The organism is Mesorhizobium sp. B264B1B (assembly GCF_020165765.1).
GTDB lineage: Bacteria > Pseudomonadota > Alphaproteobacteria > Rhizobiales > Rhizobiaceae > Mesorhizobium.
The window spans coordinates 115,344-173,014 of the sequence record NZ_JAIUIS010000011.1; the positions used below are offsets into that span (position 1 = coordinate 115,344).

Here is a 57,671-nt window from a genome sequence, read left to right on the forward strand (position 1 = left end):
CCAACCACCGGCTTGCCATCACGCACCACGTCGGTGATCACGGCGACGGCCGAGCAAGTCATCTTCGAAAAGTCGATATAGGCGTTGGCGATGGGGGAGGCGATCGAGACGGTCTTTTCCCTGATGTCGACGATGCGCATGCTTGGTCCTATCCTTCGAGTGCCTCCGCCACCGCCTTGCCGCAGGTGACGGTATCGGCCTTGCCCCCGAGATCACCGGTGCGGGTGGCTTCGCTCTTCAGCGTGGCTTCGATGGCTTCCACGATCGCGCGGCCAGCCTCCTCGTGACCAAGATGGTCGAGCATCATGGCGGCCGTCCAGATCTGTCCGATCGGATTGGCGATGCCTTTCCCGGCGATGTCCGGAGCCGAGCCGTGTACCGGCTCGAATAGCGACGGAAAGCGGCGTTCCGGGTTGATGTTGGCCGACGGGGCGATGCCGATCGTGCCGGTGCAGGCGGGTCCGAGATCCGAGAGAATGTCGCCGAACAGGTTCGATGCCACCACAACGTCGAAACGGTTCGGATTGAGCACGAAATGGGCTGCCAGAATATCGATGTGGTACTTGTCCCAAGAGACATCCGGGTATTGGGCGGCCATCGCCTCGACGCGCTCGTCCCAATACGGCATGGTGATCGAGATGCCGTTGGATTTGGTGGCCGATGTGAGGTGCTTGCGCGGACGCTTCTGCGCCAGATCGAACGCATAACGCAGGATGCGATCGACGCCGACGCGCGACATCACGGTTTCCTGGATGACGATCTCGCGCTCCGTGCCCGGATACATCCGGCCGCCGATAGATGAATATTCGCCCTCGGTGTTCTCGCGCACGACGTAGAAATCAATATCGCCGGGCTTGCGGTTGGCGAGCGGCGAGGGCACGCCCGGCATCAACCGGACGGGGCGCAGGTTGACGTATTGGTCGAACTCGCGGCGAAACTGCAGCAGCGATCCCCAAAGCGAGATATGGTCGGGAACCATGGCCGGCCAGCCCACCGCGCCGAAGAAGATGGCATCATGGTTTCCGATCCGGGACTTCCAGTCCTCCGGCATCATGCGGCCATGCCTGGCATGGTAATCGCACGACGCAAAGTCGAAATGGTCGAGCTGTAGGTCGATGCCGAAGCGCCTTGCCGCCACTTCCAGTACACGAAGTCCCTCGGGGACGACCTCCTTGCCGATCCCGTCACCGGGAATGACCGCGATCCTGTGCTTCTTTGCTGACATCATGGTTCCTCGGCTGCAGGAATGGGACGGCGGCGATGGACGGCCGCCTTACGGAAATCAGGCGGTGGAAGAGCGGGCATCAGCCGCCGAAATATTCGATCTCCTGGCGCAGGCGTTCGCCCTCGATGCCCATGCCGAGCAGGACGGCCACGAGCACTCGTGCTTTCTGGCCGCTCAAGTCGCCGGCAAAGATCACGCCCCCGTCGGAGAGTGTCTTGCCGCCGCCATTGCCATAAATCGGCTTGACCCGGCCGCGCTGGCAACGACTGGTCATGATGACGGGAGTACCATTGGCGACAAGCGACGTCGCGGCGGCAGTGACGGCGGGCGTCGCGTTACCCCGCCCGAAACCCTCCAGAATGATGGCCTTGGCACCATCCTGGGCGGCGAAGCGGATGTAGCGGTCACCGATCCCCATGACCAGCTTGATAAGATCGACATCAGCGACAATGCCTTTTGCGTCGTAGGTGCGGCGCAGGACCGGCTTGCGGTGCAATACGATGCGGTCGCCGTCCACTTCCCCGAGCTTGCCGTGCTCGTAGGAGATGAAGGTATCGGTGCGTGAACTGTGCGACTTGCTCACGTCACGCGCAGCATGGAATTCCTGCTCGAAGCAGATCATCGCGCCCAGGCCCCGCGCAGTTTCGGACGCGGCTAGCCGGATGGCATCCGTGAGGTTGCGTGGGCCGTCGGGGTTCGCCTCATCGGCCGCGTGCTGTGCGCCGGTGAACACTATCGGCTTGTTAGTCGCGACAAGGAGATCAGCCAAAAAGGCGCTTTCCTCCATCGTATCGGTCCCGTGGGTCACCACGACCCCATCGAAGTCACCTTGAAGGTGGTGTGAAATCCGCTGGGCCAGTGCAAAGCCGAGCGGGAGGTCGATGGCATAGCTGCCGACGTTGCAGAACTCGTCGATGGCGATGTCAATGCCATCGAGCGGATCGTGCAGCATGGCGCGCAACTCCGATCCTGTGACGCTTGCGGTGACATGTCCGCTCTCGGCTTCCAGCTTGGATGCGATCGTCCCTCCTGTTGTCATCAGACAGATTTTTCGCATTTCGGTTCCTCGCTGCCGTACCCGACGTTGAATAATTTGGTCAGACCAAGAAATCAAGAAGCTATTTTTTTGTGCATGAAATGCACGAATTTTTCGCATTTTTTGTGATTGACGGTCAGGCCAATTTGTCCATTAATGTCAGTTACGCTCTTTGGTCTGTCCAAAAGCGGAAAGATAACGAAGCGTATTCGCGCAACCAATGGGGAACGAGAGATGGTTGATGATTTTACCAGAATTCGGTTGGCGCCCACGCGCCGTCAGTTCCTGAAAACGACTGCCGCCTTCGGCGGTGCCGCACTTGCTGCATCGACCGGCCGCTTGGGGGAAGCCTTCGCGCAGGACGCAAACAGTACGCTGGTGATCGCGGCGCCCGCGACGCCCCAGGGCCTCGACATCGAGTTCGACGTCAGCCTGGGCTCCATCGATTCCCTCGGTGCGCTCTACGAGTACATGCTTGGCTATGAGAAGATGGATGATCCCAATGCACCCGGCGTGCTGCGGGAGGATACCGGCGTCCATACCGACAAGCCGAACAACCTCGCCTTGCGCGGCCGGTTGGCGGAAAGCTGGGAAGTGGCCCCCGATGGCCGCAAGGCGACCTTCAAGCTACGCGAGGGTGTCGTCTCCAACTGGGGCAACAAGTTCACGTCCAAGGACGTAAAATGGACTTGGGACCGCAAGTTCAACCTCAAGGGGCAAGGCCTGTTCCAGACCGCGGTGCTCGGTCTCAAGACGCCTGACCAGATCAAGGTGGAAGGCGACTATGCGGTCTCCTTCAATCTCGAACAGCCAAATCCATTGCTTCTCAAGCAGCAGTGTAACCTCGCCAACCCGATCTACGACGCCACCAAATGCGCCGAAGCCGGTGGCTCCGACGACCCGTGGGCGGTCAATTTCCTCAAGAACGATAGTGCTGGCTTTGGCCCATATCGCCTTGCCCAGCTCGTGCGCGGTCAACAAGCCGTGTTCGAGGCGCGCGAAGACTACTGGGATGAAAAGCCCTTCATGAAGCGCGTCATCATGCGCGAAGTGCCGCAGTCGGCCAGTCGTTTCTCGCTGCTGCAGGGCGGCGCGGTCGACATCGCACAGTTCCTGCAGCCGCGCGAACTGGAGGCGCTGAAGAAGCAGCAGAACGTGGCGGTGGATGCCGTCAATTCGTCCTACATGATCTGGCTGGAGCTCAACTCCAAGATCGCTCCATTCGATAATGTCGACGTGCGCCGTGCCATCAACCTCGCTATCCCGCGCGACGAGATCATCCGCACCATCTACTACGGCTATGCCGACGAGCAGAAGGCGCCGATGCCCTATATCTACCCGATGGCGGATGAAAGCTTCTTCGCGTACGGCTATGATCTTGCCAAGGCCAAGGAGCTTCTTGACAAGGCAGGCGCCAAGAACCTGGCGACCACCTTGTCCTACAACGCCGGCGACCCGACGCAGGAGCCGATCGCATTGCTGATCCAGACCGCGCTAAAGCAGATCGGCGTGGAGCTGACGTTGGAGAAGCTGCCGGCCGGCGTGTTTTACGAGAACGTCACCAAGCGCGCCAAGCCGATGATCTTCTATCTGGATTCGCCGTGGACGCCGGATCCGGGCTACTCGACCTACCTCTACTTCAACTCCGAAAGCTACGTGAACTATTCCAATTATGACAACAAGAGCGTCGATCAGATGATCAAGGACGGTCTTGCCACGCTTGATGACAATGTGCGTAAGCAGAAATACTCGGAGGTGCAGAAGACGTTGATGGACGAAGCGCCCTGGGGCTTCATTGCTTATCCGAAATACACGCTGGCGCGTAAGGCGAACCTCAAGGGTTACACTTACTACACGTCCAATAATCTTCGGTTCCAGGATTTCAGCCGCGGCTGATGAGGTCTTGTCCCTGGAGGCTGCCGCCTCCGGGGACAAGTTAGTGTATCGGAAAGATCTTAGATGTCTTCGAAGCTTAGCCTTCTCCTGAGGCTGGCGGTCATCCGGCCGAGATTTGCGATCGGCTATCTGATCGTCATCGCGATCACCCTGCTGGCGATCTTCGCGCCGGCCATTGCACCCTATTCGCCGACCGAGGCGGATTCGGCCAGCTTCCTGCAGCCGCCGGATGCCACCCATCTCTTTGGCACCGACAATGTCGGCATGGATATTTTCAGTCGTTCCATCTACGCGCCCCGCATCGACCTGACGATCGCGATACTGGGCACGCTCCTGTCGGCGCTGATTGGCGGCTCGATCGGTGCTGTTGTTGGTTTCTACAGCAGCGGGCGCGGCATTCGCGTGTGGCTATCCTTCGCCGTCATGCGCGCGGCCGACGTGCTGCAGGCATTTCCCATTTTCGTCTTCGCCATCGCCCTGGTTGCCAGCCTCGGTCAGAGCATCCAGACGGTGGTTCTGGCCATAGCCTTCGTCAATGCGCCGATCTACTTGCGTCTCATGCGCTCGCAGGTGCTCAGCATCCGCTCCATGCGCTATGTCGAGGCTTCGCAGGTCAATGGCCTGTCGGACATGCAGACCATTCGGCGCCACATCATTCCCAATGCGATGGCGCCGGTGCTGGCGCAGCTATCGGTCAATGTCGGCTGGGGCATCCTGCTGACCTCGGCGCTGTCCTTCGTTGGTGCCGGCGTGCGCGCGCCGACACCTGAATGGGGCAGCATGATCGCCATGGGCTTTCAAAACGTGGTGACCGGCCAGTGGTGGCCGTCCATGTTCCCCGGCGCGATGCTCGCGATCACCGTATTCGGCTTCTCGTTGGTCGGCGCGTCCATCGAGGTCCTGGCCGATCCGTCCAAGCGCCGGCAGCTGCTGAGCGATGCACGCGAGCATCGCCGCCGGGTCGACCGGCCGGCGGAGGGCGCCTGATGCGCATCCTGGCCTATCTCGCCAAGCGCCTGATTTTCGTGATCCCGCAGTTGCTGGGCATTGTGCTCGTGAGCTTCCTGCTGGTGAAGAGCATTCCGGGTGACCCCGCTGTGCTGATGCTCGGGCCCACGGCGACGCCTTCGGCCATCGCCTCACTGCGCCAGCAGCTCGGGCTCGACCAGCCTCTCTACATGCAGTTCCTGATCTATGTGCGCAATCTCTTGCATGGCGACCTGGGAACCTCCTGGCAGACAACGCGGCCGGTGCTCGAGGATCTGCTTCAGCGCTTCCCGGCGACCCTCGAACTCGTCACGCTTTCGCTGCTCCTGGCTATCATCGTTGGGGTAACGCTGGGCGTCTATGCGGCGCGCAAGCCAAACGGCTGGATCGCGCGCCTGTCCGATCTCTATGGCTTGAGTGCCGGTGCGCTACCGGACTTCTGGTTCGCCCTCGTGCTGATCTTCATCTTCTATACCGTGCTCGGCTGGGCGCCTGCGCCTCTCGGCCGTATCGACATGATCGTCATACCGCCGGCGCCGGTCACCGGAGCCCTCACCATCGACGCGCTTCTCGCCGGCGACCTGCAGGCCTTCTGGTCTGCCTGCGCGCATCTGGTCCTGCCGGTGATGACGCTCGGGCTCCTGAATGCCGGTCCCATCCTCAAGATGACGCAGGCGACGATGGAGAAGATGCTGGACTCCGATTTCAGCCGCTTTGAAGTTTTGTGCGGGGTGCCGCAGAACCTTGTCGTGCGCCATGCGCTGCGCAATGCGTTGCCATCGATCGTCACCATTATCAGCGTGCTCTACGGCTTCCTGATCGGCGGTGCGGTGCTCGTCGAGATCGTGTTCTCGTGGGGAGGGGCGGGGCAATACGCGGTGCAAGGTGTGCTGAATTCGGACATCTATCCGGTTCTGGGCTTTGTGCTCTTCTCCGCCATCTTCTCCCTCATCGTCTACATCGCGGTCGACCTCATCTATTTCCTGCTCGACCCGCGGATCAGCAATTAATGTGAGAATGTCATTGGGCGCAGCAGAAATCATAAGCAAAACGCGCAACGCGTCCGGCGGCGACAAGCCGCCGTTGATCGACATCAGGAACTTGCGCGTGACGTTCCCGTCCGGAAGCGCCGAACCGAAGGCGGTGCTGAAGGGCATCGACCTTGCAGTACAGCCTGGCGAGATCGTTGGCCTGGTCGGTGAGAGTGGCGCGGGCAAGACGACGCTCGCCCGCTCCATCCTCGGGCTGCCGCCATCGCCGGGCCGCATCGCCGGCGGCGAAGTCCACTTCGAGGGCCGCCAGATCCTCAGCCTGTCCGAATCCGAACTCCGCCGTCTTCGCGGCCGCCGTCTCTCGGTCGTGGTGCCGAATCCCCGCGCTGAGCTCAATCCGCTGCTCAAGGTCGGCGACCAGATCGCCGCGATGGCGAGGATCCATCTCGGCGTCGGCGGCAAGGAGGCGCGGCGCATGGCGTTGAAGATCCTGCACGACGTGCAGATACCGGACCCGGAACGGCGCATGGATGCCTATCCTCACGAACTGTCCGGCGGCATGGCGCAGCGCGTCGTCATCGCCATGGCGCTGATCTGCAGCCCGGCCTTTATCATCTCGGATGACGCCACCAGCGGACTCGACGTCACGGTGCAGGCGCAGATCCTGGCCCTGCTGACCAAGCTTGCCTCGGAGCATGGCAGCGCCATGCTGTTCATCACCCGCGACGTCGGCATCACCGCGCATTTCTGCAATCGCATCGCTGTGCTGTTCTCGGGCGAAATCGTCGAAATCGCGCCGCGCGAGGCTCTCTTCCTCGCGCCCGCGCATCCCTACACATTGATGCTGCTTGCAGCCTTCTCCCATAGCCCCAGGCTGCGCGACAGCTGGAGCGTGCCGGACACTGGCCGGCGGCGCGAACCGCCCACCGGCTGCCAGTATGCCAACCGCTGTCCCATCTCTCAGCCGGTTTGCCGCGCACAGCGGCCACCTTTCGCCGAGATCGGTCCGGGCCACTTCGTCCGCTGCCATTTCCCCGTGAGGCACGCATGAACGCCGTCCTGACCATCGACAACCTCTACAAGCGCTTCCCCATTGCCGGCTCCAAGCAGGTGGTACAGGCGATCAACGGCGTCAGCCTGACCATCGAGCCGGGTGAGACACTGGGGCTCGTGGGCGAGAGTGGCTCAGGCAAGACCACGGTCGGCCGCTGCATCGTCGGCCTGATCGAGCCGACCGCCGGAAACATTCGCTTCCGCGGCACCGACCTGGCGCAGCGCCATCAACACAAGAGCAAGCTGGCTGGCAAGATTCAGCTTGTATTCCAGGAACCGAACGAGTCGCTCGACCCGCGCATGAAGATCGGCGACACGATCTGCGAGCCGCTCCTGCCGCTAAAGCTCGACCGCGAAACGAGGCGCCGCCGCACGGCCGACGCCTTGCGCCTGGTGCGGCTGGATACCGACTTGCTCGACGCCTATCCTTCCGAGCTGCCTTCCGGGCAACAGCAGCGTGTCGGCATAGCGCGCGCCATGGTCACGGAGCCCGAACTCGTCGTCCTCGACGAACCGACCTCGGCGCTCGACCCGACCGCCCGCGCCGAGATCATCGATTTGCTGCGGCGCATCCAGAGCGAACGCAACACCGCCTATCTGTTCATCTCCCACGACCTCTCCACGGTGCGCTTCATCAGCCACCGCGTCGCGGTGATGTATCTCGGCATGATCGTTGAGCAGGGCAGCGCCGAAACGGTCTTCAATCGCCCGCAACATCCCTATTCCAGTGGTTTGCTGTCGTCGGTCATGCTGCCGCATCCGCATCTCAAGATCGAAAGCAGCGTCAGCCTCAAAGGCGAGATCCCGAGCCCGATCAATCTGCCCCAGGGCTGCTTCCTGGCATCGCGCTGCCCGTTCGTCATCGATCGCTGCCGCCGTGAGATGCCGCCGGCTGAGACGGTCGGCGAACGGCACACGGTCCATTGCTTTCGCCACAAGGACGTCGCCGCTTCGGTGCCGGCCTCCGACACCTTCAACGTGTTCATGAAGGAAGCCGAACGCATCCTCGGCCGGCCGGCGCCCGGTGGTCTCGCGTCTTCGCTACGATAGTCAATCAACCAGGAAATGGGAAACCAAGCATGTCAGGACGTCTCGCTGGAAAGAAAGCACTGGTCACGGGAGGCGCACGCGGCATCGGTGGCGCGATTGCCACGGCCTTCGCGCGCGAGGGCGCCGACGTGGCCGTTCTCGACCTGAAACTCGAGGCCGCCGAGGCGCGCATCTCCGCCCTTGCTGATTTCGGTGCAAGGACCTTCGCCGTCGCGGCCGACGTCAGCGACGAGGCGCAGGTCGAGGCAGCCGTCAAGAAGGTGGAGGCGGCGCTCGGCCATATCGACATACTGGTCAACAATGCCGGCATCGACACGACGTCCGTCGTCGCCGAAATGAGCACCGGCATGTGGGACCAGATGATGGCCGTCAACCTGCGCAGCGTCTTTCTTTGCACGCGCGCGGTGCTGAAGCCGATGATTTCCCGCAAGTTCGGCCGCATCATCAATATCGCCTCGCAGCTCGGTCACAAGGGCGCGCCGGAAATGGCGCACTATGCGGCCGCCAAGGCCGGTGTCATCGGCTTCACCCGCTCGCTCGCCTATGAGGTGGCGCGCGACGGCATCACCGTGAATGCCATCTGTCCCGGCCCGATCGAAACGGAGCTATTCAAGGCGCTGCCGGAGGAATGGAAGAAGCGCAAGCTCGGCGAACTGCCGATCGGCCGCGCCGGCCATGTCGACGAAATCGCTCCCACCGCCGTGCTGCTGGCGTCGGAGGAGGGCGCTTACTACATCGGCGCGACCATGAATCCGAACGGCGGCGATGTCATGCTCTGATCAACCGCGGGCTGAATGGTTCCATCCAAATGTATCTTGTTCTAGCTATGTGGCGACAATTCCTGCTGACGCTGGGGCCTAGCCATGATGAAACGCAATCTTAGTGATGATGGAAAGACGGCGGCCTTACAGCCGCCCGACCTGCGGCGCGAGCGCCGGGAAGCCAGCGGCGGTGTGGCCCAGGCAACGGTGGCCGCCTTGCAGTCGATGATCCGCGACGGCAGGTTGCGACCAGGCGATACATTGCCGCCGCAGCGCGACCTGGCCCGCGACCTCAATGTGAGCCGCGCCACGCTGCGCGAGGCTCTGTCGATCCTCGCCACCATCGGCGAGATCGTTGCGCGCGAGGGAGGGCGGGGCTTCGTTTGTGCCGACCCTTCCGGCGCACCGGCAACTCCGTCCTGGCGCTTCGCGGCGCGTTATTCGCTGAGCGAGGTCTATCAGTTCCGCTACATCGTCGAATCCTACGCCGCCGAGCTCGCGGCGCTGACCCATACCGATCAGGAGATCGCCGACCTGAAGGAATGCACGATCGCCTTTCGCAACGCGGCGCGCGAAAAGGACCTCAATTCCTACGCGCAGACGGACTTCGATTTCCACAACCTCATCATGCGCATCTCGCGCAACAAGCTGCTGGTGGACATGCACCAGACATTCGCGAGCGTGCTGCTGGAGAGCCAGCGCCTGCCCACCGAGCGGCGGGGCAATCTGCTGTTCGCGGTGCAGGAGCATGATCGCATCCTGGAGGCGATTGCCATGGGCGATCCCGATGGCGCCAACTACTACATGCGCAAACATATCAGCATGGCGGGAAGCCGGGCCGGTCTTCCACCCTCGCAACTACCCTAGACGCCCTTCGGCCGGGGACATGAACAACGAAAGGAAGAGAGATGCCGAAAGAAATGTTTGTATCCTACGGAGTGGACGTTGACGCTGTCGCCGGCTGGTTGGGTTCCTACGGCGGTGAGGACAGCCCTTGCGACATCTCTCGCGGCGCCTTCGCAGGCAAGGTCGGCAGCCTCCGGCTGCTTCGGATGTTCGAAAAGTGGGGGATCAAGACGACATGGTTCATCCCCGGTCATTCCATCGAGAGCTTTTGGGACGAAATGAAGGAAGTGGCGGACGCTGGCCACGAGATCGGCATGCATGGCTACAGCCACGAGAACCCGATCGCCATGTCGCCCGAGCAGGAAGAGGCCATCTTCAACAAGTGCGTCGACCTGATCACCAAGCTTTGCGGCAAGGCGCCTCGCGGCTATGTCGCTCCCTGGTGGGAGTTCGGCTCGAAAACAAATGAGCTTTTGAAGCAGAAGGGGCTGCTCTACGACCACTCGCTGATGCATAACGACCATCACCCCTACTATGTGACGGTCGGCGACCAGTGGACGAAGATCGATTATTCCAAGCATCCATCCAGCTGGATGAAGCCGTATTCGCAAGGCGAGGAGACCGATCTCATCGAGATACCGGCATCCTGGTATCTCGATGACCTGCCGCCGATGATGTTCATCAAGGCCTCGCCCAACAGTCACGGCTTCGTCAACCCGCGCGATATCGAGCAGATGTGGCGCGACCAGTTCGACTGGGTCTACGAGAACTACGACTATGCCGTGTTCCCGCTGACGATCCATCCCGACGTGTCGGGCAAGCCGCATGTGCTGAAGATGCACGAACGGCTCCATGACTATATGAAGGGCTTCGAGGGCGTGAAGTTCGTCAAGATGGAAGAGATCGCGGCCGATTTCGGCAAGCGCTTCCCGCGCAGCGGCAAGGCACGTCCCAAATCCTGAGCGGCTTCGGCGTACTATGCCGGGATCGCCGCGCGGTCTCCGGCCCGGTTCGCTTGAGTGGTCAGACCCGATAGATCGGATTGATTATACTTTCTGTGTCATCTCGCCGATGGCAGCTCCCGTCAATTCTGCTGGAAACAGCAGAATTGATGGTGGATTTGGTGCCCTTCGCATTGCTTTTCGACCACCCATTTCCGGTCAGACCAAATGTGCTGAAAATTCAAGCTTTCTTGCAAGTTTTCTTAATTGTCATGGCGGGTAAGGCGTGCTAGCTCCAATCTTGGTCTGACCAAATAGGGAAGACTGGGAAGAGGTGGAATGAAGGATAGAACGCACAACGTCCTTGATTTCCGATCCGTGTCCAAGCGCTACGGTGCCACGATTGCGCTTGAGGATATTTCGTTTGAAATGCGCTCCGGCGAAGTGTGCGGTCTGCTCGGCGAAAATGGCGCCGGCAAGTCGACACTCGTGAAGATACTGAGTGGCGTCGTCACACCTGATACCGGCTCCATCGAATTGCGCGGCGCTCCTTTCAAGCCGCAGGGCATTGTGGACGCCCGCTTGGCCGGCATAGCAACCGCCTTCCAGGAACTCAGCCTGATTCCGACATTGTCAGTGGCCGCGAACCTGTTCCTGCCGCGCCCGGCACTCAACCGCCTTGGTCTGGTGTCGGCGCGCAACATCGAGCGTGAGGCGGCTGAGATTCTTCAAGCCCATGACGTGGCGGATATCGCGCCCCGGCGGCTGGTCGAGGATCTGCCGCTCGGCATGCGCCAGAAGGTCGAGATCGTGCGTGCGCTGCGGCACCGCCCGGCCGTGCTGGTGCTCGACGAAGCGACCGCCGCGCTCTCCGACCGTGAATGGCTTTTCAAGCTGGTCGATGCCGCTGTTCGTGGCGGCACGTCAGTGCTCTACATAAGCCACAAGCTCGACGAGATCCGCCGCTTGTGCCAGCGCTGCGTTATCCTGCGTAACGGCCGCAAGGTGCTGGAAAGCGATGTTGAATCCATGAGCGACGAAGCGATATTCAGCAGTATGGCCGGTCGCTCCGTGGTTGAATCCGCGGAGAAGGCGCCGTCGGCGGTTCGCGTCGGCGCCACGCCGGCGCTGGAGGTCGGTCACCTGATCGGCCCTGGCGTCAATGATATCAGCTTCTCGCTGGCTCCCGGCGAGATTCTTGGTGTGGCGGGTCTGGAGGGTCACGGGCAGTCCAGTCTCTTCAAGTCGCTGGTGGGCTTGTCGACGCTGCGAGAGGGCACGATCTCGATCGCAGGCAAGGCGACTTCGGTCGGCTCGCCTCGCGCGGCGCGTAGGCTCGGCATGGTGCTGGTGCCGGAGGAACGAAAGTCCGAAGGACTGTTTCACGATCTCACCACGCAGGCGAATATCTCGCTGCCGGTGATAGACAAGGTGAGCCCATTCAAGCTCGTAAACAGATCTTCCGAGCTGCGGCTGGTGGAGCAGGTAACCCCGGCAGTGAACCTTTCGAAGCAGCTCCTGCCCCTCAACGTCGGCGCGCTTTCGGGCGGCAACCAGCAGAAGGCGGTGCTGGCGCGGGCGCTGATAACGGGCGCGCGGTGCCTGCTGTTGTTCGATCCCACGCGCGGTGTCGATGTCGGCGCCAAGCGCAACATATACGCCATGATGCGCGCGTTCGTGCGCGATGGCGGCTCGATCCTGTTCTATTCGACTGAACTGGACGAACTCGTTCAGCTCTGTGATCGCTGCCTCGTTCTCTACCGCAATTCGATTGCCGGCGAGCTGGGCCGCGACCATCTCTCACAGGACCGTATGCTGTCGCTGGCATCCGGTTATCGCGACGGGTCGCGGCGGCCTGCCGCCCAAGGGGCGTAACGATGGCATCCGATACGCCTCGCGGCCGCTTGACAATTCTAGGCAACGGAGCGGTCGCCGCCATCGGCCTGCTTATCGTCATGTTCGCCGTCTATGCCGCCCACGAGCCTTCGGCACTCTCGCTGTTCGGCATCGGTAACCTCCTCAACAACGCCATCGTACTCGCCCTCGCCGCAACGGGACTGACGCTCGTCGTGGTATGCGGCGAGCTGGACCTTTCGGGCCCCGGTGTGATCGCCATCGCGAATGTGGTGGTGGCGACGGTGAGTGGCGGCGATGCGGGCGCCCTTGGCAGCTTCGGCCTGGTTCTGTTGGTCGGCCTCGTGGTCGGTGGTCTCAACGGCATACTGGTCGCCTATTTTGGACTGCAGTCGCTCGCCGTGACGCTCGGTTCTCTGATCGCATGCCAAGGCATCGCGCTCCTCATCCTTCCGGCACCTGGCGGCGAGGTGGTGGAATCCATCGCTTATGGCATCACCGGCGACATTCTACGCATTCCCGTGCCGGCGATCCTGTTGGTGCTGGTGCTCGTCTTCTGGTTTCTGCTCAAGCATTCGCGCATGGGCATAGCAATGTACGCGGTCGGCACGGATCAGACGGCCGCGCGGCTCTCGGGGCTCAATATCCGCGCCACCAGGCTATTCGCTTTCGTGGCCGCCGGCCTGTTCTATGCCATGGCCGGCTTCGTTTTCAGCGCCGAGATCGGTTCGGGCGATCCACGCATCAGCGATTCCTTCTTGCTGTTCATGTTCGCGGCGGTCGCGATCGGCGGCACGTCCCTGTTCGGCGGTCGCGGCGGGGTGGTCGGCACGCTGGCCGGTGCAGGTATTTTGACGGTGTTGCAAAAGATGCTGTTCGCGCTCGGCGTGGCTGACTTTTACACCAACATCTTCAACGGACTTATCATGATCTTGGCAATCCTTTTCGGCCAAGCCTCCGTCTATTTGGCGCGCCGTTCCGCGAGAAGGGAAGCCTGATGACCGACAAGGACATTACGACCCCGGCACAGACGTCCGAGCACGGCGCGCAGAGCGCGCGCCGCGCACTTGTCTCATCGGACCTTGTGCCGCCGATCACCGTGTTCGCCGCCACGGCGCTGCTGGTCATCGGCACGAAGATCGCCAGTCCCAATTTCGGTTCGTTCGACCAGCTCACCGCCATACTGGTTACCGCCATCTTCCTGGTGGTCGCTTCGTTCGGGCAGGGGCTGGTGATCCTTCTGGGCGGCATCGACTTGTCACTGGGCGTGGTCATCGGTGTCGGCGGCATGATGATCGCGGAACTTACGCGCGGCAGCAACGACGCGCTGCTGTACGCCATTCCGCTTACCCTCTTGTGCTGTCTTGGCATCGGTCTCATCAACGGCATCGGTGTGGCGATTGCCAAGATCCCGCCCTTCATCGTGACGCTGGCGTCCGGCATCACATTCTTCGGGGTGGCGCTGGGTTTCACCGCGGGCAATTCGCAACAATCGGTCGCTCCTGCGATCCAGCAGTTCATGAGCTCCCGCTGGCTGGGGGTACCCTACCCCGTCTATTTCATAATCGTCTTTGCGGTGTTCGCCTGGCTGTTCCAGAACAAGAGCGCGGAAGGCCGCAAGCTCTACGCCATTGGCAGCAGCCCTGGCGCGGCCAACGTGCTGGGCCTGCCGATCGCCGCGCTCACCATCGCAGTCTATGCCATCAGCGGCCTTTGTGCCGGAATGACCGGCATCCTCTTGGCCGGCTATTCCTCGAGCGCGACGCTTGACATGGGCGATGCGCTGCTGATGCCCTCCATCGCCGCCGTCGTCATCGGCGGCGCACGGGTCACCGGTGGCTCCGGCATCTATCTCGGAACTCTTGCCGGCGCGCTCTTCCTCAGCACGTTGTCCACCGTCATCACCACGCTCAGCCTCTCGCAGGGATTCCGCGACCTGGTGCAGGGCGGGATCATCATCATCGCTTTGCTGCTCCAGCGTGGGCGGCTCAATCTGCGAAGCCGTTAGTCGGCGGTCGCTTCAAATGGGAGAAAGAACATGAAGAACGCTTCGCGTAGACTGACTTACGGCCGGGCGGCCATCGCCGCCACGTTGCTTGGTCTGGGGACATCCAGCGCGAATGCCCAGGATACCTACAAGGTGTTCCTGAACATGAGCTACAGCGGCAACACCTGGCAGGCGAGCGCCGCCAACGGCATCAAGGCACTGGCTTCGACCCCGCCTTACGACAACCAGGTAGAGTTCAAGACCATTATCTCCGGCACCGACGTGCAGAAGCAGATATCTGACCTCCAGAGCATGATCGCGGCAGGCGCCAACGCCATTCTTCTGTATCCGCTCTCGCCGACTGCGCTCAACCGCACCATCAAGCAAGCCTGCGATCAAGGCGTCGTGGTGTTCACATACGACAGTACGGTTACGGAGTCCTGCGCGCACAACGTCTCCAACATCACCGCCCGTTACGGCGCCAATACGGCGCAGTGGATGGTGAACCAGATGGGCGGCAAGGGAGAGCTGATCTTCAACCACGGCGTCGCCGGCACGACCGTGACCAAGACCTATGACGAACAGGCCTATGGCGTGTTCAAGAAATATCCCGACATCAAGATCGTCGGCGATTTCTATGGCAACTGGAACGACGCGACCTCGCAGGAGGAGGTTGCCAAGATCCTAGCCGCGCACCCCAACGTCGACGGTATCTGGACGGTTGACGGCACCTTTGGCTCTTTGCAAGCCGTCATCAACAGTCGTCCCGACAAGCTGGTCGTGATTGCCGGCCAGTCCAACAACGGCTATCGTCTCGCGATGGCGGATCCGGCAATGCAGGCCAAGGGCCTGAAAGGCGTCTCCTCGAGCGCGGGTCCGGCCGTTGGCGGCTACGCCTTCAAGCTCATGATGGAAGTCGTGACCGGCAAGAAGAAGCTAACCGCTAACAACATCGAATATCCGCTGCCATGGGTTGAGCCGCAGGATGTGAAGCTCTGCCAGGGTGAGACCTTCGTTGACGGCTGCAACACTTTCCCTGCCGACAAGGTGCCACCGCTCTTCATCGACACCTCGCTGAACGGCGATCTGCTGCCCGAACTCAGCTTGAAGTCGGTGCAAGATGGTACGCCCACGCCGGGCGCAACCATCAAGGATCTGCCCGACGTGACCTACGCCGACAATTTGCCCGGCATCAACTGCGGAAAATGTGAGCCGACCAAGGGCTGGCTGGAGCCAAACAAGGTTAAGCCGATCCCGGCCCCTTGAGTTCCTCGACAGAAGAACGCGGCCTCGGCATTTCCGAGACCGCGTTCTTCTTCTGGTCGAAGCCTGCGGTAGACCAGGCAGGGGGGACTTGGCATCGCCAGGCAGGGCAACCACCTACAGAGGAACTGTAAGGCCCTGTCGGGGTCAAACGGTCTCCGAAGACGGTCATCCAAGGAGCAGATCATGTGCTCGCTATGCGGCGTTCTAGGCAGCAACGAACATTGGACCGATGCCGTGGCCCGGCCCGGCGTTTACACGCGCAACGTCGAAAACGTTGACCGGCGCCGTGAGCGCGCCAATCGCGTCAGGATAGCTAATCTCATCCTGGCCTCCTTCGGCATGCGGCTGGCGGACTGGCAGGGGACGGCCTTTGTCATTTCAACGCGAACGGGCAAGACCGAGATCATCAACGATCTCGGACACCTATGGCAGGCTGCGGAGCGTCTTTCGGGCAGGACTTGCGATCCGTTGGAGGCCGATGTCATCGCAAGCTTCGAAGCCGGTCGCGATGGCTGAACTACCGCCTTTCACCCCGGTCCACCTGCTGACAGGTTTTCTCGGCTCGGGCAAAACGACGCTTCTGAAACGGTTGCTTGATGACCCTGATCTATCGGACGCGGCCGTGCTCATCAATGAATTCGGCCAGGTTGGGCTCGACCACCACTTGGTGGAACGAATTGACGAAACCATGGTACTGCTTCAGTCCGGCTGCGTGTGCTGCACCGTGCGCGGTGAACTGGCCGACGCGATCCGCGATCTATATTCGAAGCGGGAGCGAGGCCAGATATCCCCGTTCCGGCAGGTAGTGGTCGAAAGTACGGGGCTGGCTGACCCATTTCCGATTCTTTCGACGCTAAAATCCGATCCGATGCTGAAGCACCATTTCATCGTGGGAAATGTGGTGACCACCGTCGACGTCATGAACGGGATTGCCAACCTCGACCGATATATCGAATCCAATCGTCAGGTGGCCATTGCCGACAGGCTGGTCATGACCAAGACCGATCTCGCTGACGACGCCAAAATCGGGCGACTTGCAGATCGGCTGGAGCGCATCAATCCGGATGCCCCGATACTGAATGTCCGCTCCGGGTTCTGCGCACGAGATCTGTTCGAGCAGGAGACTGTAGCCCGTGCAAGCCAGCTGCAATCGCAGTCAGGCTTCTTCTGCGAGGAGGCTGCCGTGTTGGCGACTGCCGACGGACAGGCGCATCAAGCGGCGATCGCATCCTGCGTCCTGGTCTGGGACGAGCAAGTCGATTGGACCGCGTTCGGCTTATGGCTCACCATGCTGCTCAACAGACATGGAGAGCGTGTCCTTCGGGTGAAGGGCATTCTGAACATCGCAGGTGAAGACCGCCCGGTCGCGGTCCACGGTGTGCAGCATCTCGTTCATCCTCCTGTACATATGGAGGCGTGGCCGAGCCAAGACCGCACATCGCGGCTGGTCATCATTGCCGACGGCCTCGATTTAGAACGGGTGCAGCGCTCATTCGCTGCATTCGCATTGGCCAGCCAGCCCAAAGTCATGGTGATCGGCGGCGCGTAGCCGAGCGCCAATGTACCCCACACGGACCAACCGACCGCGGCGATGGTCATTGGCATGCCGATCATGATGATCATCGTGGCGATGCTGGTGCTGCTGATGATCATGCGTCATCGGCGACCGAAGCGCGGCGGCGATGATCAGCATCACGCTGCCTTCGTCCCAAGCGAAAGCCGCTCCCCGCTCAGAAGACACAAACCGCCAAGCGCGGCGCGGCCGACGCGATGTTGAGCGCCTCTCATACACGCTGCGGCTCGGTGCGGCATCCCAGAACCACGATCACGCCCAACTGCGTCGGCATCTTGCCGATTTGGTCGCGGCCTACAATTTCGGTCGCAGACTCGAAACCCTCAAAGTCTCACCCCCTACGAGTTCATCTGCAAGGCATGAGCTTCCCAGCCCGAGCGCTTCACTCTCAATCCGCTCCAGCAAATGCCGGGACTTCTCTATTCGGTGTGTTGAAGTCAATCGCTTTCAAGCTTCCTCTACCATGGGCATTTGATGTCTTTCGCGAGGCCCTGCTTCTCTTCGGGATCGGCGCTTTGGCCCTCCCAGCATGGGATCAGTTGGAATGAAGGGGACAATCTAAACAGCGTTCTCACCACGTTGCCGCGGTGGAAACGAGTCCCGGCACGTCCTCTCTTCATCCTCCGTCCCGCGAAGGACATGTATCCGCCCTTGGCGGATCCCGTTATCGGATCTTCTCCCTTTCGTTTGGTGGACCCGGCTATATCACCCCCGTCGCTTCCTCTCGCGCCCAGCGGAACTCACCGCCGTCGGACCATATTCTGTGCATGATGACAGCCATTCTGCGAGCAAGGGCAACGGTCGCCCTTTGCCGGCCTCGACGTTTGGCGATGTTCATCCCCAAGTTTTCAGCCATGACCACTTTTTCACCACCGTCAGCAAGACTTGCGCGGCTTCATAAAGCAGCGTCCGCATCATGGCGTCACCGCACAGGGAAACACGTCCGACGCGATTGTCCTCGCCTGATTGATGCAACCGCGGCGTCAACCCGAGAGCCGGACCTACGGCTTTCGAGTTCTTGAAGCGTGCAGGAACGTCGACCGTGGCATTGAAAGCCAGCGCAACGACAGGGCCGATACCAGGCACGGTCATCAACCGCCTGCAGAACCGTGTCATCCTTCACGATCGACAACAACCTTTCATGCAGCACCGTGAACTGCTCGCGAAGTTTCTGTCGGGCGGCAAGCAACGCCTCCATAATGTCACATAGCTCCGGAATGTCGTTGGAAAGGTCCTGGATGCGATCTGCAAATTTGGCAGCGCCGACAGACTGGTGCAGCCATGGGTATCTCCCCTCGACAACCCCCTTCAGAAAAAACGCATCCAGCGGCCATTTCTCCTGAATTCCCGCACTTTGGCTTTCCAGCGATAAACTGGCCTTGGGCGATGAATGGAAACGGTCAGGTGTCTGTGCTCGAGAAGGTCCACATAATTGGCACTGTTGAATTTCGATTTCGGTCTCGAATTAAGAAAGCTGGTGCAAATCCAGCTTGATCGGCCTCTCGGGCTTCCGGACGAAAAGCGCAGATCCTGTTGCATTGCGCGCTGGATCGCCGATCGCGCTATCGCCCAGGCCCTAGCGAAGTAAGCAAAGGTACGTTCGCCTCCTGCAATCTGGGAGTTCTTGCCGACATCGGCGCGAAGGGCACTTGCGCCTTCGTAAAGCGTTCTCCTGTCAGAGATGCGGTGAAGGCTCCATGATCATGAAGAGAACGGATGGATCAGGTTCGAATGACAATGTCTCAACGGGCGTGCCGGCGTCCTTCCCCTTTGATCGGACCACCGTCGAACGCTTCCGGAAGAGTTTTCCCCGGGCCCGCTGGAGCGATCAACTCAAGGCCTGGTTTGTCCCGGGAAAGACCGCAGCTCGGCGCGTCAATCGTTGGATGGAGCAAGAACTCGCCGGATCGAGCGTGCATGCTGACAGCAGAGGACGCGACGCCTACGCCTTCGATCCTATCGTTTCCAAGTACCTGTTCGTGCACCAGGATCGGCTGGAGGTGCAAACACCATATTCTCGCTCGGTGGTGAAGGTGATGCGCGACGTGCCGTTTGCGTCCTGGGATCCCGACAGGCACGCTTGGAAAGTGCCATATCGCTCCTATGAACAACTGCATCGACGCTGGGCGGAAATTGAGGCTGCCGCTCTTCGCAACGAGCCCGAAGCGCGAAAACAGCGCGCGGCGCAGAGGCAGGGGTCTCCGCAAGAACTGGCGTCTCGCGCCCATGCCACGGAACGCCGCCGCAGGCGCTATCCGCTGGATCCAAACGATCTTCCGCCGCTTGGCCGGCCGGTAATGACACGGGGCTACGGTGTCATCGTCTTCATCGGGTGCGATGGCGAGCCCGTCGATGGCGACATTCTTGGTACCCAGTACGCCGACTTTCCAGACCACCATGACTATGTCTGGGGTCGGTGGCGTCCCGCCGCCTTCGATGAGCTCATCAAGACCTGGCCCTCGCGAACCAAGACGGAGATTGGTGACGCGCTTTGGTGGCAGCCAACTCTCGATGACCTCAGGGTCGCACGAAAGGCGGCGCGTGGGTTGGAAAGACGGCGAGGTCGAGTGTGACCCTGTTTGCCACCGTTGAGGCTCTTCTCGATGCCTCCACCGAAGTCTGCAAAGTCGGCGGGTCCATACCTCGTCGGGTTTGGACTCGATCCGTGCAAGCACGCGCGTACGGAAATTGCTGTCAGGCTCAACCAAGGACATGTCCGAAATATGCGACAAGTTTCGGACAAAGGCGTGAACCTGCTGACATCTGAACTTGGCCCCGTCAAAATCGACTAGTCGAGCTCTATCCAAGCCGGCGCATGATCGCTGGGCTTTTCCCACCCTCGCGTCCCAACATCCACGCCGGCATCGCGAAGCCTGGGCGACAACGATGGACTGACGAGCAGATGGTCCATTCGCAGGCCAGAACTCTTGTCGTAGCCGCCGCCATAGGAGTGATTCCAATAAGTATAGACCCCCTTCTCCGGGCGGATGCGCCGGACCGCATCGATCCAGCCATCCTCAAGCATCTCGGCATAGGCTTGCCGGCTCTCGGGGAAGAAAACCGCATCGCCGAGCCATCGTCGCGGCACCACGGCGTCAATCGGAGTTGGAACGACGTTGTAGTCTCCACACAGCACTGTCGGCGCTCCCGCTTTGAGCAAGTCCTGGCCGTGGCTGATCAAGCGGTCGAACCAGCGCAGCTTGTAGTCGAACTTGGGACCAGGCGCTGGATTCCCATTGGGCACGTAGAGACAGCCGACAACGAGCCGGTCCACCTGGGCTTCGATGTAGCGGCTGTGAGTGTCATCAGGATCGCCAGGCAAGCCGCGCCGGCGTTCAACCGGGTCCATCCCTCGAGTTACAATGGCCACTCCGTTGTAGGATTTCTGGCCATGCCAGATGGCGCCGTACCCCGCCTCGCGGATGGCCTCGATCGGAAATTTCTCGTCGGACGTTTTTAGTTCCTGGAGGCAGACGATGTCGTAGTTGGTGGCCGAGAGCCACTTGAGGAGCACGGGCAGCCGTCCATTGACACCGTTCACATTGAAGGTGGCAATCCGAACCATTTGTCGTGGCTCATTTCTTTCCGAGTTTGTCCTTGACCTTCTTGCGACTGTTGCCGACCGATTTCACGGCCGATTTGACGTCGGCTTTGCTTGCCCCACTCTTGCCCGCCTCGTATTTCACCTCATGATTCTGCCCGCCAGCGACCTTTGCGCGGTCCTGGCTGCGCCCGCGAGTTGTTTGAGTAGCGGCCATTTCTTCCTCCAAGGATTACGTTTCGATTTCCCAACAACGCGGCCGGACTCTTCCGGTTCAATTCATCGGCGCGTAGTGTGGAACTGAAAGTCAGGGCCGGCTATTGGATCGAACTATGTGTTCGGGTTCCGCATGCCGGCCGTAGAGGCCGCCCTCTACCCGGACATTACCCCCTGCCTCAGTTTCGTCCGTTCCAGCGCTGCGCGCTGATCGACGACATACCGGTCCATACGGGAATGACGAAGTGCAGGTGAAATGAATAGGAGATCGCGGCGATCTCTCCTCGATATACACATGGCGAGGCGAGCGACCGCGAGAAGCACGAATGTCCTCTTTGGAAATCCGGTACCCATCCGGTGAAGCAGCCTTGCTGACATAGGCTGAAGGGCTGCAAGTTCTAGTGCCAGCACTAGGAGTAGCCCTATGACGAAGCATCAGATTGAAGTGATCACCTCGGTCGAGCGGCGCCGGCGCTGGGCCGGAGGAGAAGGAGCGGGTGGTCGGCGCGACATTTGAACCGGACGCCAATGTTTGGAGCTTGCGCGATCGGCCGGCATTCAAGGATCGATGACGGACGCTTTGATCGCATTGGTAGCCGCGGCCACAGAGCGCACGGGACTGCCGCTCCCGGGTCCAGCGGCTTCACTTCGTCCAAGTTTTCAGGCTCTCTCACATTCTCCCGAGCAGCCAGATCAGCCCAGCGTCCGGCTCGGCCTCAGTGCTGCTGGTACCTGACGCCCTTTCGAGGGCGCAATGGATGTTTCGCAAAGTCGAGGTGCATGACTATCATAGTTAATTGTAACTGCTGGTAACCTTGCGTAACCGGTAGCCATCAGTAGCTTTTGAGCAGAGAACGGTATGTTGTATCCTGGTCGTTTTTTGGGGCCGAGCGATATTGTTATGCTTGCCCACGTTTGTCACTCCGTCTGCAAAGAGCGCGGCGTAGCCCCTGCTTCGAACGAAGCAGCGCGCATTGCTGCGCACGTCCTCAGGCTCTTTATGAACGGCCTGACTGAGGAGGATGAACTGCTCGATGCTGAGAGGAACTGGGCTCGACGGCTCGACCCGTCATACCTGCAGAATCCCGTCAATTACGCTGAGACGGAAGAGGCCGCGTAATCCCCAGGCGCTTGTCAAAGGTGAAATTATGTCGGTCGTGCAGACCGATTAGATCAATCACCAGCCGCGAGCTCCGGATCGGCCGGCTCAAATCATTGGACGAAGATGCGTTGCCGCTAACGGGCAAAGAACTCTGCTAGCGGTCAATTGGGTGGGCGAAATTCTGTGGGCCCACAACGCCAGCAGGATCGCCTCGTACGCACTGCCGATCTCCCAGTCGAGGTAATTTCGGCTGTCATAGCCGATGATTTGCTCCATTGCTTCCTTATCTCGGGCATTGAGAGCTCTTGGGTTCGCGGTCAATCGGACCTCCTGCGCAACCAGCCGCCCAGCCATTCGCCATCCCGTGGAGAAAATTCGCCATCCCGTGGAGAAAAGATGACATGGCGGCCCTCCTCGGGCTCTCTCGATCGGACCAAGGAGCCTTATCAGGCCGAGGCGGTTCGGACGTTTCACGCGCCTCGGAGAAGTCGAATGACCAAAGACCGTCCCCGTTCATTGTCCCGACGTGAAGTCATGGCGGCAGCAGGAGTCGGAATAGCGGCCGGCGTCTCGGGTACGGCCAGCGCCCAGCAAACAACGACCAAAATCTCAGAGAACGGACCCGCGATGCAAGATCCCCGCTCCAAGTACCCGAAGCCGCCATTCGAAGCACAGACGCAGCCCTGGCCCGGCCTGGCACGCGACATGAAGCCGAAACCCGACCACGGAGAGACCAGCTACAAGGGTTCAGACCGGCTTGCGGGTCGCAAAGCTCTGATCACGGGAGGCGATTCCGGTATGGGCCGGGCCGCCGCTATTGCTTATGCGCGCGAAGGAGCGGATGTCGCGATCAACTTCTATCCGTCGGAAGAGCCCGACGCGAGTGAGGTGATCCAACTTATACGAGATGCCGGCAGGACCGGAGTCGCGCTTCCCGGCGATTTGCGGGAGGAGGCTTTCTGCCAGAAATTGGTTGCCGACGCCCTGCAGCAGCTCGGCGGGCTCGATATCGTCGTCTGCAATGCCGGCCGGCAGCAGGCGAAACCCTCCATCCTCGACATAACGAGCGAGGACTTCGACGCTACAATGAAGACCAACATCTACGCGCCGTTCTGGATCATCAAGGCGGTGCTGCCGCATCTGAAGCCAGGATCCTGCATAATCGGAACGACCTCGGAACAGGCCTACGATCCTTCGCCCGAGCTCTACGACTACGCTCAGACCAAGGCCGCGACTATGAACTACGTGAAGTCGTTGGCGAAGCAGCTCGGACCTAAGGGTATTCGCGTAAACGGCGTGGCCCCGGGACCGATCTGGACGCCCCTGCAGATAAGCGGCGGCGCGTCGGAGGAAAAATACAAGAAATTCGGCAGCACAACTGCGTTGGAACGGCCGGGTCAGCCGGCGGAACTGGCCTCCATCTATGTGCAGTTGGCAGCCAACGATGCAAGCTTCGCAACCGGAAATATCTACGGGTCCGGCGGCGGCCAGGGGCAGCCATAAGCAAACAAAGGGGCAAAGGTGATGCTCCCAAGCGGATCCTTCATCACCTCGTCGCCCGCAAGATCCGCTGAGCGGCTGAGCGATGCCATCAGCTCCGCCTGCGGGGATATTCGCCGTGCAGGAGGAACATTTCGCGAGGGGGGCAGTTTGCGATCTGTGTCTTCCACTTCCACGAAACAGGTGCGAAATGACCGTTCGCGAGCTTTTAGAGCAGATCAAGGATTTACCGCCGGACGCTGGTCTGCAGCGCCGAAGTGGACGAAGCCTTTGGCATGAATCCTACTGCGGTAGAAATCGTTGACGACGCTCAAATTGGTAGCCGCAAGTCCGATGGCACCGAGGCGATCCAACTGGGCGGCGGGAGAGATAAGGTGATCGTCATTCGCTGGTGAGGCGCCGAGGGCAGCTTCCGTTCTTCAATAGAATTCACGTCAGCCATCGACGGCAAAGGCAAAACCGAGTTTGGAAGGAGCTTTGTCATGGCCATGCAGTCGAAAGCGCCGGCCTCGTGAAGCGCAGAAGGAGACCGTTCAGCGGGTGACGCACGAGTACAACCACGGCCCGCTATCGCGCCTGGAACTGGAAAGCCCGAAGGGAAGGGGGCCCGGTCTCATCGATGCTCTCAGCACGAAGGGGAATGTCGGCGGCATGATATGTGTTTCGCAGGACAGACCACGTTCCGTGATCCGGCCCCGAGGGCTATCGAGCTTCACACAAACCTTTGAACCCGGTCGGGCAAGCGCGGGATCGCCTGGCGAGGGATGCCGAGTTCGGGACAACTTGCAAAGATCGCAGCTTTCTCTTCACCGAACTGGTCTCATCTCTGCTTCGAATGATGCGAACCCGACCGGGCGCGAGCCAGTGCATGCTTCGTGTGTGGCACGCTCGACTTGAGCGCCGGTTGATGCTTTCCTATCTGGCTGGAGAGGCAAGGAATTGCATGGCAAGACTCGTTCGTCTCATAATCTGGCTGTTGATCGCGCCCGGTGACATTATCTCGATCTCGGATCGGCTTGGCGTTACCAAGGACCAAAACCGCGACCTTGTTCGCATGCTCTTCAATTCGCTCTTTTGGATATTAATCGTCATCATCGGCTTGGCGATCTGGACGTCACGAATGCCGGCGTTTGGCTCGCGCTAAGATATGGTAGTGTCTCGGCCGTCTAATCGCGGACCGAAATGCAAATTTGTATTGGGATGTCGTTTGCCGGGAGCACGGTCGAAATAAGCCTGCTGCTGCCAAGCCGTGCACGACGCGGACAAGACCGACGTAACTAGCCGCACGGGCAGTGGCCCTCCGGGAAGCGTATCCGTACGTTTCGCCTCCCTGCGATCGTTTGGCAGAGCAAGTAGCCAAGCTCGCAGCTATGGAAATCGATCAAGGATGACTGGTGAGTGGACAGTTCGCCCCCCGAAACTGATCTTTGACATCGCCACAAGGCGACTAAGCCATCGAGGCCGAGCCCTTGCAAATACGCATGAAGGCTTCGCCCGGAACACCGGCACCGTATCGGGATGAGGTCACGATTTGGTTGATCATAGGAATCGGACTTGCTGTCGATACAGGGGACAGCAATGATCATCGTCTACTCCGCTGGGCCATCGAAGGCTTAAAAGGCCGGTTGTCCAAGCCGTCGGCAGGAGATTGTCATGAAGAAGCATACTTCTCGTGAGGACACATCCGCCGTCCTGTCGAACATGGGCAGGCTGCTGCCCGATCTTGAGGCGCTCTACAAAGACATTCACGCCCATCCGGAACTGTCGATGCAGGAGACGCGAACAGCGGGCATTGCCGCTGAAAGGCTCAAGAACGCCGGTTACGAGGTAACAGCCGGGGTGGGCAAGACGGGTGTGGTGGGATTGCTCCGCAACGGCAAGGGGCCGACGGTGATGCTGCGGGCCGACATGGACGCGCTCCCGATCGCCGAGAATACGGGCCTCGCCTTGGCCAGCAAGGTCACGGCGACGGACGCCGAAGGGAACACGGTGCCGGTAGGGCATATGTGCGGCCACGACATGCACGTCGCCTGGCTTGTCGGTGCGGCCACGCTGTTGGCGCAGACGCGCAAAGACTGGAAGGGTACATTGATGGCCGTCTTCCAGCCTGGTGAAGAAACCGCCCAAGGCACCCAGGCCATGATCGATGACGGTCTGCTTAAACGCTTCCCCACGCCTGATGTCGTGCTTGGCCAGCATGTCATGGTCGGTCCCGCCGGCACCGTCGCCGGCAGCGCCGGGCCAATCACCTCCGCGGCGGACAGCCTTCAAATCCGGCTGTTCGGACGAGGGGCCCATGGGTCGATGCCGCAAGCGAGTATAGATCCCGCCGTTATGGCGGCATCCGTCGTCCTGCGACTTCAGACCATCGTGTCCCGCGAGGTTGCCGCCACCGATGCGGCAGTGGTCACGGTCGGTGTGTTGCAGGCCGGCACCAGTTCACGCCGGGCCTGATCACGGACGGCGGCGAAGTCACAGTCGAATCCACGCAGGAGTTCTTGCGCAACTACATGGCCGAGTTCCATATGTTCATCGCACGGGTCCTTCAGGTGCTTCCAAAGGATGCCTGATGTTGTCACGGAGCCCCTAGACGGCTGCGATCCGGAGGCTGAGGGAAGGGCGGCCTGCTTGCTGCCTTTCGCAACAATGCGAGAGTGATTGATGGCGGATGGCCCACACCGAAGATATCTTCAAGGGAACGGGTAACCCAGAAATGCCACTACGAAGGCATAGTCGTGGAAATGCACTACCACAATCTGCAGTGGCGTCTTTCGGTCGCATTGTGGTGCCGCAGTCAGCTCAATGCGTGGCCAGCCAATCCATAAACCCACGGTCCGTTTTCTTCCCGGTTCAGGAAGCGACGCCCTTTGGACATGGTCGTAACGGTTTCGGCAATGCCAAGGCCGCACTGCTCGAGAAACGCGGCAAACATGCCATCCTTCTCCCGGGTATCGACTCGGGCGAACCGTCCTGCAAGATTTCTCAGATGGACGGCTGTGAGATGGACCGCGTCCAGATCACTGCGCGCGACCATCGGGCCGATCACGTAGCCACGCCCGAACTCGCGACACATGGAGTAGCCGACGATCTCGCCGCCACGGCTCAAAGTGCAGATCGAGGCATCCGCTGAGAGCAATGCGAGCAGCCTCTCGCGGTTTGTTCCAAACGCGCGCGTATCCAGCTCGATGATCTCATTCAGCCTGTCGCTCGGCAGCGTCTGCAATTCACCTTCCAAATCAGCCATGGCCGGGAGTACCAGCGGAACCTCCCCCTGTCGCATATATACGATGGCCTCGGTCGTGAAGCCAAGTGAGACATAGAGAGGATAGGCGACATGGGTGGCGTTGAGCGCCAGATTGCGATCGCCACACTGCTCAAGCACTTGGTCCATAAGCCATCGGCCACCGCCTTGCGCTTGCGTGCGGGGCGTTGTGATCACTACGCCAATGGTGGCGAAATCGTCCCCTTGCGGAAACCACATCGCGCTGCCGAAAACCCGACCAATGCCGTCTACGGCAACAATGCCGCGGCCGGCGCGGCGCAGAATATCCCAGTCCTTTGGCCGATGCGGCCAGCGGACTGAGATCGACAGCGCGTGCAGCAACTCGACGTCAACATCATCGATGTCCCGCGCGACCAGTTCGAAAGACTTCAGGCGCACTGATCTCTGCATTTCAGTCGACCTGCTCCTTATATCCAACTCGCGAGCACGTCCTGTCGTCGCTGACGGTGCCGCAGCCGTCTTTTGCCTTATGATTACACCCGAAAGCCAGCAGGTTTCGCTGGTTCCGGGCCAATATTCGAAATCTTCGGCCAAAGCATAGCTTCATTCGGCACGGAATGCTCTCGCCTGCTGCCACACTTGTCGCATCCAGCGAACTGCGAGTGGAGCGGCGCCCGGTGAATGTCGAAGAAATTCTAGCGACGCTGATCGCGTTCCCCTCGGTCGTGGGCTCGCCCAACGGCGCGATCGTCGACTGGGTGCGTGAATATTGCGAGGCGGCCGGAGCAGAAACGACCGTCCTTTGCGGCCCCGAAGGCGACCGGTCCAACCTGTTTGTCACGATCGGGCCGCGGCGTGCCCGCGGCTACATCTTGTCGGGCCACCTGGATGTCGTGCCGGCCGGTGAGCGGGAATGGAACTCGGATCCCTTTGTTCTGCGCCAAGATGGTGCCAGGCTTCATGGCCGAGGCACCTCCGACATGAAGGGCTTTCTTGCCTGCGTGCTGGCTGCGCTGCCGCGGCTTGCGGCGACGAACTTGCAGCGGCCCATTCATCTCGCATTCTCCTATGACGAGGAGGCGGGTGCCCGTGGTGTGCCGCATCTCATCGCCGCCCTGCCAAGCCTGTGCGAGAAGCCGCTTGGCGCGATTATCGGTGAGCCGAGCCGAATGGAAGCCGTGCGGGGGCACAAAGGCAAGGCGGCCGCGCGGCTCGAGGTGATAGGCAGGTCCGGTCATTCTTCACGGCCCGAGCTGGGACTGAATGCCGTGCATGCAATGTCAGGTCTCGTCACGCAGATCGTGGCCTATGGTCAGACCCTTGCGGATGGGCCGTTCGACACGGATTTCGCGCCTCCATACTCGTCATTGCAGGTTGGTGTCATCGCTGGCGGCCAAGCCGTCAACATCATCCCTGATCGCTGCACCGCCGATATCGAGCTCCGTGCCGTGCCGGGTGTTTCCCCATCATCATTGCTTGAGCCGGTAAAGGCCCAGCTAATCGCTCTCCGTGACAGCGGCTTTGACGTGGCGTGGCATGAGTTGAGCGCGTATCCCGGTCTTTCGCTCCCGCAGAAGAGTGAACTGACAACCCTTCTGGCCGAGTTGACGGGGCAAGAGCCGCTGCCTGCGGTAAGTTACGGCACGGAGGCTGGCCTCTATCAGCAGGCCGGCATCGACGCGATCATCTGCGGTCCCGGCGATATCAGCCGGGCTCATCGTGCCAACGAATATATCGAGATCGGCGAACTTGTTGCCTGCCGGAGCATGATCGAGCGTCTCGGCACGCGCCTAGCCGCATAGCCGGAGAGGGCGGTTTCATGGCTTTTCTTTTCAATTCCGACCCGGTGCGCGCAGCGGTCTTCCGCAAGGTTTTCGCACGCGAGCTCCCGGACGTCGAATTGTTCCACAGCAGCGAATGTGTCGACCCGGAGAAGGTGCGCTACCTCCTGACTTGGACGGCACCAGATGACATCGCGCGCTATCGCAATCTCGAAGTGCTGTTTTCGCTTGGCGCCGGCGTCGACCAGTTCAAGCGTGAGAGCCTGCCTCAGCAGGTGAAGCTGGTGCGCATGGTCGAGGACGGCATCATTCGCATGATGCAGGAATATGTCGTTCTCGGCGTGCTGAGTCTCCACCGGGATATGGTGGCGTATCGTGAACAGCAGAAGCGCCAAGCGTGGCTCGGTCTTGCCGCTCCGCAAGCCGCCGAGCGCCGCGTGGGCTTTCTCGGCCTCGGCATGCTGGCGCAGGCGGCTATCGAGCGATTGCTGCCGTTTCGCTTTCCCCTCGCTGCCTGGAGCCGAAGCAGGAAGGAGATCGACGGCGTCACCTGCTTTTATGGAGCGGATCAGCTTGCCGGTTTCCTCGCGCGCACGGACATTCTCGTTTGCCTGCTGCCGCTGACGGAAGAAACCCGTGGCATCCTCGATGCGGCCCTCTTCTCCCGGCTGCCTGCCGGGGCGAGGCTGCTGCATGTCGGCCGCGGGCCGCAGTTAGACCAAACCGCCCTGCTTCAGGCTCTCGATAGCGGGCACCTTGATGCCGCAATGCTCGATGTCACCGATCCCGAGCCGCTGCCGGACGGCCATCCGCTCTGGCGGCACCCGAAGGTGATGATCACGCCGCACATCGCTTCCGTAACGCAAGCAGATTCCGCGGCGCAATCCGTCGTGGACAATATCCGGCGCCACCGCGCCGGGGAAGAACTGATCGGCCTCGTCGATCGGACACTCGGCTACTAACAGGGAAACATGACATGTCACTTCTGATCACGATCGACACAGATCCAGCCTTCGCGCCGAAGGAGGCATTGCCAACTCCAGAGCGGCTCATTTCGGGCAATCCATCCTTCAAGACGTGGGCGCAGGATGCCTCGAAAGGCGAAAAGGTCCTGACCGGCGTCTGGGAGGCGACGCCCGGCGAGACGCATTCGATCAAGGGCACTACCTGCGAGTTCTGCCACATCGTTTCGGGTCTCGTCGAGATCGAGGAGAAGGGCGGTGAGACCAAGACTTACCGTACCGGAGACAGTTTCGTGATGAAGCCCGGCTTTGTCGGCGTCTGGCGCACGATCGAAACCGTGCGCAAGATCTACGTCAGCGTTTACGACTGAGCTCAACGCTCAAGGTCCGGCCGAATAGCGCGCGCGGCGGTTCCAGAACAATCGACTTTCCAGATTCCGCCCGACGCGATTCGACGCGGTCGGGCGGCTCATTCTCGGCGAAAAATGCGGCGCGCTGTCGACTATTGTTCTGATGAAACCAGGTACGAGATGCCGAATGTCGCTGCAATGTTGAGCAAGCTGCGACCTTCGGTGCCCGTCGGTCTCCAGGAGGACCTCAATGAAGGCTTACACGATAGCGCACATCCCAGGCGACGGCATCGGCAAGGAGGTGACCGAGGCGGGATGGGACGTGCTGCAGGCTGCGGCAAAGCGAGGCGGTTTCGCCCTTGAGAATACAAGGTTCCCATGGTCGTGCGCCTACTACCTGGAAACCGGTGCGATGATGCCCCCAGACGGCGTCGAGATCCTACAGAAATTCGATGCGATCTACCTCGGCGCCGTGGGGTGGCCAGCGAAGGTGGCCGACTCCGTATCGCTTCACGGACTGCTCCTGCCGATCCGCAAAGGATTCACGCAGTATGCCAACATACGGCCGCACAGGCTGTTGCCAGGCGTTCGGGGACCCCTTCGCCGTGATGGTTTCGATATCCTGTGCATCCGCGAGAACACGGAAGGCGAATATTGCGGCGCCGGTGGGCGCATTCATACCGGCACGGCCAATGAGGTCGCGATCGAGACGGCAATCTTCACGCGTGCGGGTGTCGAACGGATCCTTCGCTTCGGATTCGAACAGGCGCGGACGCGCCGCAAACAGCTTGCATCCGTCACCAAATCCAACGCGCAGAGACATTCCATGGTTTTCTGGGATGAGGTCACGCGCGAGGTGGCGAAGGACTACGCCGATGTGGAGGTCTCGCAATACCACGTCGACGCCATTGCCGCCCGCATGGTGCTGGCGCCTGAAAGCCTCGACGTGATCGTCGCCTCCAACCTTTTTGGCGACATCCTCACGGATATTGGAGCGGCCATTCAGGGCGGGCTGGGTTACGCCGCCTCCGCCAATATCAATCCCGATCGCAGCGCGCCTTCGATGTTCGAGCCGGTCCATGGTTCGGCACCCGATATCGCAAATCTCGGTATCGCCAATCCGATCGCCGCGATCTGGTCCGGCGCCATGATGCTCGGGCATCTGGGCGAGCGGCAGGCGGCAGCCGAAGTGATGTCGGCAATCGAGTCCGCAACCGCACGCGGGATAGGCACGATTGCAGGCAAGGACAGGACTGAAGCAATCACGCAGGCCGTGCTGGCCGGATTAAGCTGAAAGAGCAGAGGAAAAGAACCATGAACGCAATAACGAAGATTGGTTTCCTGAAGGATGCGGACCTGTTTCGCCAGCGGGGACTCATTGGCGATGTCTGGCAGCATGCGCACAGCAACGCGACTGTCGATGTGATCGATCCGGCCAGTTTGGAAGTGCTTGGAACCGTACCCGACATGGGCCGGGATGAGACAAGGGCTGCAATAGATGCAGCGCAGGCAGCGTTCAAGGACTGGAGAGCCAGGACCCATGCCGAACGCGGAGCGCTTCTGGAACGCTGGCACAGCCTGATACGGGAAAATGAAGAGGACCTGGCGTTGCTGCTGACGCTGGAACAGGGCAAGCCTCTGGCGGAGGCACGCGGTGAAATCCGCTATGGCGCCTCCTTCGTGAAATGGTTCGCCGAAGAAGCACGCCGGATCGGTGGCTCGACCATTCCGTCGCCAACGCCCGACCGCCGCATTCTGGTGCTGAAGGAGGCCGTCGGCGTCTGTGCCATCGTCACGCCATGGAATTTCCCCAACGCGATGATCACGCGCAAGGTGGCGCCGGCGCTGGCCGCGGGTTGTACGGTTGTCATTAAGCCGTCGGAATTCACGCCATTCTCGGCGCTGGCGCTCGGCGTTCTGGCGGAACGGGCAGGTATTCCGGCCGGGGTGATCAACATTGTCACCGGCATGCCCACCGAAATCGGCAACGAACTGATGGCCAACGAGACGGTGCGCAAGATCTCGTTCACCGGCTCGACCCGCGTAGGAGCGCTGCTCATGCGTGGCGCGGCCGATAGCATCAAGCGGCTCAGCCTCGAGCTCGGCGGCAACGCGCCCTTTATCGTGTTTGACGACGCCGATCTGGGCAACGCAGTCGAGGGGGTGATCGCATCCAAGTTCCGCAATGGGGGTCAAACCTGCGTTTGCGCGAACCGGATTCTCGTGCAGGCGGGCGTTTACGAGGCTTTCGCAGAAAAGCTGAGCCAGCGCGTATCGCGAATGAAGGTTGGCGCAGGGACCGATGACGGCACTGAGATCGGCCCGATGATCAATTCGGCCGCGATCGACAAGATCGAGCGTCACATCGCGGATGCACAGGCGAAAGGCGCGCGGATCATCGCCCAGAGCGAGACGGTGCCGGACGGCAAGCAATATGCACGGCCCGTCGTGCTGGGACAGGCTACGACCGATATGCTGCTGGCATCGGAAGAGACGTTCGGCCCGGTGGCGCCGCTTTTTCGCTTCGAGACGGAGGAAGAGGCTATCGCGATCGCGAACGGTACGCCATTTGGCCTTGCTGCCTATTTCTATACGGAGAACCTCAAGCGCTCGTGGCGTGTGGCCGAGGCGCTGGAGTTCGGCATGGTCGGGCTCAACACCGGCCTCATCTCGACCGAGGTTGCGCCTTTCGGCGGTGTCAAGCAGTCAGGAGTGGGCCGCGAAGGATCGCAGCTTGGCATCGAGGAATATCTCGAGGTCAAGACCCTTCATGTTGGCGGGCTTAACTAGGAAGTAGGTGGAAACACCTGCAGCTTCCAAAGTGTTGGAACAACAAGAAAGGGGCGGTGAAAACCGCCCCTTTCTCCGTATTGCGACCGGTGATCATTAACGAGGTGGGGAGCGCCGCAGCTTGGCGACTGCACTGGCAACAGACGTTCAGGCGAATTCACGAACGGGCTCCAGCCCGACGGCGCCGGCCAGACCGCCGATGTCCTTGATCTCGGTGTATTCGTAGAAGGGGTTCGCGGGCTCGTGGCCGCGATTCACCCAGACCTTGCTCTTGATGCCAAGATCATAGGCGGTCATGAGATCGTAGCGGAACGAGGACGACACATGCGTAATGTCTTCCGGGCCGCAGCCGAGCTTGTCGAACATGTGCTCGAAGCCCTTCATATGCGGCTTGTAGGCGCCGGTCTCCTCGGCCGTGATGACCATGTGGAAAGGTGCGCCGAGTTTCTCCACGTTCGACATGATCAGGCTCTTCATGGAGTTCGACAGGATCACCAGCGGAATCTCCTTGGCGACCTTGGCCAGCCCCGCCGGTACATCCGGGTGCGGACCCCATGTCGGTATTTCCGCATAGATGCGCTGGGCGTCCTCAGGCCGGAACGTCACATTGTTGCGCTTGCAGGCGCGCTCCACGGAATTGTGCACGACCTCGCTATAAGGCTTCCAGGCGCCAAGAACCTCATCGAGACGATAGGCCGAGAAGTCCTTGATGAACTGCGCCGTCACGGTTGCGGATAGTCGCGCGCCATAAACGCGTCGCGCCGCGCCGGCCATGTCGAAGTTGGTCAGCGTGCCATAGCAGTCGAAAGTGATGTATTTCGGTCTGAACTGGGTCATGGGCGTCGATCCTTCCAATCTTTCGGCACTGCGTGCCTTTAACAGCGAGGATCATAATGAGAGCCGAACAAGACGAGTCGCCGCATTCGATGCGCCCCGAAGCAGATTGTTTCGTATCGCGGTAGAGCCTTGGCAGAGAGTTGCGCCCGAGACCGTTTCGGTCTGCGAGGGGAGCGCGATCGGCCCGCTGTCCGTCCGCATAACATGCGGCGCCGGCGGCAAAGGAAAGTCAAAACACCTATCGCTCAGCTCCTGGTCGGAAGGAACTGCTGTCTGCGGCAGCCTACCTTGAGCTCAGAGAATTCAGGCCCGGACTGAACCATGACCACGCAGCAAATTACGCTGGAAACGATGACATTCGCGCATCTGAGGGATGCTCTCGAATTGTCACGTCATGTTGAATGGCCGCACCGTCGTGAAGACTGGGAACTGATGCAATCGCTCAGCCAAGGCGTCGTTGTCCAGGAGGAAGGACGCGTGGTGGGGACGATCTTGATGACGCCCTATGGCGACGATGCCGCCACCGTCAACATGGTCATTGTCGATGCCGCAATGCGTGGTCGCGGGCTCGGTCGCAAGCTGATGGAGGAGGCGCTTGCCAAGGCAGGCGGGCGCACCTGCTATTTGGTGGCGACGCAGGAAGGGCTCGCGCTCTACGAGAAGCTGGGATTCGTCGCGACCGGCAAGATCGTGCAACACCAGGGCCTGGCGCCGTCTGTAGACGCACCGGCACATGTGTCATGGGGCAAGGACGGCGACCACGCGCGCCTTGTTGCTCTGGATCGCGCGGCGTTTGGTCATGACCGGTCGGCGCTCATGCGCTCGTTGCGCGAGCGCGCGAAGTTCGCCGTCGTTCGCGATGAAGGCAATGTTCAGGCGTTTGCCGCAGTTCGTCGGTTTGGCCGAGGGCTGGTGATTGGGCCGGTGGTGGGGAGGAAGCTTCACGAAGCGAGATGCCTGATCGACTTCCTGCTGGCCGACAGTGCGGGCGAGTTTGTCCGTATCGACACCGACGAATCCACGGCTCTCGGCGAGTGGCTCACCCGTCGCGGGCTGGCCCACGTCGGCGGTGGCATCACGATGCGACGAACCGCAGACGAGCCGAAGGTCGAAATCAGGTCACACCAAACTTATGCGCTCGTTAGTCAGGCGCTAGGCTGAATCGGAGGAAGAAATGCTGGCCAACTCATTGATCGAACTCGATCGTGCACATCTGGTTCACCCATTTTCAAGCTATCGGAGCCATGAAGAGACGGGCGTGCGGGTGCTCAAATCCGCCAAGGGCGCAACGGTGACCGAGGCAAGCGGGAAAACCTTGCTGGACGGGTTCGCGGGTCTCTGGTGTGTCAACATCGGATACGGGCAAGAAAGCGTCGTCGAAGCAGCGGCGAAGCAGCTAAGAGAGCTTCCTTATGCGACAGGATATTTCGGGCTAGGATCTGAGCCCGCCATTCGTCTCGCAGCGCGCCTTGCCGAACTGGCGCCTGGCGATCTGAACTATGTCTATTTCACGCTGGGCGGTTCCGACGCGATTGACAGCACGATCCGTTTCGTTCGCTATTACTACCATGCCAAGGGGACGCCGCGAAAAGACCAGTTTATCTCGGTCGAGTATGGCTACCATGGATCCTCTACGGTTGGCGCAGGTCTGACCGCGCTTCCGGCTTTCCATGCTGGCTTCGGCGTGCCTTACGACTGGCAGCACAAGATACCTTCGCACTACGCCTATCGCAATCCGGTCGGTTCCGACCCGCAGGCGATCATCAACGCATCGGTCGCGGCACTGCGGGACAAGATCGCCGAACTGGGTGCTGATCGCGTCGCGGCCTTCTACGCCGAACCCATCCAGGGTTCGGGCGGTGTCCTGGTTCCACCGGCAGGCTGGCTGAAGGCACTGCACGCCGTGTGCAAAGAACACGACGTCTTGTTCGTTGCCGACGAAGTCATCACCGCCTTCGGCCGCACCGGGCCCCTGTTCGCATGTGAGGAAGACGAGGTCGTGCCGGATTTGATGACCACGGCAAAAGGACTGACGTCGGGCTACGTGCCGATGGGCGCCGTCTTCATGACCGACCATGTTTACAATACGATCGCGGACGGGGCCGGCAAAACGGCTGTCGGCCACGGCTATACCTACTCAGCCCATCCGGTGAGCGCGGCGGTCGGGCTGGAATGCCTGCGTCTCTATGAAGATGGCTTGCTCGAGAACGGCCGGAAGGCCGGGAGGCGCCTGATGAAGGGCCTCCGCTCGCTCGCCGATCACCCGCTGGTTGGCGATATTCGCGGTCGCGGCATGCTGGCCGCGGTCGAACTGGTGACCGACAAGGCGCGCAAAACGCCGCTGCCGGCGGCGGCAGATCCGGGACGCCGCATCTTCGACCGCGCTTGGGAGAATGGCCTTGTCATTCGCGCCTTCAACAGCGGCATTCTCGGCTTTGCACCACCGCTCTGCTGCACGGACGACGAAATCGATGGTATCCTGGAACGCACCCGGATGACGCTGGATCAAACCCTCGAAGACAAGGATGTGCGGGCGGCGATGAAGGGCTGATCCTCGCCATCGCCGGAGCTCCCCCGTCCAGGCGGCAGACGCCGAGCGGGGACGAAGCAAACCCTCAGGGTGGTGCCGCATTCCGCCAGGTGCCAAGCAAGTTGCAGCTATGGGACCTCAGCAGAAGAAAACACCGGCGCGCGCTCCAGGTGTTCAGACCGCGGAGCGGCTTTTCATTTGTCGAAAATGACATCGAGAGGCAAATGGGATTTTACGATCGGTGACTTCAGCACGACGAAGCTGAAATATTTGTCGATCCCGATATCCAGTTCGAGCATGCGCTCCATGATCGTCTGATACTCGCTTATGCCCGCTGTGACGAACTTCACAAGATAATCATACCCGCCCGAAATCAGATGGCATTCGATGACGGAATCCACTTTCTGAACGGCTGTGAGAAACCTCGCGAAGTCGTTTTGTTGATGGTGCTTGAGCGTGACCTCGGTGAAGATCGTTAGAGTCTGTCCGAGCTTGGACACATCGATCTGGGCGGAATAGCCGGTAATGAAGCCTTCCGCCTGAAGCTTTTTCACCCGCATCAGGCAAGGGCTCGGCGAGAGGTTGACCAGGTCGGCAAGCTCGACGTTGGTGACCCGCCCGTTCTTTTGCAGTTGGGATAAGATCTTGATGTCGATCTTGTCGAGCTTCATCGCAAACCTGTCACACGTTCGAACTGCGGATCGTCCGGCAGACGGCGTCCGTCACGTCCTGCGTGGTCGCTGTGCCACCCACGTCCGGCGTCAGCACGCCCTCACTGGTCACTGTTTCCACTGCGCTCATCAACCGGACGGAGGCTGCGCTTTCGCCCAGATGTTCGAGCATCTGGGCAGCGGTCCAGAAGGTGGCGACCGGGTTGGCAATACCTTTGCCGGCGATGTCGAAGGCCGATCCGTGAATTGGCTCGAACATCGAGGGGTAGCGCCGCTCGGGATCAATGTTGGCGGTCGGTGCAACGCCGAGACTGCCCGCCAGCGCGCCCGCAAGGTCCGACAAAATGTCGGCGTGAAGATTGGTGGCGACGATCGTATCGAGGCTGCGAGGTTTGAGTGTCATACGCACCGTCATAGCATCAACCAGCATCTTGTCCCACGAGACGTCTGGGAACTCTTGCGCCACCTCGGCTGCGATTTCATCCCACATTACCATGCCGTGACGCTGCGCGTTGGATTTCGTAACCACAGTCAGGAGCTTTCGCGGCCGTGACCGCGCCAGCCGGAATGCATAGCGCATGATGCGCGTGACCCCGACGCGCGTGAAGATCGCGACTTCGGTTCCGACCTCCTCTGGGAGGCCGCGGTGGGCACGGCCGCCATGGCCGGAATACTCACCCTCCGAATTCTCCCGCACGATCACCCAATCCAGATCGCCGGGGCCAACGCCCGCCAGCGGCGAAACGATGCCCGGCAATATCCTGGTCGGCCGCACATTCGCGTATTGATCAAAGCCTTGGCAGATCGGCAGCCGGAGACCCCAAAGCGTGATGTCGTCGGGCACATCGGGAGCGCCGACCGCACCAAAGAAGATGGCATCGAAGCGCTTCAGTTGCGCCACTCCATCTTCGGGCATCATCCGGCCATTGGCCTTGTAGTAGTCCGAGCCCCAGTCGAAGTGCTGGACGCGCAGCTTGAAGTCGCCGCAGCGCTGCTGCAGCGCCTCAAGCGCCTGGAGACCGGCGGCGATCACCTCCGGGCCGATCCCGTCGGCAGGAATGGCGGCAATCTCGTATTCGCGCATCGTCACTTCCCTGTTTTCAGCACGGCTGCTCGCAGCCTTAATCTCGTGTGCGACCGATTGTTACCTGTAAGTTGATCTTCTCAGAATTCAGCGACCTTGCCCCACGCAGCGGTCTTCAGGCGTTCGGGCCTATAAGGACGCGGGTCGACAATAGGCTCGCTGCCTGTAATGATGTCGGCGATCATATGCCCCGCGCCGGGGCCAATGCCGAAGCCGTGACCACTGAATCCCGCCGCCAGGATGAAGCCCGGAATCCCCTCCACTTCACCGATCGCGGGAATGCCGTCGGGTGTACTGTCGATATAGCCCGCCCAGGCATCGGAGATTGCGACGCGCTGGAGTTCGGGGATCAATTCACAGGCTCTTCGATATGTCAGTCGAATCTGTCCCATGTCGGGCTTCGGGTCGAGAATCCGGTTCCGTTCCATTGGCGTAATATCGTCAAGGCCCCATTTGCGCAGGCTTTCATGGCCTTGGCGCCAGCCCTCGAAGGCGCCCGGGGCGAGATTGCGCCAGCGGCGGGCGAACATCGGGATAAACTCGCGGCTGAACCTGAACTGCTGCGGCGTTGGATCGACGCGAGCCCGCCCGCTGATAGCCAGCGTGTATCCACCGTTGCTGCGCCGCGTCAGCGAGACGCTCGCTGTATGCAGGGCATCGGGCAGGCCGCTTGCGCCTGGCGCCACGGCTAGAATGGATTGACGCACGGCAGCTTGCGGGAAGCGCATACCAAGCTGGTTGCAGAAGGAGGAAGCCCACGCGCCTCCGGACATGACCGCGGTCTTCGTACGGATGGTTCCCGCTTCCGTAACGACGCCACTGACCCTGCCAGCGCTCAACTCCAGCCCGCGCGCCGCGCAATGCTGATGGACGGTACCGCCGGCCGCCATGATACCGCGGGCGGCAACCGGCACTGCCTTGGACGGATCCGCCGTTCCGTCAGTCGGTGAGAAAACGCCGCCCTTCCACTTGCGTCCGGTCACCTTGCCCTTCTCGGTGGCTTCCTCCGCGCTCAGCACATGCGTCGTAACGCCCACTGTCCCGGCGAAGTCACGCCACTTCGCCCAGCCCGCCAGCTCATTTTCGTCTTGTGAGAGATAGAGGAGCCCGCACCGGCGAAATCCAGTGTTCTCGCCAGTCTCCTGTGCCACCTTCTCCCAGAGATCGAGGCTCTTGGTCGCCATCGGCAGCTCGCGCGCATCACGGTTCTGCTGGCGGCACCAGCCCCAGTTTCGACTGGACTGCTCGGCGGCCACCCGCCCTTTCTCGACCAGGGCGACGCTGAAGCCGCGGCGTGCGAGATAATACGCCGTGAACACGCCCACGACGCCGCCGCCGATCACGACGACGTCCGCCTCGCGGGGCAGGGAAGGGCTGCACTCGATGTGCATTAGCGGCGCGGGCATCTACGGGACTCCGGTTACTCTGAAGCATTCTAACCCGCGCCGAGAATAGACAGGCTGCGGAGTTGTGTGCCTGGACGGAATATCCTGCGGTTAGTGAGCCTTAGGACATGCAAATTATTGCGTGAAAAGCTCGCTGGCGTCCCACCTCACAGAGGGGAGGTAGGCTGAAGCCTCAAAGCCATCTCGTGTGAAGGGGCGTCGATTGCGTAAGCGGCCTATGGGGTCGAATCCCACGTGCCCGCATGGCAATCCGCGCCGTCGCTGGAGAAGACGTTGTCGCTGCGGCATTGCGGGGCCGGGCCAAGCAAGGCCTCGGCCGGTAGCGAAGCAGACGGCTTGATGTCGGCGTCGGCGAACAGTTGGACAAGGCCGGGCTTCGTCGGTTTGTCGCAAGCGGCTGCGCAGAACGAAAACCGCACGCCTGATCCGCTCTGGATCCGAAGCGCGGTGCCACATCCGATGACAACGCCCGCTTGCGGCCCGAGCACCAGCGGGCCGTCCCGGTCGCCGTGGGGATCAGCTCTCCTTCCACCACGACGATGGTTTCGATGTGGGGGAAGCTTGCGACTTCGAGCTCACCAATAAAGCTGGTTCGGCCCACGATCATCGAGTCCGGTCCTTCCCAGGCGATTTCGCGATGCCCCACCAAGGGGTCGTCCTTGCCGAACGCTGCCCTGCGGAAAGAGCTTGCAACGGGTGCGCCGTCGGCGCGATGCAGCACTATAGCCACGGTCATGATTGCTCTTGCGCCTTGCGTCATGATTTCACTGAAACCTAGCAGTCGGTTCCGTCGTGCTAAGCAGTCAACTGGGATCGCTCAGAGTGTGCGAGATCAGTTCCCGCGGGTGGGTAGCAGGGTAGAGCGGTTGACGTTGCCAGCAACACTTCACATCCTTCCTCGCCCAAGGCCACCGCACTGTGCTCAACGCCATATGGAACGACGATGAACTCTCCGGGTTCGATGATCTCTTCACGGTCACGAAATTTCATGAGCAGGCGTCCCCGGTGAACGAAGAACAGCTGATCGTCGTGCTGCCGAAATGACCAGTTAGAGCTTCCCTTGAACAGGGCGACCTGGATTTGCATGTTGTTGACATGCACCTCGACTTTAGGCTCCCAAGGCGCGTGCAGCCCGGCAAACTCAATTGACAAATTCTTCTTGTGAATTGGCGAAAGGTGCTTGTTCAGGGCAGCGACGTCGCGAATGATCGCGGTGAGTTGGCTTGGTAGGTCATTCCCATTGGCCGGGTACTTGCCATCCAAAGCCGCAGTCCCAATCGTAAAACCAGCTGCGCCTGCGCTTTGGACGACTGCGATTCGTTCAGGGGTGTCGATCGAACCTGCAATGTAGACAGGCTTGGTGACCGCAGCGCAGACAGCCTTCATCAACTCGGGCACGTTCTGCGCCGAACGGTATGCCAGCAGGTCCAGGCCATGCACTCCATCGCGCCCTGCAATCGTCTTGGCACTTTCGACAATTTCGTCGATGGCGCCTTCAAGCACGCTCGGATGACCGGCAATCCGACCCGGAAACGGGAAGTACTGGATGCCGGTGTCCCTGAGGATCGGCAGCACATCGTCGACCCGCGTGCCACCAAGAAGAACGTCAACGCCGATTGCGGCAGCTGCCTTTGCCGAAGCAATTTCGCTTTCGCGGTCCAGTGACACGACTTCCAGATAGGAAGTTGCACCGCCCGTCCTGATGGCTGCATTGAGGCCTTTCAGCTGCTCGATCGGCACGCCGATGTCTTTGAACCCGATGTGCCGCACGCCAAAGCTGAGCGCGGTTTGAAGTTGCTGCGACGCGTCCGGAACCGTGCGGTCATTGCGCGTAAGCATGAAGATAAAGCGTAACCCCATCGGTGGTGGTTCCTTTCGAATCTAGTTCGTTTTGGTTCGCGCCGCTACCAGCCGCTTGGCGTAGGCAAGCGCCGTTTCCAAGCTGGCCTGGTCTGCAATCCCCCGGCCCGCGATGTCGAAGGCCGTGCCATGATCTGGGCTGGTGCGGACGAACGGCAGGCCAAGCGTGATGTTCACGCCCTTTTCCAGCCCGAGATACTTCACAGGGATCAGCCCTTGATCGTGGTATTGTGCCACCACAACATCGAATCGGCCTTGACGTGCTTGCATGAAGACGGTGTCGCCCGGATAAGGGCCAGTGGCGTCGATGCCCTCGGCTCGGGCCGCGTCGATTGCAGGTTGTATGATCCGGATTTCCTCGTCCCCGAAGAGGCCGCCTTCACCTGCGTGCGGATTGAGACCTGCTACGGCGACACGCGGGATCGCGAAGCCGAGAGCTTTTCCACCGTCGTGGGCGAGCCGAATGGCGGATAGCTGAGCGTCGAAATCGCCCTGTTCGATCGCCTTGCTCAGCGACGTGTGGATCGTGACGAGCACCGTGCGGATGTCATCGTTCGCAAGCATCATCGCCACGCGCTTGGCGCAGCCGTAGTCGGCCAGAATTTCGGTATGGCCGGGGTAGCGGATTCCCGCGCTGGCCATCGCCTCTTTATTGATCGGGGCCGTGACGATGCCGCTCACTTGTCCGGACTTCGCTGCTGCGATCGCTGCAACGATGGCGTCGAAGGCCGCCTGCCCGGAGATCGCGCTGATACGCCCGATTGGTGGGGACCCGGTAATGCGGGTGGTTTCGATAACTTCAATTCGCCGCGGCTCGAATTGAGCTGCATCGGCAGCGTTGATGCGTCGCACCTCGATGTTCAACCCGAGCCGGCGTACAATATCCTGCATGACAACATAGCTGCCGAACACGACGACGCGTTCGCCGCCCTTCGCAAGCACCTTCGCCACGATCTCCGGTCCAATGCCGGAGGCGTCGCCCATCGTGAGAGCAAGCGGGGGAATGTTCTTCATTGGGTTGCTCCACGTATCCGCGCGACGGCGCGCGTCAGGGCGTCGTCACTGCCAAAGCCACCGGCCTTCATCGCGAACAGGAGCGAGCGCCCATCGCCAAGCCTGGCGAGACCAAGTGGGAATCCGGGATCGAGTTCTTGCAGGATCTCGAACTCACGGACGTTGAGAAGATCCAGGATCGCGTCCATCGTGTCGCCGCCGGTGGCGATCAAAGCGCCGAAGCGTGGGCTTTGAAGCTCTTGCGCTGCGTCTTGTGCGATACGGCGCAGCACCGCTGCCGAGTCCGCCTCGCGCGCCCTTGGTCCGCGCAGCAGCATCACGCCCCTGACCTCCTGGAGTTGGTCTGCCTGCTGATGACTGCGCAAATTTGCGCTCCCAATGACGACCAAGACATCGCTACTGATGCCATCGAGCAATGGCGGTGGGGTCTTCGCTTGCACAAAACGCCGCGATAGGGCTGCAGCCATTCCGGGAGAACCAACCCAAAGGACCGACTCTGGATCCTCGATGGAAGCAATCTGCGAATCGAGTTCTTCCTGCGTTTCTGCATCAAGCAGCCTGACATTCTTGATGCAGTTGGGGACCAGGTCGACTAGCGCGGAATGCCGCACGGGATGCACGGGGTCATGGCTATACGCACTTTCCGACACCGGGATGCCGTCAACGAACTGAATGCCCCTCACTGTCGTACGTCCGGCCTGGGGGAACGCCGGCGCGAAGAGCAGCGATTTGCGGCCGCTCGCCGCAAAACATGCTTCAAGCTCCTCCGTTATGTGGCCGCGTAGAGTGGAGTCCACCGTTTTATAGAGCACGGCACGGCTGGCAAGTCGTGCGGTCAATCGAGCGACCGCCTCGAACGCTTGCGACGAAGTAGCAGACCGCGAACCGCTATCGACTGCGATTACCGCTGCCGCTTGGTTCGGAAGCTGGCGTCTGCCGATCGATGCAGTCAAGCCGCGGGCGACGAAAGGTGCTGCGCCATCTGCCGCGCTGGTGAGGTCATCGGCGAGGACCGCTATGCTGGGTTGATGATGGGTGCGCATGCATCAATTAACAAAACGTCGCCAAGTATGAATAGCGATAGTTTCTGACGAAATCGGTGATAGATTGTCACTGATGGATCGCTCGGACATACCTTCGCTCGACGACCTGCGAGCGTTCGAAGCAACAGCGCGGCTGGGTTCGGTCCGGCTTGCAGCAGACTCGCTTGCGCTCACGCACGGCGCCGTGAGTCGCCGTATCACCAAACTCGCCCATGACATCGGGGTCAGGTTGTTTGAAAAGAATGGGCGAGGCCTGCGGCTCACCCCGGCTGGCGAGACACTCAACCTGACTCTCGGGAAGTTCTTCGGTGAGTTGGCCACCACAGTGCAAAGCCTGCGTACCGCCAATGCCGGGAAGAATGCCCTTGTGCTCTCCTGCGAGCCTTCAGTTGCCATGCGTTGGCTTATTCCGCGCCTGGCGGCGCTTCAAGTGGCGCATCCGAACATGGCCCTCCACCTCTCCGTGGGTGGTGGGCTTGTGGAATTTCGCAAGAAACAGGTCGATCTCGCTATTCGACGGCTGGACTTCGCTGTGCCCGAGACATGGAACGTCCGGACCCTTTTCCCCGAAACGGTTGGGCCCGTTATGAGGCCGGAAGTGGTGCCAGCGTTCGAACGTGGCGACTATCTCGCTCTCGGGTCGAAGACTCGACCTGACGCGTGGGCGCAATGGCTGAAGACCCATCCGTCGGCGCGTCGACCCACAGAAATGCGATACTACGACAATCACGCGCTGATCGTCGAGGCAGCGTCCGCAGGCTTGGGTGTAGCCCTCAGTCCGCTCGTACTCGCGGTTGACGATGTGGAACGAGGAAGCCTGGCGGCGCCTGCTGGCTTTGACCCCGACGGCAGTCAATATGGGTTGATATGGTTGGGGTCGAGTGAACTGCAAGGTGTGGAGTTTGAACTCGCAGAGTGGCTCCAAGCGCAGTTCAGCGGCCTGAGCCCCCAGCACCTTTGAAAGAGCGCCCTGCGAGCTTCGCCTAGCTGAATGTGGTCGACCGGCATCGAAAAGCAGCAACCGAGCATTGATAGGCCGGGTAGAGTTTCTCGATGAGCGGCACAGTTTGCCGTGCTTGGTTCCGCACTACCATTTTACAGGCATCCTGATGAGGCATCGCATGGGCGCATCACGGGCTTCGTACAGGTGACGCCGGTTACTACCTACCTTCAACGCCTGGATGGGTGCCAATCCATTTCAAATGCGGAAAATCCCGGCGCGGCGGATCGTGCAAATTCCTGTGACAAGGAATGCCGTGCCCGCCTTGGACAGGTCGGCACGGCGGCTGGCCTCATTGCTCATTCATTTTTGGGGCAATCACTCTCAGACTCTCACCTATCCCACGCTATCATCATCAAGCCAAACAGAGTGAAATGCCAATTCGGACGCTCTTTTCAGAAGTTCGTGCTGCTCGCGGGCCAAGTTTCGATGACTCTGCGGAAACAGAACAGTCAAACTGGCTGAAAGAACGGAGCCAACCTCTTTATGGCGGGCAGGCTCCAGAGGACATCCGATAAGGCACAGTTTGCCCCATCGGTGAGTTCTCCAAGAAAAGGGAACACAGTTCGGTACACGGCCGGATTTTCATAAGGGAGTGGCCTGGATGAGCAGAACCCGTCTCTCGCGGCCTCAGCGTGCGAAGCGTCGAGATGCCCAGGCTACGGCTGTTGCGGTGAGGCGCTTCTGCTCAAAGGGCGATGATGCGGTCCGCAACAGCGTGGACCCGCTCGGTTGAAGGGGATCTGATCCAGATGGTCGCAAGCATCCAGGCTGTTGCCCCCCATGACATAGCGCTTTCGGTGCGCGATCTGACCGTAAGCCTGCCGGCCGGGATGGAGCGGGTCCATGCGGTCGAGAATATCTCGTTCGATCTGAAACGCGGCCAGATCCTCTGCATCATAGGCGAGTCCGGATCAGGCAAGTCGGTCACGGCGAACGCGATCATGGGGCTCCTGCCCAAGGTGATCCGCCTCTCATCGGGTTCAATACAGTTGGAGGGGATGAACATCATCGGCATGTCGCCCGACAAGCTGCGCAACCTGCGTGGTCGGGTCGTGTCGATGATCTTTCAGGATCCGCTCTCGGCGCTCAATCCCCTGATGACCGTGGGCGCGCAGATTGACGAGGTCATGGCCGCGCATGGATACGGCACGCCAAAAACCTGCCGCGACCGCGCCATCGAGCTGCTCACTGAAGTGGGCCTGCCTGACCCCGAACTCATGTATCATCAGTACCCTTTCCGGCTTTCGGGCGGGCAGCGACAGCGCGTCATGATCGCCATGGCCTTGGCGCTCGAGCCGACGGTGCTGATCGCCGATGAGCCAACCACTGCGCTCGACGTGACCACCCAGGCACAGATTCTGGAGTTGATCCGCGACATTCAGCGCCGCAAGGGCATGAGCGTGATGTTCATCACCCACGATTTTGGCGTGGTGGCGGAGATCGCCGACAGCGTCGTGGTGATGGAAAAAGGTCACATCGTCGAGCAGGGCAGCGCCGAGCAGGTGCTGAAGTCGCCCAAGCATCCCTATACGCAGCGCCTGATCGCGGCCGTACCGCATCTGACCGGCGAAGATCGCCCTCGTGCGGAAGCCGCCAGCAAGGAGCCGATCCTGAAAGTCGAAGGTCTGGTGAAGACCTATCGTGGCGGCAGCGCGCTATTCGGAGCGCAGCGGATTGTGATGGCGGTGAACGAGGTTTCGTTCGAACTGGCGCAAGGCCGCACCCTGGGCGTCGTAGGCGAGAGCGGTTCAGGAAAATCCTCGCTGGGCCGGCTTCTGATCAAATTGCTGGACAGCGACGGCGGCGAGATTTTGTTCGAGGGATCTGACATCGCCAAGCTTTCCGAAGCGAAGTTCCGCCCACTTCGACCGCGGATCCAGATGATCTTCCAGGATCCCTTCGCGTCTCTGAACCCACGCTCAACGGTCGGCCATATCATCACGGTCGGTCCGGTGGCACACGGAATGCCTTACGCCCAAGCGCGCGAGGAAGCGCGGGCGCTCCTGGCCCATGTCGGTCTCGATGTCGGCGCCTTCGGCCGCTATCCGCACGAGTTCTCGGGTGGGCAACGCCAGCGCATAGGCATCGCGCGCGCGCTGATGTTCAAACCGAAGCTGCTCATTGCCGATGAGGCGGTTTCCGCGCTCGACGTGTCGATCCAGGCGCAGATCCTGCAGCTTCTGGACCAGATCCAGCGCGAGACTGGCGTATCGATGGTCTTCATCACGCACGACCTGCGAGTCGCCAGCCAAATCTGCGATGAAATCGCCGTGATGCAGAAGGGCCGGATCGTCGAGCGCGGACCGCCCTCGCAGATATTCCTGAACCCGCAAGCAGCCTACACGCGCCAACTCGTGGCGGCGATTCCGGGGGAGCGGCCAGGCAATGCCCGTCCCATTGCAGCAAACGCATGAAAAATAACAAGAGAGGAACTACGATGACCAAAAATGCAACGACTACATCCAACTATTCGAGACGCCAGGCACTCCGACTGATGGCGCTAGGGGGGGCTGCAGGCTTGATCGCGCCCAATCTTCTGGGCAAGTCCGCTTTCGCCAAGACCCCTGCCACGGGCCCGGCCGGTCGCGTCGTCGTCGGCCTCTCACAAGAGCCGACGGTGTTCAATCCGCTGATGGCGCATATCGAAGTCGATGACGCGGTCCATTTCTCGGTTTTCGATGCGTTGGTCAGGATGGATGCCGAAGGTGTCCTTCAGCCGAACCTCGCGGCCGAGGTGCCAAGCCAGAAGAACGGCGGCATTTCGGAGGATGGTCTCAACTGGCGCATCCGGTTACGTGACAATGTTCGCTGGCACGACGGCGAGCCCTTCACGGCCGAGGACGTGAAATTCACCCTTGAGCTCATCACCAACCCGAAATTTCGCGCTTGGCGTACAAGCGGCCATTCGCTCGTGCAGGACATTACGGTGGTTTCGCCCACCGAGATCACCTGGCGGATGAAGGAGGCTTTTGCGCCCTATCTGTCGTTCCTGGCCGAAACCTTCATAGTGCCCAAGCACATCCTGGGGAAAGAGGGCGATCCGAATACAGCGGCGTTCAACCAGGCGCCGATCGGCACCGGCGCTTTCAAGTGGAGCCAACGGGTAGCCGGCGACCATATCGAGCTCGTCGCCAACCCCGAGTATGCCGGCGAGGGCCCCTATGTCGAGCAGCTCATCTTCAAATACATCCCCGATATGACGGTGCTCTACACGCAGTTCAAGAGCGGCGACGTCGACCTGGTCGATCAATCCTACATTACCGCCGACCATTATGCTGAAGCCCGCGAATTGCCAGACCGCGTGGTGACACTGGAGACCGGCGCATCCGTGGAGTCGATCTACCTCAATCTGGGGCGCCCGCAGTTCAAGGACCTGGCAGTGCGCCAGGCGCTTTACGCCGCAATGGACAGGAAAGCGATCGTTGACACGATCTATTACGGCGTGGGCACTCTCACCGAGACCTTCATGCCGAAGGAGTCCTACTACTACAATCCGAACCTGCCCGCGCAGGAATTCAATATGGACCGCGCGCGACAAATTCTGGATGAGGCCGGCTGGGCGCCAGGCCCGGATGGAATTCGCGCCAAGGATGGAGTGCGACTGTCCTTTGCCAATTCGACGACGTCAGGCAACAATCTTCGCGAGCAGACGCAGCAGTTCCTGCAGCAGACGTTTGCCGAGATCGGCGTCGAGATGACGATCTCGAACTTGCCGGCTGCGGTCATGTGGGGCGAATTCTGGCTGAAGTCGCAGTTCGACACCGCCATGGTGGGCGTTACCTATCTGATTGCCGCGGACCCCGACGCCACAAACCGCCTCCATACGAAGGCAATCGCTGCTCAAGGCGGGCACGGTTCGAACACCGGGCAGTATTCCAACCCCGAAGTCGATGCCCTGCTTGAAAAGGGTGCTCGCAGCTTCGATCAGGAAGAGCGGCACGGGATCTATAACCGCGTGCAGGAAGTGGTGCGTCACGATCTGCCCTTCCTGCCGCTGTTAGCGATCACCAACGTGCTCGGACGCAAGGCAGGGTTGGACGGTTTCAAGCCCAATGCCAACACGCGCACCGCGTCGTGGCATGCCGCAGACTGGCGCTGGAAGGCCTGATCCATCCTATTGCCGTCGCCGGATTTCACTGCGGCGACGGCAACAGCCTAAAATCGCCAACCCACAACGGAGGACTCAGAATGCGCGGCTTCCTGCTCAATCGCCTCTCGCAGAGCCTGGTGCTGCTTGTGATCGTTTCGATCATCGGCTTCGGCATTCTGAACCTCCTCCCGGGCGGCCCACTGGCGCAATTCGGGCTCGATCCCGGAATGACCCAGCAGGATATCGAGCGGCTGAAGGGATTGCTTGGCCTCGATCGGCCTATATGGATCCAATACCTGGACTGGGCATGGCGGCTGCTGCAGGGCGACTGGGGACACTCCTTCCGCGACGGAGCGCCGGTATTGCAGATCATTGGCAGCCACGTGTTCGCCACGCTGCTGCTGATGGGATCTTCAACCGTGATTGCGATCTCCATTGGCGCCTGGATTGGAATTCGGGGCGCCACACGCCGCTACTCGCTATTCGACTATCTAGCGACTGTCGGTGCCATGATCGCTTTGTCGGTCCCTACCTTCTGGTTCGGACTCGTCGGCATCTACATCTTTTCCCTGAAGCTGGGCTGGCTGCCCGCGGGCAATATGTCCGAGATCGGAGATGCCTCGATCCTGGGATATCTCCACCATTTGATCCTGCCAAGTATCGTGCTGTCGCTGGTCCATGTCGCGATCTGGAGCCGCTACATGCGGACGGCGACCCTCGACGCCATCAGCCAGGACTTCGTCAAGACGGCTCGGGCCAAGGGATTGAGCGAACGGCGGATTCTGATGAGGCATGTCGTCGGCAACGCACTCTTGCCGATGATTACCTTGGCCGGGATGCAGCTTCCCAGTGTTCTCACCGGCGCTCTGGTGACCGAAACCGTCTTTACCTGGCCGGGAATGGGACGGTTGTTCCTGGATAGCCTTGGCTATAGCGACTATCCGGTTGTGATGGGGCTTTTGATGTTCTCGGCCATCCTCGTTCTGCTTGGAAACCTAATCGCCGACATTGTCGTCGCTATTGTCGATCCACGTATTCGCCTGGCTTGAGCGCGCAACTTCCCCGACAGGAGACAGCCGATATGACCGCTCTCACCGCAAATGCAGCTCCAAGCCGATGGACAAACAACCGCGCGGCGCTTCGTTTCATGAGACACCGCCTGGCGCTGCTCGGGTTGGCGATGATCATTTTCCTCGTGCTTGCTTGCGTGCTCGGCCCCCATCTACTGCCTTATGACTCACTGTATATCGATCTGCGGGCCCGCTTTGCCCCACCGCTGACGGGCCACCACTTTCTGGGCACTGATCCGCTTGGCCGCGACCTTGCGGCAAGATTGTTGATGGCGGGACGAATCTCGCTGCTGGTGGGTTTCTTCGCCATGGTGTTGTCGACCCTCGTCGGCACGCTTGTCGGCGTGATCGCCGGCTATCGCGGCGGCTGGATCGGGGCGACGCTGATGCGCACGGTCGATGGCTTCCTGTCGTTCCCTTCGATCTTTCTGCTCCTGGCGCTGGCTGCGGCACTGAAGCCCAGCCCTGTGATGATCACCGTCATCATCGCCCTCACCAGTTGGATGGAGGTTGCCCGTATCGTGGAAGCGGAAGTCCGCTCGTTGCGGGAACGCGAGTTCGTCCTGGCCGGGCGCATGCTGGGATTGAGCGGCACCCACATCATGTTCCGCGAGATACTGCCCAACGCCATGGGACCCATTATCGTTGCTTCCACCCTGACGGTCGCGCGCGCCATTCTGATGGAAGCCTACATCAGCTTCCTGGGCTACGGAATTCAGCCGCCATTGCCCAGCTGGGGCAACATGCTCAACGGCGCCCAGCAATATCTGGGCAGCGCACCTTGGCTGGCCATCATTCCCGGAGCTGCAATCACCATCGCGGTGACCAGTTTCAATTTCATTGGTGACGGACTGCGTGACGCGCTGGACGTCCGGGACGACCATATTTGAAGTGCCGCGAGCGGCCGCTTTCTTAATCCCTGGAACATCAAGAGAAGTCAGTCACGTGCAAGAGCCCAAAGTCGCCGAAAAGAACACGCCCTACTGGTGGGAAGCGGCGCCCGTCATGCCGCTGCCGCGGCAGCCGCTGGCAAAGAAGCTCGATGTGGTGATTGTCGGCGCCGGCTATGCCGGGCTTTCGGCTGGGCTTGTGCTGGCGCGCGAGGGGCGCTCGGTCGCCGCTTTCGATGCGATGCATCCGGGCGAGGGTGCTTCCACGCGCAACGGCGGGATTACGAGCGGCAGCATCCGGCCGGACCATGCCACGATCACCCGGCGCTTCGGTGAAGAGAAGGCCATGGCGATCGAGGCCGAGGGCAAGATCGCGCGCGAATTCCTCTACGACTTCATCAAGACCGAAGGGCTCGACTGCGACTTCCGGCTGGTTGGCCAGTTCAAAGGCGCTTTCGGGTATCAACAGTATGAGATAATGGCGCGTGGCGCCGAGACACTGGCGAAGAAACTGGGGATCCAGTCCTACGCCGTTCCGCATGCCGAGCAGCGAAATTATATCGGCACCGATTTCTACCGCGGTGGAACCGTCCGGATGGACATTGGCGCGCTGCATCCCGCAAAATTCCACGCTGAACTCCTGCGGGTGGCGCTCGGATCCGGGTTGACGGTCCATTCGCATACAGCGGTCAAATCGATCGAGAGGAATGGTTCGGGGTTCCGCGTCACGACACCGGCAGGGACGGTGGATGCACGGCAGGTTCTGGTCTGCACCAATGGCTATACCGACGGCGCCGCTCCGTTCCTGCGTCGCCGCTTGGTTCCGGTCCGCAGCCGGATCATCGTGACCGAGGAACTTGCGCCCGATGTCATGGCGCAACTGATGCCGAAGCTGATGACGATCACCGAAAACCGGCAACTCGGTTTTTATTATCGTCCCTCGCCCGACGGGAAACGCATTCTGCTGGGCGGGCGCGACAGTTCTCGCGTCGGCGATCCGGTGGCGCCGAAACTTCTGCTACGCAAGGGCTTGGTGAACCTTTTCCCGGAATTGGAAAACGTCCGCCTTTCGCATTGCTGGTTCGGCAACGTGGCGATGAACCGCGATATGCTGCCCCGCATCTTCGAGAAGGAAGGTGTGGTCTATGCCACCGGCTTCTGCGGTTCGGGCGTGGTCTGGGCGCCATGGATCGGCATGCGTGCGGCCCACAAGCTGATGAGGCATGGCGAGCAGTCCCGCACGGCGTTCGACTTTCGACCGCCTTCGGCCATCCCGCTCTATCGCGGCGATCCGTGGTTCATGCCTGCGATTATCCAGGGCTACCGGTTGCAGGACCGTATCGCCTTCTGGCGCGCCAGCCGCTGACGGCCAAAGGTGACGGCCTTTTTTGACTATTCGTCGCTGCGGCCCGGCTGGAGGCACCGCGGAGCTTGAGGGCGCTGGCGAAGCGCTATGGAATCAACCAGAAGACCGTCGCGAAGTTGCAGAGTCGAATCTGTGTCCTCGATCTGCCGATTGGGCCGAAGGAGGCGCGGTCGACCCTGCTCACGGTCGATGAAGAGGCCGTCATCGTCGCCTTTTGACGCTATACGCTGCTGCCGCAGGATGACTGCTTCTATGCGTTGCAGCCGACGATCCCGCATCAGGGCAAGCAGCACAAGTTCGTCGCCATCTATCGTACCTCGAAGGGCGCCTTCATGGAATTGCATGAGAAGGCCACCACTGTCGTCTCCCGAGAGTTCCTGCTCCGGCTGATCGCGGCCGTTCCCCATAAGATCCACACAGTGCTCACCGACGATGGAATCAGTTCACCACACCTAATGCCGGAGGCTCGGCCGTGCCGCAGATCAATGAGGCTATCGCCAACGGCGAACGCTTCTGGGCGCACGCCTTCGAATATGCCTGCGCCACGAACGACATCGAGCACCGTACGACTAAGGCCAAGCATTGGACCAATGGACAGGTCGAGAGGATGTACCGCACGATTAAGGACGCCACGGTCAAACGCGTCTACTAGGGAAGTCACGATCAGCTCAGGTAACACCTCGGACTTCTTCGCCGACTACAACTTCGCACGCAGGCTCAAGACCCTCAAGCGCGTTCCAACGGACTCGCGAAGCGGTTACGCCGCCCTGCGCCGAACTGGAACTCGGTCGGGCTTGAGCAGATCGTATCGGTCAAGGGATCAAGAAACCGCACATCTGGCGAAGTCCTAGATGATTTCGGCACATTCTTTCGAGCGCACGATGCGATGAAGGGCTGATCGGAACTTTGCTTCCGCATTCATGGCAGCCGAGGTTGGTTGGAACATGTCGCCCCGAGTCGAGCGCATTCACAGCGATGAGCGTCTCCCGGCCGAAGTCGACGTCGTCATCGTCGGCGGCGGCATCCTCGGCTCTACGGCCGCCTATTTCCTGGCGAAGCGTGGCCTCTCTGTGGCTCTGCTAGAGAAGGGCCACGTCGCCTGTGAACAATCGAGCCGAAACTGGGGTTGGTGCCGTCAGCAGAACCGCGATCGGCGCGAACTGCCGCTCTCGGTGATCTCCATGCGACTGTGGGACGAGCTGACGCGCGATATCAATCGGGACCTTGGATTTCGACGCTGCGGTCTCGTCTATGCGACTCACGACGAGGCTGTGCTCGCCGGCTGGGAAAGGTGGCGCGAGGTCGCCAGGGAGTACGAGGTCGACACCCGCATGCTGAGCCGGGCGGAGGTGGCCGAGCGCGTCCCCGAAGCACGCGACAAATGGGTCGGCGGGACCTATTCAGACCGGGATGGTAAGGCAGAACCTGCGCTCGCCGCGCCGGCTATCGCCGAAGGGGCCAGAGCTCTGGGCGCCACCATCCACCAGGAATGCGCCGCGCGGGCGCTCGACTTGGCCAATGGCAAGATTGCGGGCGTGCACACGGAGAAGGGCTACATCAGAACCGGCGCGGTGCTGTGCGCCGCTGGCGCCTGGTCCTCGCGCTTCCTTAGGCCGCTCGGGATCAGTTTCCCCCAAGCAAGCATCCGGCAGACCGCGCTGCGTTCCACCCCGACAATCAACATAGGCGAGGCGGTCTCCACACCCTACTGCACGATCACGCGCCGACTGGACGGCAGCTATACGCTTGCGATCAGCGGCAAGGCGAACCTCGAAATCACGCCCCAAGCTATCCGGTATAGTCGGGAATTCATGCCGCAATTCTTGCGTCGCCTAAAGAACGTCAGGCTCGGCATCGGCCAATCGTTCCTTTCGGGGCCGGATTCAATGCCGGCGCTGCTGACCAGCGACGATCGGATCTTCGAACAGAATCGGGTGCTGGATCCTCCACCCTTAAAATGGCTGGTAAGCCAAGTGGTGGAGAGTGTCCGGAAGACCTTCCCCCAACTCGGCGACATAGAGATCGATAGTGCCTGGGGCGGCTTCGTCGATTGCACGCCGGACGCAGTGCCTGTGGTGTCGCAGGTGGACGCGGTGAAAGGTCTCGTCCTCGCGGCGGGCTGCTCGGGCCACGGCTTCGGTTTGGGCCCGGGGCTTGGCTATCTGGCCGCAGAGCTGGTCGTAAACGACACGCCTTGCGTCGATCCTACACCGTTCCGCCTGTCGCGTCTGGTCGACGGCTCGAAGCTGGACATCGCCGCTATCTGAAGATCAGTGGGAAGTCAGGCCTGACGCGCACCAACAAGCGCCGCTATGGCCTGCAGGACAAGATCGCCTGGTGGCGGGCCCAACGCTGACGGCTAAAGCTGGCGGCCCATTGACCATGCGGCGCTGCGGCCCGGCTGAATGATCGCGTCTCCAACGAAGACCATCACATGCACTACATCTCCACACGCGGCCATTGGTTGGGACTAGCCTCAAGGGGGCGATCTACGGCACGAACGTCCATGGCAGAATTCTGATGGCGACGATGACGCTGGTTTCTCACTCAGGCTATCGAATCTGGGACTTGGTTGCCATTCGGTCGTTGGCGGTGGACCGGAGTCTTGAGCTCCATGCGGCGCCATGAACCACGGCTCGGCTGTAAAGGTCTTTTCCAGTGCAGCGGAAAAATTCGTCGGCTGGGATCTGCCGGTGTGAAGGCGGTCAGTGGTGGGACGCTTTCGCGCGGATCAGCGCGTTGGCCATGTAGAGATCCTGGAGAGAGATACCGGAACTGTCGAAGACAGTGATTTCATAGTCGAAGCGGCGTCCGGGGGCACGCCTTTCAATGACGTCGCCGATTGGTGTTATCGCATGCACGCCGGCATCGATCTCGTCGAGCACGTGTTGGAACTCGCCGATCTGGACGGACTGGGAAAGCAGATCACAAAAGAGACGTGCTCTGGGAAATAGTTCTCTCGGCAATTCGCACTTGCCCGGAGCATCCGACCCCATGCTGACGATATGGGTTCCGGGTCCCACCCAAGCGGAATCGAACAGGGCTTCGCGTGAGGGTGTCACTGTGACCACGATGTCGGCTGCGCGGACGGCTTCTTCGGGCAAGGCAGCGCGCGCGTCCAGGCCCCTTCTCGCGATCTGATCGAGAAGAGCGTCGCGCCGTGGTGAAGGCCGGGCGACGACCAGCACGGTTTCGATTGGGCGGATGCGTGCCAGCGCCATCACTTCGAAGCCCGCCTGATTGCCGGCGCCGAATATCGCCAGGACCTTGGCTTGCTTGCGCGCAAGGAAATCGGCAGCAACCGCGTCGGCTGCGGCCGTCCTGTAGGCGTTGACCTTCCCAGCCTCGATAACGGCGCGGAGCCGACCTGAATGCTGATCGAGCAGCACGATTGTGGAGTTGTGGCGGGGAAGGCCACGTGCCGGGTTGCCCGACCAGAAGGAGCCAATTTTCACCCCGGTTAGGTCATCCGACGAACCGGATTTGATTGAGAAGGTATTGGTTGCCTCCTGTGTGCGCCCGAGAACAGCGGGAAAGATCCAGCTCCGCCGCGACGCTGCTGCCACGAAAGCCTCCCGCGCCGCCTCGAAAGCAAGCTCATGCGTGACAAGGGCGGCCGATTCCTCCTCGCTGATGTAGATCATCCAAAGTTCCCCATGTGCGTCAGTCGTTTATCGCTGGTTGCAGCTACGGCGTTACCGAGGCTGAAATCGCACCCCACGGCGAACGATGCGGACCTCAGCCGATCGCAGGGCAACCAGGCGGAGCGATTCTAGGTGCCCGATAGTCCTCGCCTGATTTGCGCAATTTGGGATGCCGAGGAACTGCTTAAAACGAACAATCCCGCTGAATTGAAAGCGCAAAACAGCAGCGAAATCTGTCCGCCGGACGCCACTCTAAGGTGCGACTTCAATCCTGGATCGAATGACAGCGTTGCACTTATGGCAATTGAGCATGGCACAGACATCGTCAGCAACCAGATGGAGCTGATGAAATTGGAGCCCCGCCATTTGCCGGGCGCGTTGAAGCTGTCGCAGGAGATGGGCTGGCCCTATCGCCTGGAGGATTGGGAATTTGCCGCAATGGTTGGAAATGGTCTGGTCCTGGAGCGGGGAGGACACGTGATCGGCACGGCCATGTCCTGGAGCTACGGACCGACCTATGCTTCCGCCGGAATGATCATCGTCACCGGCTCCGCGCAAGGCGGCGGCAACGGCTCCCGGCTCTTTGATGGATTGCTTGCGGCTACACAGGGGCGCCACGTGCTGCTCAATTCGACCGAAGAGGGGCTCGCGCTCTATAAACGGCGTGGCTTCACTGCCTGGGGCACTGTACTTCAGCACCAGGGCCCGCTGACTGTTGCCGTGACGCAGACGACCCCTGACATCCGTCAGGCGACGGTCTTAGACCTCGCGGCAATCCAGGCCTTCGACGAACGGGCCACCGGCATGCCCCGGACGGCGATGGTGGCTGCGCTCGCCGATGCGGGCAAGGTCGTCGTTATCGAGCGCGCGGGGCGGGTTGCCGGCTACGCCATCGCCAGGAAGTTCGGGCGCGGCTATGTTGTCGGCCCCTGTGCGGCCGAAAGCGTGGAGGACGCGCGGCTTCTGATCCTGGCCCAGCTTTCGAAGCTTCGCGATCAATTCGTTCGCATCGACGTCTATGCCGAGGATGGATTGGGCGACTGGCTTGAGAGCCTCGGCCTCAAGCGGACCGGCAGTGCCACCGCTATGGTCAAAGGGCAACGACCCGTTTCTGACGGGCTGGCCCACATGTACGCATTGGCAAACCAGTCGTTCATTTAGGAAACAAGGTCATGGACAATAGGGCGGCAAATCTATCAGGGAGCGCGACGGCGAAGAGTATCGACGCCCTTGTGACGCCGACCCTGCTGCTGGACCGCGGACGGCTCGGACGCAACATTCAACGCCTCGCTGAACGCGCCAAGAAGCTCGGCGTGGTGCTGCGTCCGCACATGAAGACGGCCAAGAGCATCGACGTCGCTTGCGACGTGTTTCCACAGGGACCCGGTCCCATCACGGTCTCGACCGTCGCCGAGGCGGCGTATTTCGCGGACCACGGCTTTCGCGACATCACCTATGCCGTCGGCATCTCGCCGGCTTCGGCAAGGCGCGCCATGGAGCTTTGTCGCCGTACCGGCGCCGATGTGAAGCTGCTTCTCGATTGCGTGGACCAGGCCGACGCCCTGGCCCGAGTGCGCGAAGCCACCGGCATGACGCCCTCGGTCCTCATCGAACTGGACTGCGACTACCATCGCGGTGGCTTGAGGCAGGACGACCCAAGATTGCTCGACGTGGCCAACAGGGTTGTCGCTGCCGGTGCCAAGCTCGTCGGCGTTCTCGCTCACGCGGGCGAATCCTACGGCTTGAACACACCCAATGCGCTGGTCAAGGCAGCGGAGAACGAGCGTTCAGCCGCCGTGCGCGCCGCTGAAATCCTGCGCGCTTATGGCCACGCCTGTCCGGTCGTCAGCGTCGGCTCGACGCCGACAGCGCATTTCGCCCAGAACCTGGAGGGTGTCACGGAGCTGCGCGCCGGCGTCTACATGTTCTTCGATCTCGTCCAGCATGGGGTTGGCGTCTGCGACCGCGACGATCTCGCAATTTCCGTTTTAGCCACCGTTATCGGCTCCAAGCCGGAAAATGGATGGGTGCTGGTTGACGCTGGGTGGATGGCGCTATCGCGCGACCGGGGAACCGCAAACCAGCAGATCGACCAGGGTTACGGCGTGGTCTGCGACGAAAAGGGGCGCGTGCTTGAAGATGTGATTGTGGCCCAGGCCAGCCAGGAACACGGTATCCTCTCCATTCGTGCCGGTTCCGGGAAATCCATGCCCGAACTGCCGCTCGGGTCT

Annotated in this window: 51 protein-coding genes and 3 pseudogenes (2 of these 54 cut by a window edge); 38 read left to right on the forward strand and 16 right to left on the reverse strand. The window is 60.9% G+C overall.

Features of this window, described 5'->3' with window-relative positions:
- From LB547_RS22065 to LB547_RS22075, 3 genes are all read right to left on the reverse strand, one after another.
- Positions 1 to 140: the 5' end (the start) of a mandelate racemase/muconate lactonizing enzyme family protein gene (locus LB547_RS22065; RefSeq protein ID WP_140523261.1), read on the reverse strand. It extends 1,030 nt beyond the left edge of the window; the window shows 140 of its 1,170 coding nt (coding positions 1–140); its start codon is at positions 138 to 140; its stop codon lies beyond the left edge, outside the window.
- An 8-nt stretch (positions 141 to 148) separates the two neighbouring features.
- Entirely contained in the window at positions 149 to 1,225 is a 1,077-nt protein-coding gene (locus LB547_RS22070) for a tartrate dehydrogenase (RefSeq protein WP_140523264.1), read from the reverse strand.
- Between the two features lie 79 nt (positions 1,226 to 1,304).
- Positions 1,305 to 2,282, reverse strand: a complete 978-nt coding sequence (locus LB547_RS22075) for an asparaginase (RefSeq protein ID WP_140523267.1) — start codon at positions 2,280 to 2,282, stop codon at positions 1,305 to 1,307.
- A 213-nt stretch (positions 2,283 to 2,495) separates the two neighbouring features.
- Between LB547_RS22075 and LB547_RS22080 the strand changes: the two genes are divergently transcribed.
- The 15 genes from LB547_RS22080 (at position 2,496) to LB547_RS22150 (ending at position 17,671) form a co-directional block, all read left to right on the forward strand.
- Positions 2,496 to 4,157, forward strand: coding sequence for an ABC transporter substrate-binding protein (locus LB547_RS22080; protein WP_140560030.1), 1,662 nt, complete (start codon positions 2,496 to 2,498; stop codon positions 4,155 to 4,157).
- Positions 4,158 to 4,220: 63 nt separating this feature from the next.
- A complete protein-coding gene (locus LB547_RS22085) occupies positions 4,221 to 5,144 on the forward strand; it encodes an ABC transporter permease (protein ID WP_140523273.1) in 924 nt (307 codons plus the stop codon).
- Positions 5,144 to 6,154, forward strand: coding sequence for an ABC transporter permease (locus LB547_RS22090; RefSeq protein ID WP_210239621.1), 1,011 nt, complete (start codon positions 5,144 to 5,146; stop codon positions 6,152 to 6,154). Before LB547_RS22085 ends, LB547_RS22090 begins: the two co-directional genes overlap by 1 nt.
- A gap of 97 nt (positions 6,155 to 6,251) precedes the next feature.
- Complete coding sequence (locus tag LB547_RS22095) at positions 6,252 to 7,187, forward strand: ABC transporter ATP-binding protein (RefSeq protein WP_181165428.1); 936 nt, start codon at positions 6,252 to 6,254, stop codon at positions 7,185 to 7,187.
- Positions 7,184 to 8,239, forward strand: coding sequence for an ABC transporter ATP-binding protein (locus LB547_RS22100; RefSeq protein WP_140523278.1), 1,056 nt, complete (start codon positions 7,184 to 7,186; stop codon positions 8,237 to 8,239). Before LB547_RS22095 ends, LB547_RS22100 begins: the two co-directional genes overlap by 4 nt.
- A 29-nt stretch (positions 8,240 to 8,268) precedes the next feature.
- Positions 8,269 to 9,018 (forward strand): SDR family NAD(P)-dependent oxidoreductase, encoded by a 750-nt coding sequence (locus LB547_RS22105; protein ID WP_140523280.1) that lies wholly within the window; start codon positions 8,269 to 8,271, stop codon positions 9,016 to 9,018.
- 84 nt (positions 9,019 to 9,102) lie between these two features.
- Complete coding sequence (locus LB547_RS22110) at positions 9,103 to 9,867, forward strand: FadR/GntR family transcriptional regulator (protein ID WP_224656196.1); 765 nt, start codon at positions 9,103 to 9,105, stop codon at positions 9,865 to 9,867.
- Positions 9,868 to 9,908: 41 nt separating this feature from the next.
- Positions 9,909 to 10,808, forward strand: coding sequence for a polysaccharide deacetylase family protein (locus LB547_RS22115; RefSeq protein WP_140523283.1), 900 nt, complete (start codon positions 9,909 to 9,911; stop codon positions 10,806 to 10,808).
- Positions 10,809 to 11,126: 318 nt separating this feature from the next.
- Positions 11,127 to 12,662 carry a sugar ABC transporter ATP-binding protein gene (locus LB547_RS22120; RefSeq protein WP_140523285.1) on the forward strand — a complete coding sequence of 512 codons (1,536 nt, stop codon included), beginning with the start codon at positions 11,127 to 11,129 and terminating at the stop codon, positions 12,660 to 12,662.
- 2 nt (positions 12,663 to 12,664) lie between these two features.
- Positions 12,665 to 13,639: an ABC transporter permease gene (locus LB547_RS22125; RefSeq protein ID WP_140523288.1), complete on the forward strand. Its 975-nt coding sequence runs from the start codon at positions 12,665 to 12,667 to the stop codon at positions 13,637 to 13,639.
- A complete protein-coding gene (locus LB547_RS22130; protein ID WP_140523290.1) occupies positions 13,639 to 14,649 on the forward strand; it encodes an ABC transporter permease in 1,011 nt (336 codons plus the stop codon). The genes LB547_RS22125 and LB547_RS22130 overlap by 1 nt, the downstream gene beginning before the upstream one ends.
- 30 nt (positions 14,650 to 14,679) lie before the next feature.
- Positions 14,680 to 15,894 (forward strand): sugar ABC transporter substrate-binding protein, encoded by a 1,215-nt coding sequence (locus LB547_RS22135; protein ID WP_140523293.1) that lies wholly within the window; start codon positions 14,680 to 14,682, stop codon positions 15,892 to 15,894.
- 183 nt (positions 15,895 to 16,077) lie between these two features.
- Entirely contained in the window at positions 16,078 to 16,410 is a 333-nt protein-coding gene (locus tag LB547_RS22140) for a hypothetical protein (protein WP_140523295.1), read from the forward strand.
- Complete coding sequence (locus tag LB547_RS22145) at positions 16,403 to 17,443, forward strand: CobW family GTP-binding protein (RefSeq protein ID WP_140523298.1); 1,041 nt, start codon at positions 16,403 to 16,405, stop codon at positions 17,441 to 17,443. The genes LB547_RS22140 and LB547_RS22145 overlap by 8 nt, the downstream gene beginning before the upstream one ends.
- A gap of 54 nt (positions 17,444 to 17,497) precedes the next feature.
- Complete coding sequence (locus tag LB547_RS22150) at positions 17,498 to 17,671, forward strand: hypothetical protein (RefSeq protein WP_181167739.1); 174 nt, start codon at positions 17,498 to 17,500, stop codon at positions 17,669 to 17,671.
- Positions 17,672 to 18,167: 496 nt separating this feature from the next.
- Here LB547_RS22150 and LB547_RS22155 read toward each other — a convergent pair.
- Positions 18,168 to 18,734 (reverse strand): annotated as a pseudogene (locus LB547_RS22155) (transposase); the annotation flags it as partial.
- Between the two features lie 430 nt (positions 18,735 to 19,164).
- Here LB547_RS22155 and LB547_RS22160 point away from each other — a divergent pair.
- A complete protein-coding gene (locus tag LB547_RS22160) occupies positions 19,165 to 20,040 on the forward strand; it encodes a hypothetical protein (protein WP_224656195.1) in 876 nt (291 codons plus the stop codon).
- Positions 20,041 to 20,255: 215 nt separating this feature from the next.
- Here LB547_RS22160 and xth read toward each other — a convergent pair whose 3' ends face one another.
- The 3 genes from xth to LB547_RS22175 all read right to left on the reverse strand — a co-directional run bounded on the left by xth (position 20,256) and on the right by LB547_RS22175 (position 22,647).
- Positions 20,256 to 21,032 (reverse strand): exodeoxyribonuclease III, encoded by a 777-nt coding sequence (gene xth, locus LB547_RS22165; RefSeq protein WP_140523301.1) that lies wholly within the window; start codon positions 21,030 to 21,032, stop codon positions 20,256 to 20,258.
- A 10-nt stretch (positions 21,033 to 21,042) separates the two neighbouring features.
- On the reverse strand, positions 21,043 to 21,225 hold the full coding sequence (locus tag LB547_RS22170) for a DUF3606 domain-containing protein (protein WP_140523303.1): 183 nt from the start codon (positions 21,223 to 21,225) through the stop codon (positions 21,043 to 21,045).
- 1,206 nt (positions 21,226 to 22,431) lie between these two features.
- Positions 22,432 to 22,647, reverse strand: a complete 216-nt coding sequence (locus tag LB547_RS22175) for a hypothetical protein (RefSeq protein WP_140523309.1) — start codon at positions 22,645 to 22,647, stop codon at positions 22,432 to 22,434.
- A gap of 171 nt (positions 22,648 to 22,818) precedes the next feature.
- On the opposite strand from LB547_RS22175, the gene LB547_RS22180 reads away from it, so the two are divergent.
- The 5 genes and pseudogenes from LB547_RS22180 to LB547_RS22200 form a co-directional block, all read left to right on the forward strand.
- A complete protein-coding gene (locus LB547_RS22180; RefSeq protein ID WP_140555432.1) occupies positions 22,819 to 23,829 on the forward strand; it encodes an SDR family oxidoreductase in 1,011 nt (336 codons plus the stop codon).
- Between the two features lie 254 nt (positions 23,830 to 24,083).
- Entirely contained in the window at positions 24,084 to 24,221 is a 138-nt protein-coding gene (locus tag LB547_RS22185; RefSeq protein ID WP_224656193.1) for a hypothetical protein, read from the forward strand.
- Between the two features lie 512 nt (positions 24,222 to 24,733).
- The gene (locus LB547_RS22190; protein WP_140523311.1) at positions 24,734 to 24,970 is read left to right on the forward strand and encodes a hypothetical protein; all 237 of its coding nucleotides are present in this window, start codon (positions 24,734 to 24,736) and stop codon (positions 24,968 to 24,970) included.
- A 623-nt stretch (positions 24,971 to 25,593) separates the two neighbouring features.
- Complete coding sequence (locus LB547_RS22195) at positions 25,594 to 26,280, forward strand: amidohydrolase (RefSeq protein WP_318013174.1); 687 nt, start codon at positions 25,594 to 25,596, stop codon at positions 26,278 to 26,280.
- Positions 26,262 to 26,396 (forward strand): annotated as a pseudogene (locus LB547_RS22200) (ACP phosphodiesterase); the annotation flags it as partial. The gene LB547_RS22195 and the pseudogene LB547_RS22200, both read left to right, overlap by 19 nt.
- Before the next feature lie 224 nt (positions 26,397 to 26,620).
- On the opposite strand, the gene LB547_RS22205 reads toward LB547_RS22200, so the two are convergent.
- Positions 26,621 to 27,499, reverse strand: coding sequence for a GNAT family N-acetyltransferase (locus tag LB547_RS22205; RefSeq protein WP_140523314.1), 879 nt, complete (start codon positions 27,497 to 27,499; stop codon positions 26,621 to 26,623).
- Between the two features lie 227 nt (positions 27,500 to 27,726).
- On the opposite strand from LB547_RS22205, the gene argE reads away from it, so the two are divergent.
- The 5 genes from argE to LB547_RS22230 all read left to right on the forward strand — a co-directional run bounded on the left by argE (position 27,727) and on the right by LB547_RS22230 (position 32,932).
- A complete protein-coding gene (gene argE, locus LB547_RS22210) occupies positions 27,727 to 28,851 on the forward strand; it encodes an acetylornithine deacetylase (RefSeq protein WP_140523316.1) in 1,125 nt (374 codons plus the stop codon).
- A 17-nt stretch (positions 28,852 to 28,868) separates the two neighbouring features.
- Positions 28,869 to 29,792: a 2-hydroxyacid dehydrogenase gene (locus LB547_RS22215; RefSeq protein ID WP_140523319.1), complete on the forward strand. Its 924-nt coding sequence runs from the start codon at positions 28,869 to 28,871 to the stop codon at positions 29,790 to 29,792.
- Between the two features lie 14 nt (positions 29,793 to 29,806).
- Positions 29,807 to 30,163 carry a cupin domain-containing protein gene (locus tag LB547_RS22220; protein ID WP_140523322.1) on the forward strand — a complete coding sequence of 119 codons (357 nt, stop codon included), beginning with the start codon at positions 29,807 to 29,809 and terminating at the stop codon, positions 30,161 to 30,163.
- 229 nt (positions 30,164 to 30,392) lie between these two features.
- Positions 30,393 to 31,436 carry a tartrate dehydrogenase gene (locus LB547_RS22225; protein WP_140523325.1) on the forward strand — a complete coding sequence of 348 codons (1,044 nt, stop codon included), beginning with the start codon at positions 30,393 to 30,395 and terminating at the stop codon, positions 31,434 to 31,436.
- Between the two features lie 20 nt (positions 31,437 to 31,456).
- Positions 31,457 to 32,932: an NAD-dependent succinate-semialdehyde dehydrogenase gene (locus tag LB547_RS22230; protein WP_140762147.1), complete on the forward strand. Its 1,476-nt coding sequence runs from the start codon at positions 31,457 to 31,459 to the stop codon at positions 32,930 to 32,932.
- Between the two features lie 147 nt (positions 32,933 to 33,079).
- On the opposite strand, the gene LB547_RS22235 is transcribed toward LB547_RS22230, so the two are convergent.
- Complete coding sequence (locus LB547_RS22235) at positions 33,080 to 33,769, reverse strand: haloacid dehalogenase type II (RefSeq protein WP_140523330.1); 690 nt, start codon at positions 33,767 to 33,769, stop codon at positions 33,080 to 33,082.
- Positions 33,770 to 34,090: 321 nt separating this feature from the next.
- On the opposite strand from LB547_RS22235, the gene LB547_RS22240 reads away from it, so the two are divergent.
- Positions 34,091 to 34,930 (forward strand): GNAT family N-acetyltransferase, encoded by an 840-nt coding sequence (locus LB547_RS22240; RefSeq protein ID WP_140523333.1) that lies wholly within the window; start codon positions 34,091 to 34,093, stop codon positions 34,928 to 34,930.
- Between the two features lie 13 nt (positions 34,931 to 34,943).
- Positions 34,944 to 36,320: an aspartate aminotransferase family protein gene (locus LB547_RS22245; protein ID WP_140523335.1), complete on the forward strand. Its 1,377-nt coding sequence runs from the start codon at positions 34,944 to 34,946 to the stop codon at positions 36,318 to 36,320.
- A gap of 173 nt (positions 36,321 to 36,493) precedes the next feature.
- On the opposite strand, the gene LB547_RS22250 is transcribed toward LB547_RS22245, so the two are convergent.
- From LB547_RS22250 to LB547_RS22275, 6 genes are all read right to left on the reverse strand, one after another.
- Positions 36,494 to 36,970, reverse strand: a complete 477-nt coding sequence (locus LB547_RS22250; protein WP_140499549.1) for an Lrp/AsnC family transcriptional regulator — start codon at positions 36,968 to 36,970, stop codon at positions 36,494 to 36,496.
- Positions 36,971 to 36,980: 10 nt separating this feature from the next.
- A complete protein-coding gene (locus LB547_RS22255) occupies positions 36,981 to 38,054 on the reverse strand; it encodes a tartrate dehydrogenase (RefSeq protein WP_140523338.1) in 1,074 nt (357 codons plus the stop codon).
- An 80-nt stretch (positions 38,055 to 38,134) separates the two neighbouring features.
- Positions 38,135 to 39,460, reverse strand: coding sequence for an NAD(P)/FAD-dependent oxidoreductase (locus tag LB547_RS22260; protein ID WP_140555434.1), 1,326 nt, complete (start codon positions 39,458 to 39,460; stop codon positions 38,135 to 38,137).
- A 795-nt stretch (positions 39,461 to 40,255) separates the two neighbouring features.
- A complete protein-coding gene (locus LB547_RS22265) occupies positions 40,256 to 41,320 on the reverse strand; it encodes a cupin domain-containing protein (protein WP_140499543.1) in 1,065 nt (354 codons plus the stop codon).
- A 21-nt stretch (positions 41,321 to 41,341) separates the two neighbouring features.
- The gene (gene pdxA / locus LB547_RS22270; RefSeq protein WP_140523343.1) at positions 41,342 to 42,334 is read right to left on the reverse strand and encodes a 4-hydroxythreonine-4-phosphate dehydrogenase PdxA; all 993 of its coding nucleotides are present in this window, start codon (positions 42,332 to 42,334) and stop codon (positions 41,342 to 41,344) included.
- The gene (locus LB547_RS22275; protein WP_140499539.1) at positions 42,331 to 43,377 is read right to left on the reverse strand and encodes a four-carbon acid sugar kinase family protein; all 1,047 of its coding nucleotides are present in this window, start codon (positions 43,375 to 43,377) and stop codon (positions 42,331 to 42,333) included. Before LB547_RS22275 ends, pdxA begins: the two co-directional genes overlap by 4 nt.
- Positions 43,378 to 43,450: 73 nt before the next feature.
- Between LB547_RS22275 and LB547_RS22280 the strand changes: the two genes are divergently transcribed.
- From LB547_RS22280 to LB547_RS22315, 8 genes and pseudogenes are all read left to right on the forward strand, one after another.
- Positions 43,451 to 44,338 (forward strand): LysR family transcriptional regulator, encoded by an 888-nt coding sequence (locus LB547_RS22280; protein ID WP_140499537.1) that lies wholly within the window; start codon positions 43,451 to 43,453, stop codon positions 44,336 to 44,338.
- A 791-nt stretch (positions 44,339 to 45,129) separates the two neighbouring features.
- Positions 45,130 to 46,794: an ABC transporter ATP-binding protein gene (locus LB547_RS22285; RefSeq protein WP_140499535.1), complete on the forward strand. Its 1,665-nt coding sequence runs from the start codon at positions 45,130 to 45,132 to the stop codon at positions 46,792 to 46,794.
- A gap of 23 nt (positions 46,795 to 46,817) precedes the next feature.
- A complete protein-coding gene (locus tag LB547_RS22290) occupies positions 46,818 to 48,488 on the forward strand; it encodes a peptide ABC transporter substrate-binding protein (protein WP_140499533.1) in 1,671 nt (556 codons plus the stop codon).
- A gap of 80 nt (positions 48,489 to 48,568) precedes the next feature.
- The gene (locus LB547_RS22295) at positions 48,569 to 49,519 is read left to right on the forward strand and encodes an ABC transporter permease (RefSeq protein WP_140499531.1); all 951 of its coding nucleotides are present in this window, start codon (positions 48,569 to 48,571) and stop codon (positions 49,517 to 49,519) included.
- 32 nt (positions 49,520 to 49,551) lie between these two features.
- Positions 49,552 to 50,430, forward strand: a complete 879-nt coding sequence (locus LB547_RS22300) for an ABC transporter permease (protein WP_140499530.1) — start codon at positions 49,552 to 49,554, stop codon at positions 50,428 to 50,430.
- A gap of 115 nt (positions 50,431 to 50,545) precedes the next feature.
- Entirely contained in the window at positions 50,546 to 51,796 is a 1,251-nt protein-coding gene (locus tag LB547_RS22305) for an NAD(P)/FAD-dependent oxidoreductase (RefSeq protein ID WP_263483435.1), read from the forward strand.
- Between the two features lie 62 nt (positions 51,797 to 51,858).
- A pseudogene (locus LB547_RS22310) lies at positions 51,859 to 52,527 on the forward strand (integrase core domain-containing protein); the annotation flags it as partial.
- Between the two features lie 213 nt (positions 52,528 to 52,740).
- Positions 52,741 to 54,063 carry an NAD(P)/FAD-dependent oxidoreductase gene (locus LB547_RS22315; RefSeq protein ID WP_140499813.1) on the forward strand — a complete coding sequence of 441 codons (1,323 nt, stop codon included), beginning with the start codon at positions 52,741 to 52,743 and terminating at the stop codon, positions 54,061 to 54,063.
- A 438-nt stretch (positions 54,064 to 54,501) separates the two neighbouring features.
- On the opposite strand, the gene LB547_RS22320 is transcribed toward LB547_RS22315, so the two are convergent.
- The gene (locus LB547_RS22320) at positions 54,502 to 55,440 is read right to left on the reverse strand and encodes an ornithine cyclodeaminase family protein (RefSeq protein WP_140499525.1); all 939 of its coding nucleotides are present in this window, start codon (positions 55,438 to 55,440) and stop codon (positions 54,502 to 54,504) included.
- A gap of 132 nt (positions 55,441 to 55,572) precedes the next feature.
- Between LB547_RS22320 and LB547_RS22325 the strand changes: the two genes are divergently transcribed.
- The gene (locus LB547_RS22325; protein WP_224646636.1) at positions 55,573 to 56,601 is read left to right on the forward strand and encodes a GNAT family N-acetyltransferase; all 1,029 of its coding nucleotides are present in this window, start codon (positions 55,573 to 55,575) and stop codon (positions 56,599 to 56,601) included.
- Between the two features lie 11 nt (positions 56,602 to 56,612).
- Positions 56,613 to 57,671, forward strand: partial view of an alanine racemase gene (locus LB547_RS22330; protein ID WP_140499523.1) — the 5' portion only. Its footprint extends 120 nt past the window's final position; only the first 1,059 of its 1,179 coding nucleotides appear in the window; it begins with the start codon at positions 56,613 to 56,615; its stop codon lies beyond the right edge, outside the window.

Excerpts from the sequence above, each read along its gene's own strand:
- LB547_RS22070 (WP_140523264.1), bottom strand. The coding sequence starts at position 1,225 with ATGTCAGCAAAGAAGCACAGGATCGCGGTCATTCCCGGTGACGGGATC.
- LB547_RS22075 (WP_140523267.1), bottom strand. The coding sequence starts at position 2,282 with ATGCGAAAAATCTGTCTGATGACAACAGGAGGGACGATCGCATCCAAG.
- LB547_RS22080 (WP_140560030.1), top strand. The coding sequence starts at position 2,496 with ATGGTTGATGATTTTACCAGAATTCGGTTGGCGCCCACGCGCCGTCAG.
- LB547_RS22085 (WP_140523273.1), top strand. The coding sequence starts at position 4,221 with ATGTCTTCGAAGCTTAGCCTTCTCCTGAGGCTGGCGGTCATCCGGCCG.
- LB547_RS22090 (WP_210239621.1), top strand. The coding sequence starts at position 5,144 with ATGCGCATCCTGGCCTATCTCGCCAAGCGCCTGATTTTCGTGATCCCG.
- LB547_RS22100 (WP_140523278.1), top strand. The coding sequence starts at position 7,184 with ATGAACGCCGTCCTGACCATCGACAACCTCTACAAGCGCTTCCCCATT.
- LB547_RS22105 (WP_140523280.1), top strand. The coding sequence starts at position 8,269 with ATGTCAGGACGTCTCGCTGGAAAGAAAGCACTGGTCACGGGAGGCGCA.
- LB547_RS22110 (WP_224656196.1), top strand. The coding sequence starts at position 9,103 with ATGATGAAACGCAATCTTAGTGATGATGGAAAGACGGCGGCCTTACAG.
- LB547_RS22115 (WP_140523283.1), top strand. The coding sequence starts at position 9,909 with ATGCCGAAAGAAATGTTTGTATCCTACGGAGTGGACGTTGACGCTGTC.
- LB547_RS22120 (WP_140523285.1), top strand. The coding sequence starts at position 11,127 with ATGAAGGATAGAACGCACAACGTCCTTGATTTCCGATCCGTGTCCAAG.
- LB547_RS22125 (WP_140523288.1), top strand. The coding sequence starts at position 12,665 with ATGGCATCCGATACGCCTCGCGGCCGCTTGACAATTCTAGGCAACGGA.
- LB547_RS22130 (WP_140523290.1), top strand. The coding sequence starts at position 13,639 with ATGACCGACAAGGACATTACGACCCCGGCACAGACGTCCGAGCACGGC.
- LB547_RS22135 (WP_140523293.1), top strand. The coding sequence starts at position 14,680 with ATGAAGAACGCTTCGCGTAGACTGACTTACGGCCGGGCGGCCATCGCC.
- LB547_RS22140 (WP_140523295.1), top strand. The coding sequence starts at position 16,078 with ATGTGCTCGCTATGCGGCGTTCTAGGCAGCAACGAACATTGGACCGAT.
- LB547_RS22145 (WP_140523298.1), top strand. The coding sequence starts at position 16,403 with ATGGCTGAACTACCGCCTTTCACCCCGGTCCACCTGCTGACAGGTTTT.
- LB547_RS22150 (WP_181167739.1), top strand. The coding sequence starts at position 17,498 with ATGCCGATCATGATGATCATCGTGGCGATGCTGGTGCTGCTGATGATC.
- LB547_RS22160 (WP_224656195.1), top strand. The coding sequence starts at position 19,165 with ATGATCATGAAGAGAACGGATGGATCAGGTTCGAATGACAATGTCTCA.
- xth (WP_140523301.1), bottom strand. The coding sequence starts at position 21,032 with ATGGTTCGGATTGCCACCTTCAATGTGAACGGTGTCAATGGACGGCTG.
- LB547_RS22170 (WP_140523303.1), bottom strand. The coding sequence starts at position 21,225 with ATGGCCGCTACTCAAACAACTCGCGGGCGCAGCCAGGACCGCGCAAAG.
- LB547_RS22180 (WP_140555432.1), top strand. The coding sequence starts at position 22,819 with ATGACCAAAGACCGTCCCCGTTCATTGTCCCGACGTGAAGTCATGGCG.
- LB547_RS22190 (WP_140523311.1), top strand. The coding sequence starts at position 24,734 with ATGCTTTCCTATCTGGCTGGAGAGGCAAGGAATTGCATGGCAAGACTC.
- LB547_RS22195 (WP_318013174.1), top strand. The coding sequence starts at position 25,594 with ATGCAGGAGACGCGAACAGCGGGCATTGCCGCTGAAAGGCTCAAGAAC.
- LB547_RS22205 (WP_140523314.1), bottom strand. The coding sequence starts at position 27,499 with ATGCAGAGATCAGTGCGCCTGAAGTCTTTCGAACTGGTCGCGCGGGAC.
- LB547_RS22215 (WP_140523319.1), top strand. The coding sequence starts at position 28,869 with ATGGCTTTTCTTTTCAATTCCGACCCGGTGCGCGCAGCGGTCTTCCGC.
- LB547_RS22220 (WP_140523322.1), top strand. The coding sequence starts at position 29,807 with ATGTCACTTCTGATCACGATCGACACAGATCCAGCCTTCGCGCCGAAG.
- LB547_RS22225 (WP_140523325.1), top strand. The coding sequence starts at position 30,393 with ATGAAGGCTTACACGATAGCGCACATCCCAGGCGACGGCATCGGCAAG.
- LB547_RS22230 (WP_140762147.1), top strand. The coding sequence starts at position 31,457 with ATGAACGCAATAACGAAGATTGGTTTCCTGAAGGATGCGGACCTGTTT.
- LB547_RS22235 (WP_140523330.1), bottom strand. The coding sequence starts at position 33,769 with ATGACCCAGTTCAGACCGAAATACATCACTTTCGACTGCTATGGCACG.
- LB547_RS22240 (WP_140523333.1), top strand. The coding sequence starts at position 34,091 with ATGACCACGCAGCAAATTACGCTGGAAACGATGACATTCGCGCATCTG.
- LB547_RS22245 (WP_140523335.1), top strand. The coding sequence starts at position 34,944 with ATGCTGGCCAACTCATTGATCGAACTCGATCGTGCACATCTGGTTCAC.
- LB547_RS22250 (WP_140499549.1), bottom strand. The coding sequence starts at position 36,970 with ATGAAGCTCGACAAGATCGACATCAAGATCTTATCCCAACTGCAAAAG.
- LB547_RS22255 (WP_140523338.1), bottom strand. The coding sequence starts at position 38,054 with ATGCGCGAATACGAGATTGCCGCCATTCCTGCCGACGGGATCGGCCCG.
- LB547_RS22260 (WP_140555434.1), bottom strand. The coding sequence starts at position 39,460 with ATGCCCGCGCCGCTAATGCACATCGAGTGCAGCCCTTCCCTGCCCCGC.
- LB547_RS22265 (WP_140499543.1), bottom strand. The coding sequence starts at position 41,320 with ATGGGGTTACGCTTTATCTTCATGCTTACGCGCAATGACCGCACGGTT.
- pdxA (WP_140523343.1), bottom strand. The coding sequence starts at position 42,334 with ATGAAGAACATTCCCCCGCTTGCTCTCACGATGGGCGACGCCTCCGGC.
- LB547_RS22275 (WP_140499539.1), bottom strand. The coding sequence starts at position 43,377 with ATGCGCACCCATCATCAACCCAGCATAGCGGTCCTCGCCGATGACCTC.
- LB547_RS22280 (WP_140499537.1), top strand. The coding sequence starts at position 43,451 with ATGGATCGCTCGGACATACCTTCGCTCGACGACCTGCGAGCGTTCGAA.
- LB547_RS22285 (WP_140499535.1), top strand. The coding sequence starts at position 45,130 with ATGGTCGCAAGCATCCAGGCTGTTGCCCCCCATGACATAGCGCTTTCG.
- LB547_RS22290 (WP_140499533.1), top strand. The coding sequence starts at position 46,818 with ATGACCAAAAATGCAACGACTACATCCAACTATTCGAGACGCCAGGCA.
- LB547_RS22295 (WP_140499531.1), top strand. The coding sequence starts at position 48,569 with ATGCGCGGCTTCCTGCTCAATCGCCTCTCGCAGAGCCTGGTGCTGCTT.
- LB547_RS22300 (WP_140499530.1), top strand. The coding sequence starts at position 49,552 with ATGACCGCTCTCACCGCAAATGCAGCTCCAAGCCGATGGACAAACAAC.
- LB547_RS22305 (WP_263483435.1), top strand. The coding sequence starts at position 50,546 with ATGCCGCTGCCGCGGCAGCCGCTGGCAAAGAAGCTCGATGTGGTGATT.
- LB547_RS22315 (WP_140499813.1), top strand. The coding sequence starts at position 52,741 with ATGTCGCCCCGAGTCGAGCGCATTCACAGCGATGAGCGTCTCCCGGCC.
- LB547_RS22320 (WP_140499525.1), bottom strand. The coding sequence starts at position 55,440 with ATGATCTACATCAGCGAGGAGGAATCGGCCGCCCTTGTCACGCATGAG.